Origin of the sequence: Thiohalorhabdus sp., from assembly GCF_036628635.1 — a bacterium.
Classification (GTDB): Bacteria; Pseudomonadota; Gammaproteobacteria; order Thiohalorhabdales; family Thiohalorhabdaceae; genus Thiohalorhabdus.
This window is the reverse complement of sequence record NZ_JAZKRM010000017.1, coordinates 1-57,671: the sequence shown is the minus strand read 5'-3', so window position 1 is coordinate 57,671 and position 57,671 is coordinate 1. Positions and strand designations below refer to the sequence as shown.

49 protein-coding genes are annotated in these 57,671 nt (G+C 65.9%); 29 read left to right on the top strand and 20 right to left on the bottom strand.

What is annotated here, in order from left to right; genetic code table 11:
• Positions 1–85: 85 nt before the first annotated feature.
• The 3 genes from V5A19_RS07590 to V5A19_RS07580 all read right to left on the bottom strand — a co-directional run bounded on the left by V5A19_RS07590 (position 86) and on the right by V5A19_RS07580 (position 5,442).
• Entirely contained in the window at positions 86–1,051 is a 966-nt protein-coding gene (locus tag V5A19_RS07590; RefSeq protein WP_332318502.1) for a molybdate ABC transporter substrate-binding protein, read from the bottom strand.
• Positions 1,052–2,060: 1,009 nt separating this feature from the next.
• Positions 2,061–3,485 carry a sigma-54-dependent transcriptional regulator gene (locus V5A19_RS07585; protein WP_332318503.1) on the bottom strand — a complete coding sequence of 475 codons (1,425 nt, stop codon included), beginning with the start codon at positions 3,483–3,485 and terminating at the stop codon, positions 2,061–2,063.
• Positions 3,486–3,492: 7 nt separating this feature from the next.
• On the bottom strand, positions 3,493–5,442 hold the full coding sequence (locus V5A19_RS07580; RefSeq protein WP_332318504.1) for a sensor histidine kinase: 1,950 nt from the start codon (positions 5,440–5,442) through the stop codon (positions 3,493–3,495).
• Positions 5,443–5,755: 313 nt separating this feature from the next.
• On the opposite strand from V5A19_RS07580, the gene V5A19_RS07575 reads away from it, so the two are divergent.
• From V5A19_RS07575 to V5A19_RS07565, 3 genes are all read left to right on the top strand, one after another.
• Complete coding sequence (locus tag V5A19_RS07575; protein ID WP_332318505.1) at positions 5,756–6,961, top strand: EAL and HDOD domain-containing protein; 1,206 nt, start codon at positions 5,756–5,758, stop codon at positions 6,959–6,961.
• Between the two features lie 198 nt (positions 6,962–7,159).
• Positions 7,160–8,452, top strand: coding sequence for an EAL and HDOD domain-containing protein (locus V5A19_RS07570; RefSeq protein ID WP_332318506.1), 1,293 nt, complete (start codon positions 7,160–7,162; stop codon positions 8,450–8,452).
• Positions 8,453–8,567: 115 nt separating this feature from the next.
• The gene (locus tag V5A19_RS07565) at positions 8,568–9,953 is read left to right on the top strand and encodes a TolC family outer membrane protein (RefSeq protein ID WP_332318507.1); all 1,386 of its coding nucleotides are present in this window, start codon (positions 8,568–8,570) and stop codon (positions 9,951–9,953) included.
• Positions 9,954–10,057: 104 nt separating this feature from the next.
• Here V5A19_RS07565 and mltF read toward each other — a convergent pair whose 3' ends face one another.
• Complete coding sequence (gene mltF, locus V5A19_RS07560) at positions 10,058–11,518, bottom strand: membrane-bound lytic murein transglycosylase MltF (protein ID WP_332318508.1); 1,461 nt, start codon at positions 11,516–11,518, stop codon at positions 10,058–10,060.
• A gap of 203 nt (positions 11,519–11,721) precedes the next feature.
• Here mltF and V5A19_RS07555 point away from each other — a divergent pair, with 203 nt between their 5' ends.
• The 4 genes from V5A19_RS07555 (at position 11,722) to V5A19_RS07540 (ending at position 14,724) form a co-directional block, all read left to right on the top strand.
• A complete protein-coding gene (locus tag V5A19_RS07555; RefSeq protein WP_332318509.1) occupies positions 11,722–12,168 on the top strand; it encodes an Hsp20/alpha crystallin family protein in 447 nt (148 codons plus the stop codon).
• A 97-nt stretch (positions 12,169–12,265) separates the two neighbouring features.
• Entirely contained in the window at positions 12,266–13,249 is a 984-nt protein-coding gene (locus tag V5A19_RS07550; protein ID WP_332318510.1) for a DnaJ C-terminal domain-containing protein, read from the top strand.
• 3 nt (positions 13,250–13,252) lie between these two features.
• Positions 13,253–13,573, top strand: a complete 321-nt coding sequence (locus V5A19_RS07545; protein ID WP_332318511.1) for a chaperone modulator CbpM — start codon at positions 13,253–13,255, stop codon at positions 13,571–13,573.
• 68 nt (positions 13,574–13,641) lie between these two features.
• Positions 13,642–14,724: a PA0069 family radical SAM protein gene (locus V5A19_RS07540; RefSeq protein WP_332318512.1), complete on the top strand. Its 1,083-nt coding sequence runs from the start codon at positions 13,642–13,644 to the stop codon at positions 14,722–14,724.
• 84 nt (positions 14,725–14,808) lie between these two features.
• On the opposite strand, the gene V5A19_RS07535 is transcribed toward V5A19_RS07540, so the two are convergent.
• From V5A19_RS07535 to amrS, 4 genes are all read right to left on the bottom strand, one after another.
• The gene (locus V5A19_RS07535) at positions 14,809–15,357 is read right to left on the bottom strand and encodes a C40 family peptidase (RefSeq protein WP_332318513.1); all 549 of its coding nucleotides are present in this window, start codon (positions 15,355–15,357) and stop codon (positions 14,809–14,811) included.
• A gap of 161 nt (positions 15,358–15,518) precedes the next feature.
• Positions 15,519–15,989 (bottom strand): YbhB/YbcL family Raf kinase inhibitor-like protein, encoded by a 471-nt coding sequence (locus V5A19_RS07530; protein ID WP_332318514.1) that lies wholly within the window; start codon positions 15,987–15,989, stop codon positions 15,519–15,521.
• A gap of 33 nt (positions 15,990–16,022) precedes the next feature.
• The gene (locus V5A19_RS07525) at positions 16,023–16,487 is read right to left on the bottom strand and encodes a YbhB/YbcL family Raf kinase inhibitor-like protein (RefSeq protein ID WP_332318515.1); all 465 of its coding nucleotides are present in this window, start codon (positions 16,485–16,487) and stop codon (positions 16,023–16,025) included.
• A gap of 31 nt (positions 16,488–16,518) precedes the next feature.
• Positions 16,519–17,649: an AmmeMemoRadiSam system radical SAM enzyme gene (amrS, locus tag V5A19_RS07520; RefSeq protein ID WP_332318516.1), complete on the bottom strand. Its 1,131-nt coding sequence runs from the start codon at positions 17,647–17,649 to the stop codon at positions 16,519–16,521.
• A 156-nt stretch (positions 17,650–17,805) separates the two neighbouring features.
• Between amrS and amrB the strand changes: the two genes are divergently transcribed.
• From amrB to V5A19_RS07500, 4 genes are all read left to right on the top strand, one after another.
• Positions 17,806–18,606, top strand: coding sequence for an AmmeMemoRadiSam system protein B (gene amrB / locus V5A19_RS07515; protein ID WP_332318517.1), 801 nt, complete (start codon positions 17,806–17,808; stop codon positions 18,604–18,606).
• Complete coding sequence (gene amrA, locus V5A19_RS07510; protein WP_332318518.1) at positions 18,603–19,196, top strand: AmmeMemoRadiSam system protein A; 594 nt, start codon at positions 18,603–18,605, stop codon at positions 19,194–19,196. The genes amrB and amrA overlap by 4 nt, the downstream gene beginning before the upstream one ends.
• 132 nt (positions 19,197–19,328) lie before the next feature.
• Positions 19,329–19,913 (top strand): nicotinamidase, encoded by a 585-nt coding sequence (locus tag V5A19_RS07505; RefSeq protein ID WP_332318519.1) that lies wholly within the window; start codon positions 19,329–19,331, stop codon positions 19,911–19,913.
• The gene (locus V5A19_RS07500) at positions 19,910–21,271 is read left to right on the top strand and encodes a nicotinate phosphoribosyltransferase (RefSeq protein WP_332318520.1); all 1,362 of its coding nucleotides are present in this window, start codon (positions 19,910–19,912) and stop codon (positions 21,269–21,271) included. The genes V5A19_RS07505 and V5A19_RS07500 overlap by 4 nt, the downstream gene beginning before the upstream one ends.
• Here V5A19_RS07500 and V5A19_RS07495 read toward each other — a convergent pair.
• Positions 21,261–21,731 carry a hypothetical protein gene (locus V5A19_RS07495; protein WP_332318521.1) on the bottom strand — a complete coding sequence of 157 codons (471 nt, stop codon included), beginning with the start codon at positions 21,729–21,731 and terminating at the stop codon, positions 21,261–21,263. The two genes, V5A19_RS07500 and V5A19_RS07495, sit on opposite strands and share 11 nt — an antisense overlap.
• Positions 21,732–21,890: 159 nt before the next feature.
• Here V5A19_RS07495 and V5A19_RS07490 point away from each other — a divergent pair, with 159 nt between their 5' ends.
• The 6 genes from V5A19_RS07490 (at position 21,891) to V5A19_RS07465 (ending at position 27,451) form a co-directional block, all read left to right on the top strand.
• Entirely contained in the window at positions 21,891–22,529 is a 639-nt protein-coding gene (locus V5A19_RS07490; RefSeq protein WP_332318522.1) for a 7-cyano-7-deazaguanine synthase, read from the top strand.
• A gap of 1 nt (position 22,530) precedes the next feature.
• Positions 22,531–23,193: a DUF1614 domain-containing protein gene (locus tag V5A19_RS07485; RefSeq protein WP_332318523.1), complete on the top strand. Its 663-nt coding sequence runs from the start codon at positions 22,531–22,533 to the stop codon at positions 23,191–23,193.
• Between the two features lie 108 nt (positions 23,194–23,301).
• Entirely contained in the window at positions 23,302–24,051 is a 750-nt protein-coding gene (locus V5A19_RS07480; protein ID WP_332318524.1) for a hypothetical protein, read from the top strand.
• 11 nt (positions 24,052–24,062) lie between these two features.
• Entirely contained in the window at positions 24,063–25,058 is a 996-nt protein-coding gene (locus V5A19_RS07475; RefSeq protein ID WP_332318525.1) for an NAD(P)-dependent oxidoreductase, read from the top strand.
• A gap of 175 nt (positions 25,059–25,233) precedes the next feature.
• Complete coding sequence (locus V5A19_RS07470) at positions 25,234–26,103, top strand: HDOD domain-containing protein (RefSeq protein ID WP_332318526.1); 870 nt, start codon at positions 25,234–25,236, stop codon at positions 26,101–26,103.
• 160 nt (positions 26,104–26,263) lie between these two features.
• Positions 26,264–27,451: a sensor domain-containing diguanylate cyclase gene (locus tag V5A19_RS07465; RefSeq protein WP_332318527.1), complete on the top strand. Its 1,188-nt coding sequence runs from the start codon at positions 26,264–26,266 to the stop codon at positions 27,449–27,451.
• Between the two features lie 25 nt (positions 27,452–27,476).
• On the opposite strand, the gene senA is transcribed toward V5A19_RS07465, so the two are convergent.
• Positions 27,477–28,811, bottom strand: a complete 1,335-nt coding sequence (gene senA / locus V5A19_RS07460) for a selenoneine synthase SenA (RefSeq protein ID WP_332318528.1) — start codon at positions 28,809–28,811, stop codon at positions 27,477–27,479.
• A 326-nt stretch (positions 28,812–29,137) separates the two neighbouring features.
• Between senA and senB the strand changes: the two genes are divergently transcribed.
• Positions 29,138–30,094 carry a selenoneine biosynthesis selenosugar synthase SenB gene (senB, locus tag V5A19_RS07455; RefSeq protein WP_332318529.1) on the top strand — a complete coding sequence of 319 codons (957 nt, stop codon included), beginning with the start codon at positions 29,138–29,140 and terminating at the stop codon, positions 30,092–30,094.
• Here senB and selD read toward each other — a convergent pair.
• Together selD and V5A19_RS07445 are read right to left on the bottom strand one after the other, a co-directional pair.
• On the bottom strand, positions 30,084–32,432 hold the full coding sequence (gene selD / locus V5A19_RS07450; protein WP_332318530.1) for a selenide, water dikinase SelD: 2,349 nt from the start codon (positions 32,430–32,432) through the stop codon (positions 30,084–30,086). The genes senB and selD overlap by 11 nt on opposite strands.
• Positions 32,433–32,500: 68 nt before the next feature.
• Complete coding sequence (locus V5A19_RS07445) at positions 32,501–33,616, bottom strand: cobalamin-independent methionine synthase II family protein (protein ID WP_332318531.1); 1,116 nt, start codon at positions 33,614–33,616, stop codon at positions 32,501–32,503.
• 102 nt (positions 33,617–33,718) lie between these two features.
• Between V5A19_RS07445 and V5A19_RS07440 the strand changes: the two genes are divergently transcribed.
• Complete coding sequence (locus tag V5A19_RS07440; protein ID WP_332318532.1) at positions 33,719–33,922, top strand: heavy-metal-associated domain-containing protein; 204 nt, start codon at positions 33,719–33,721, stop codon at positions 33,920–33,922.
• Here the strand turns inward: V5A19_RS07440 and V5A19_RS07435 are convergent.
• Positions 33,915–34,505, bottom strand: a complete 591-nt coding sequence (locus tag V5A19_RS07435) for a DUF502 domain-containing protein (protein WP_332318533.1) — start codon at positions 34,503–34,505, stop codon at positions 33,915–33,917. The genes V5A19_RS07440 and V5A19_RS07435 overlap by 8 nt on opposite strands.
• A gap of 9 nt (positions 34,506–34,514) precedes the next feature.
• Positions 34,515–35,774: an amylo-alpha-1,6-glucosidase gene (locus V5A19_RS07430; RefSeq protein ID WP_332318534.1), complete on the bottom strand. Its 1,260-nt coding sequence runs from the start codon at positions 35,772–35,774 to the stop codon at positions 34,515–34,517.
• A 470-nt stretch (positions 35,775–36,244) separates the two neighbouring features.
• Between V5A19_RS07430 and V5A19_RS07425 the strand changes: the two genes are divergently transcribed.
• The 5 genes from V5A19_RS07425 (at position 36,245) to V5A19_RS07405 (ending at position 41,282) form a co-directional block, all read left to right on the top strand.
• The gene (locus tag V5A19_RS07425; protein ID WP_332318535.1) at positions 36,245–38,230 is read left to right on the top strand and encodes a sensor domain-containing diguanylate cyclase; all 1,986 of its coding nucleotides are present in this window, start codon (positions 36,245–36,247) and stop codon (positions 38,228–38,230) included.
• Between the two features lie 79 nt (positions 38,231–38,309).
• Entirely contained in the window at positions 38,310–38,981 is a 672-nt protein-coding gene (locus tag V5A19_RS07420; protein WP_332318536.1) for a cytochrome b/b6 domain-containing protein, read from the top strand.
• On the top strand, positions 38,978–39,319 hold the full coding sequence (locus V5A19_RS07415; protein ID WP_332318537.1) for a PepSY domain-containing protein: 342 nt from the start codon (positions 38,978–38,980) through the stop codon (positions 39,317–39,319). The genes V5A19_RS07420 and V5A19_RS07415 overlap by 4 nt, the downstream gene beginning before the upstream one ends.
• Positions 39,319–39,978 (top strand): response regulator transcription factor, encoded by a 660-nt coding sequence (locus V5A19_RS07410; protein ID WP_332318538.1) that lies wholly within the window; start codon positions 39,319–39,321, stop codon positions 39,976–39,978. Before V5A19_RS07415 ends, V5A19_RS07410 begins: the two co-directional genes overlap by 1 nt.
• On the top strand, positions 39,975–41,282 hold the full coding sequence (locus tag V5A19_RS07405) for a sensor histidine kinase (protein WP_332318539.1): 1,308 nt from the start codon (positions 39,975–39,977) through the stop codon (positions 41,280–41,282). Before V5A19_RS07410 ends, V5A19_RS07405 begins: the two co-directional genes overlap by 4 nt.
• Before the next feature lie 365 nt (positions 41,283–41,647).
• Here the strand turns inward: V5A19_RS07405 and V5A19_RS07400 are convergent, their stop codons facing one another.
• Positions 41,648–41,896: a hypothetical protein gene (locus tag V5A19_RS07400; RefSeq protein ID WP_332318540.1), complete on the bottom strand. Its 249-nt coding sequence runs from the start codon at positions 41,894–41,896 to the stop codon at positions 41,648–41,650.
• 141 nt (positions 41,897–42,037) lie between these two features.
• The gene (locus V5A19_RS07395) at positions 42,038–43,444 is read right to left on the bottom strand and encodes a TIGR03013 family XrtA/PEP-CTERM system glycosyltransferase (RefSeq protein WP_332318541.1); all 1,407 of its coding nucleotides are present in this window, start codon (positions 43,442–43,444) and stop codon (positions 42,038–42,040) included.
• A 554-nt stretch (positions 43,445–43,998) separates the two neighbouring features.
• On the opposite strand from V5A19_RS07395, the gene V5A19_RS07390 reads away from it, so the two are divergent.
• From V5A19_RS07390 to V5A19_RS07380, 4 genes are all read left to right on the top strand, one after another.
• On the top strand, positions 43,999–45,279 hold the full coding sequence (locus V5A19_RS07390; protein ID WP_332318542.1) for a nucleotide sugar dehydrogenase: 1,281 nt from the start codon (positions 43,999–44,001) through the stop codon (positions 45,277–45,279).
• 281 nt (positions 45,280–45,560) lie between these two features.
• Positions 45,561–46,559 (top strand): UDP-glucose 4-epimerase GalE, encoded by a 999-nt coding sequence (galE, locus tag V5A19_RS07385; protein ID WP_332318543.1) that lies wholly within the window; start codon positions 45,561–45,563, stop codon positions 46,557–46,559.
• On the top strand, positions 46,552–47,001 hold the full coding sequence (locus V5A19_RS14350) for a VanZ family protein (RefSeq protein WP_443081499.1): 450 nt from the start codon (positions 46,552–46,554) through the stop codon (positions 46,999–47,001). The genes galE and V5A19_RS14350 overlap by 8 nt, the downstream gene beginning before the upstream one ends.
• A complete protein-coding gene (locus tag V5A19_RS07380; RefSeq protein WP_332318544.1) occupies positions 46,982–48,196 on the top strand; it encodes a VanZ family protein in 1,215 nt (404 codons plus the stop codon). The genes V5A19_RS14350 and V5A19_RS07380 overlap by 20 nt, the downstream gene beginning before the upstream one ends.
• Before the next feature lie 350 nt (positions 48,197–48,546).
• Here V5A19_RS07380 and V5A19_RS07375 read toward each other — a convergent pair whose 3' ends face one another.
• Positions 48,547–49,755 (bottom strand): EAL and HDOD domain-containing protein, encoded by a 1,209-nt coding sequence (locus V5A19_RS07375; protein ID WP_332318545.1) that lies wholly within the window; start codon positions 49,753–49,755, stop codon positions 48,547–48,549.
• A 503-nt stretch (positions 49,756–50,258) separates the two neighbouring features.
• Here V5A19_RS07375 and V5A19_RS07370 point away from each other — a divergent pair.
• Entirely contained in the window at positions 50,259–51,152 is an 894-nt protein-coding gene (locus tag V5A19_RS07370) for a hypothetical protein (protein WP_332318546.1), read from the top strand.
• Between the two features lie 156 nt (positions 51,153–51,308).
• Here the strand turns inward: V5A19_RS07370 and prsT are convergent, their stop codons facing one another.
• The 3 genes from prsT to prsK are packed head-to-tail and all read right to left on the bottom strand — an operon-like array spanning position 51,309 to position 57,560.
• A complete protein-coding gene (prsT, locus tag V5A19_RS07365; protein WP_332318547.1) occupies positions 51,309–54,095 on the bottom strand; it encodes an XrtA/PEP-CTERM system TPR-repeat protein PrsT in 2,787 nt (928 codons plus the stop codon).
• Positions 54,085–55,476, bottom strand: coding sequence for a PEP-CTERM-box response regulator transcription factor (gene prsR / locus V5A19_RS07360; protein ID WP_332318548.1), 1,392 nt, complete (start codon positions 55,474–55,476; stop codon positions 54,085–54,087). The genes prsT and prsR overlap by 11 nt, the downstream gene beginning before the upstream one ends.
• Positions 55,473–57,560: an XrtA/PEP-CTERM system histidine kinase PrsK gene (gene prsK / locus V5A19_RS07355; protein ID WP_332318549.1), complete on the bottom strand. Its 2,088-nt coding sequence runs from the start codon at positions 57,558–57,560 to the stop codon at positions 55,473–55,475. Before prsK ends, prsR begins: the two co-directional genes overlap by 4 nt.
• Between the last annotated feature and the right edge of the window lie 111 nt (positions 57,561–57,671).

Below are 57,671 nucleotides of genomic sequence, written 5' to 3'. Positions count from 1 at the left end.
GAGCCCCCAACCCTCAGGCCGAGCCTGCCGCCCGATAAAAAATGACCCCGCCTGCGGCGGGGCCTTGGCGCCCGGGAAATGGCGCTCAGTCTGTGGGAATGGGCTTGAGCTTGAGCTCTTCGTCGGTGGCCTTCTTGAACCCGTAGGCCTCGTAGATGCCCTGGGCCTTATCGGTACCCAGAAAGGCCATGAAGCGCATGGCGTTGTACTGGTTTCGGGCATCCTTGAGCATGCCCATGGCGTAGCCCACCCGCGGCGCCTGATTTAACGGGGAAGGGATATCGACACCGTCGATGGGCCGGCCTTGCTTCTTGGCGTAGGCCACCTCGCTGTTCCACACGATTCCCGCATCGACCTCCCCTGCCTCGATGCCGTTGGGCGTCTCGCGGTGATGGACCTTGGTGAAGTAGGTCTCACCGGGGATCGACCAGCAGCCACGGCACTCCTTGCCCACTACCTCATCGTAGATCCCGGCGTCCTTGAGCATCTGGGAGCCGTAGAAGATGAAGATGCCCTCGGTCTCGGGGTTGGGAAAGTACTTGACCAGGTCGTCGCGGGTCAGGTCCTTCACCCCTTGGATGTCCTGGGGATTGCCCTCCTTCACCATGAGGGTGAGCTTGTTGTGGATGTAGGTCTGGAAGGCGTCCATGCGGCTTTTGGACTCTAGCTTCTGGAGATGGCCCAAATTGACGCTGGCGAACAGGTCCGGGTGCTTAGAAGTCTTTTCCCCCAGGACCCTGCCCTGGCTCAGGATATGCTCCTTGAGCAGCTTTCCGGGCGGCAGAGTGGCCACGTAGACCGACTCGATATCCGGGTTTTTTTCCAGGAAGGCATTGACCAGATCTTCCATAACCATGAACTGGTTACCGGCCACATACATCACCAGATCCGCGCGGTAGCTGTCCTGAACATCGCCCTCATCCATCGTGCCGTCCGGGTGGAAGGTTCGCAGATCACCCCCGCCAACCGCCACGGCCAGCGGCGAAATGAGCAGACCCGCCACGGCTAGGAAACCGGCCGCGGGGAAGCGCCCCTTGATGTTCTTGAACATGGGAGAACTCCTATTCAAGGCAGGTTTGCAGTTTCGAGTTCGAACCGGAATCCCTCACCTACCGACCTCTACCTTACCCTTGTTATACCCAACGGAAAGCGCCGCAGATTCATGCTTGCAGTGCAAAGCCAATCCGCCAGTAGGTCGGGGGCCTGTGGGAACCGAGCCCATCGCCCGCCGGTCGGCGCAGCGCAAGCAACTGTGTCGGCACTTCATCCGGGGCACCAGCCTGCGGGCGATCGGCCGAGAGCCAAGCCGGCATGCCGGTGCCGCCCTGCCGCGAGATAGCCCCATTCATGACCGCCCCGAGGCGGCCCCCAACCGACCGGAATTCGACCCCCGTGGGCGACAGCAGGCACTTCCAAACCCAGAAGCCCCATACTGACGCTTACCAACCTAAGACCCGGCTTGCATTGGCGCCACCCAGCTTGCGGATCAGGGATCCGTGGCTCGGGGTAAAGCACCCCACTGGCGGCCTTCAGCCAACCGCTCACTGTTGCACTTGCGGGTAAAATCCCCCGTGCCGCCTCTGGAAGGGGGACAGAGCCGCGCTGAAGCCTGTGACCCTGGAAGAAGGAGAGCCAACCATTCGTTGCAAAACGCAACTGTTTGATTGAAACCTAGCGTTGCAAAATCCCTCCGGTCAGACCAGGGCTTCCCAAGCCAAGCTATCTAGAATTTGGCTAGCCGCTTCACCAAGAGGGGGGGTGGTAGGAGCTGGCATTGACCGCGACCGCGGGATGCCTCGGTGGGATAGGTCGCGGCCGGTTACCGCTGCTACAGGATCAGGGATCGCTTTGGGGGTGTTTGCCTGAATCAACCGGATAGCCAATATCTAGAAAGAAAACGGGCGTTAGAGAGCGTAACCCCGGAGGCTAAATACCCTGGCAGGGGCCAACGATTGAAGCATCACTCTCGGCAGAAATACTTCTGGGAAAGCAATCAGCGCCACTGTGGACGGCAAGAATGGCTGGATGGCCCAGGATGCCCCTATGTGATGGAAGGCCAGCTACCCCCGCGACCCGGCGCCTGCCCCCTCATTAAGGCCGTACTGTTTCAGCTTGCGCCACAGGGTAGTCTTGTTAATCCCAAGCACTCGCGCGGCACGCTCCCGATGACCGTTAACGGCCTCTAGGACCCGAAGGATGTGGTGGCGCTCCACCTCCGCCAGGGAGGCCATGACGTCAACGTCGTCCTCCGCTTGGAGCCGCCCTTCATTAGACTCCTCGGCTGGCTCCGAGGCCTCGGCTTCGGATTGATCGATGAGCTGCTCCACTAGCGTCAGCCCGATCCAGCGCTCATCCGCCAGCACCACGCAGCGCTCCACCAGATTGCGCAGCTCGCGCAGATTGCCCGGCCACCTGGCGTTCGACAAGCGGTTAATGGCGTCGGTGGTGAATCCGTCCACTTCCCGGCCATACTCATCACCGATCGCCTGGAGGAAATGGTGCACCAGGACGGGGACGTCCTCGGTACGCTGGCGCAATGGCGGCACCTCGATGCTTACCACATTAAGCCGGTGGTAGAGGTCCTGGCGGAACTCGCCAGCCGCCACCATGGCCGGCAGATCCCGGTTGGTTGCGGCCAGGAAGCGGGCGTCGACGGGCACCGTGGTGGTGCCACCGACCCGTGTAACCTCCTGCTCCTGGAGCACGCGCAGCAGCTTCATCTGCATGGCATCCGAAACGTTGCAGATTTCGTCGAGAAACACCGTGCCACCGCTTGCAGCCTCCAACAGACCCCGCTTGCGGGTGTTGGCGCCGGTAAACGCCCCTTTCTCGTGGCCGAACAGCTCCGATTCCAGGAGCGTATCGGTAAGGGCGCCGCAGTCGATCACCACGAACGGCTGCCGGGCGCGCTCGCCCGTATCGTGAATGGCCCGGGCCACCAGCTCCTTACCCGTCCCGGATTCGCCGGTAATAACCACGTTACAGGGGATATCCGCCACCTTGCGGGTACGGTCCAGAACCGGCTTCATGGCCGGGCTGGAGCCAACCATGCCGGGAATCGAGCGCTGCGCCTTGAGGTCCTGGCGAAGCAGGGCGTTTTCCCGCACCACCCGCACCTGGGACAAGGCCTGGTCCACCTGGAGGGCCAGCTCATCGAGATCGAAGGGCTTTTTGATGAAATCGGTGGCGCCGGCCTTTATGGACTCCACCGCATTTTCCACCGAGGAATAGCCGGTCACCACCAGCACCCCCACCTCGGGATCGTGATCCTTGAGGGCGCGTACGAACCCCAAACCGTCCAACCCCGGCATACGCAGGTCGGTCACCACCAAATCGAAAGACTCGTTCCGGAAGCGCTCCAGGGCCTCTTCGGGCGAATCCAAAACCGTACCCGTATAGGGACGATCCTCGCAGAAGCGCTCGAAGATGGTGCAGGTAACCGGATCGTCGTCCACAAACAGGATCTTCGCCGAATCCTCCGGCATGCGCGATCTACCCCTCGCTTGCGGCGGGCTCTAGGACCTCCGGCTCATCCGCCGGCAACTGGGCAACCGGAAGCTCGATGGCGACGGTGGTTCCCTGCCCCAGTTCGGAGTGGATCCGTATGTTCCCGCCATGGCGATGGACAATACCGTAGCTGACCGACAGCCCCAGGCCAGACCCCTGGCCCTCAGGCTTGGTGGAGAAGAAGGGATCGAAAATGCGCTTGGCGTCCTCTTCCGGAATACCGCTACCCCGGTCGATCACCGACAGCCGCATCGATTCATCCACTCGCTCCAGGGCCACCGTAACCTCTTGGCCCTCAGAGCTGGCCTGGAGGGCATTAAGAACGGTATTCACCACCACCTGCTGAAGCTGATTGGGATCGCCGAGCACTGGCGGTACCGAGGCATCCGGACCGGCCCAGCGCAGCGTCACCCCCCCGGAGTGGGCCTTGCGCTCAAGCAGCTCCAGACACTGGCCGACGAGCTCGGGCAGGGCAACCTGACGGAATTCGGGCTCCATCTGGCGACCGAAATTCAAAAGCCCCTGGATGATCCGGCTGCACTGCTCGCATTCCTGGCGAAGGGTTGCCAGATCCCGGCTCACTCGCCCGGGCACCCCATCCGGCAGGTCCCGCTCCACTAGGGTGGCAAGGGAGCGGATATTGTGGAGGGGGTTGTTGATCTCGTGGGCCAGTCCTCCGGCAAGCTCCCCCACGGAGGCCAGCTTGGCGGCCTGGCAGGCCTTGGCTTCCGCCTCGTCGCGCTCTTTCTGGGCGGTTTCCAGGCTATCCGCCAGATAATCGAAGGTGCGGGCCAGGCTTCCCACTTCGTCGGAGCGCCCGGAACGACAACGCACGCCCAGGTCGCCCTCCGCCAAGCGCTGCACCTTGGTGGCAAGGCGGTGAATGGGGGTAGTTACCCCGGCAGCGGCCCAACGGGACAGCAGGAGAATGACAAGCAGGGCCAATGCCCCGACCCCGGCGATTGATGCCTGCATTTTGTTGGTGGTAGCCAAAAGGGCGTCGGTATGGGCCCGCACCCCCAGGATCCACTCCTGGGTGGGCTCGTCGTACGGGCTGAACCGGGTGAAATAGAACGGGTCCCGGCTACTCGGGACCTGGACAACCCCGGATTTCTGGGCCTGAACGGCCTGGTACACGGTCTTGCCCAGGTTGGTGGCCAGGTAGGCGGAATTGCCCCGCTGGTTGGCGAAGCGCTTTTCGTCGCTGGGATGATAGAGATAGATGCCATCCCGCCTGGGATCCACCGGGTTGGATTCCACCAAAAAGACATCACCCTTACGCTCGGCCACCAGACCGGACAGGATCTGGTCGAACCGCTTGCCCCAGCCATTCACGACCAAATAACCGACTTTGTCCCCATTGTAGGCCAGCGGCACCATGTACCGGATCATGGCGGGACAAAATTCCGCCTGGGGATCCACCCGGCCCAGCTCGAAGCTGGACATGCCCACCTCGCCCACGTCGAGGCGCTTTGCCCTCTGGAAGAAGTCCTTGTGGGACTGATTGGCCACGATGGGCAACCCCGTGCCCCCCTTCGCCTCGGGGGTAATCACCTTGCCTTCCTTGGCCTTGGCCAGGGTATTGCCCTGATTATCGAGAAGCCGAATCGCCTGGACCGAGGGCTTAGCCGTTTGATAGGCCAGGAAATACTGCTCCAGCTGTTCATGCACAGTCCGGTGGCCCTCGCCCCGGACCAGGGCCTCCAGGTAGCGCTCCAGGATAGGGGTTTCCGCGAGAGCCCGGGCTGCCGCCTTCTCGCCCTCCACCAAGGTCTGGACCTCGGCCACCCCCCGCTCCAGGATAAGCTGCATATCCTTGTCAACCTGCTCGGAGAGGGTTCGACTGCCGAGGTAGCCGGTATAGAACAAGATGGCCAAAAGCGGTGGCATGGTAGCCACCGTCAGAAGCAGCAGTAGCTTGGTACGAAGGCGCATAGCCTCTCCTCCACGGAGCCGCCGGAGCAAACCCGGAATTGGGTAGCGCATTCGTTAGCTCCACGGTGCAAATGGCAGGCCAAATCGCTTACCCTAGACCCCTTTCTCAACCATTGCACGCCGAGCCCCGATCCAAGCAGTCTATGCCTTTCCGTTTCTTACGGGCGGGCCCTCCTTACCGGGACCTCCATTACCCAAGGCAGGAGGCTCCGGGTCCCCTTGCAAGTCATCGGCAACCAATGCATTTTGAGGCGCTTATTTTCGCTGGGCACAGCGAAAACATTCGCCCCGAGGAAACACCCGTGAGGGTTTCATGGCATCGATCGGAGTTACCCGCCAGCCCATTCTGGACCGCTACCGCCGGTTGTTCGCATACGACCTACGCTTCCGGGGGCCGGATAGCGACCAGCTCAAGCAGTACGGGCTCGGCAAAAACCAGCTGCACCAGCTCCGGGGCGACCGGCCTGTATTCATCCGGATTCCGCAAGATCTGCTGGATCAGAACTACGCCGACCTCTTCCCCCAGGACCAGGTAATCCTCGATTTCCGCGCGGAAGGCGAGATAACCAGGGCTATCCAGGCCCGGTTGCAAGCGGCCAAACAGCAGCGGTTCCAGATAGCCCTAACGCTAACCGGTGACCCTGGCTTGGATGGGCCCATCCTGCCCCGGCCGGATTTCCTCCGTTTCGAGCCCGACGGCTTTGCCGAAGACGCCCTGGATAGGCTGGTGACCGCGGCACGCAAAACTTCCACTCGCCTTATCGCCGACCATGTCGGCACCCAGGAAGCCTTCCAGCAGCTAATGCGCAAAGGCTTTTCCTACTTCCACGGCCAGTTCTTCACCCGGCCGGCCAAGCTCACCCGCGAGCGCCTTCCGGTGAACAAGGCCATCCTCCTTAACCTCTACCGCCTCGTTCAGGACGACGCCGAAACCGAAAAGATCGAGGCCCAGTTCAAGCAAGCCCCGGAGCTCAGCTTCCGCTTGCTCAAGCTAATCAACTCCGCCGCCTTGGCCACCCGCAAGCGCGTTGAATCCATTCGGCAGGCCCTAGTACTCCTCGGCCGGCGAAACATCCGCAAATGGGTCGCCATGCTGCTGTACGCCGGCGATGCGAGCGAGTTTCGCAACCCGCTTCTGGCGGAAGCCGTCATCCGCGGCCGGATCATGGAGCTGATCGGCAAACGTCTCTCCGAGGAGCGGGGGTTCAGCGATCAGGCGCATATCACCGGGACCCTGTCCGTGGTTGATGCCCTGTTCAATCGGCCCATGGACCAGATCATCGAGGATCTTCAGCTGGAGGACGAGGTGGCGTCGGCCCTGGTTAACCGGGAAGGCGAGCTAGGCGCCCTCCTAACGATTGTGGAGAACATGCGGCAATGGGGTACCCCCCCGGGTCCGGCGGAACTTGATTCGCCTCTAGCTCTGGCTCTGGACCCTGACGACCTTTTATTCTACGAGCAGCAGGCCACCCTGGAGCAGGCCACCCTGGAGCTTGAAGGCCTAGAATCCGACGAGTAAGCACCGTTGGTGCCTATCGAGTCACAGTGCTAGATGCTGGCACCTTATTCAGGAAATCCTGGAAGCGTCCTCCTCCTACCAGGACTTCACATTCATGTGGGCCTGCCGCCACGGTTCCGGCGTCGCGAGACTGCATCCGGCCCCGCGGGAGGAAATGACAAGTCGAAACCGCTAACCCAGGAAGAGAAAGGCGGCTCCATGGAACAGATCAATATCGCGCGCCACCCCGTTCTGGATAGCGAGCAACAGCTTTTGGGCTACGAGCTGCACTTCCGGGATCCGCACAACCCCAGCACCGACCCCACAACGCTGGCCCGGGAATACCCCACGACACTGGTGGACACCGTAGACAGCCCGGAATTTTCCAAGCTGCTCGGCAATCGGGCCGCCTTCCTCCACGTTACCCCGGATTTCGTAGCCAAGGGCTTCGTCGAACTCCTGCCCCGTGAACGGATTATCCTGGAAATCATTCAGACCATGGAGGCGGATCAGCAGCTCCTGCAGTTGCTGCAGAAAGCCTCGGAATCCGGTTTCCGGGTGGCGCTCTCCCTTTTATTGGCCGACTCCGATTATTTGTCCGTCTTCGAGGCGGTGGATTACATCAAAATCGACCTCAACCTGTTCGAGGGCACGGAGCTGGACAGATTGCTCCAGATGCTTCAAGGCCTCCAAGCCCAGTTGATCGCGGAGAACGTCAACAGCCAGGAGACCTTTACCATGGCGGTGGAGAAGGGCTTCGCCCTGTTCCAGGGCCAGTTCTTCGCCAAGCCCGCCCCGATCACCACTGAGACCCTGCCACCCCAAAAAGCCGCTCTGCTAACCCTATATCGACAGATCAGCGGCAATGCCGAATTCGGGGATATCGAAACCACATTCAAGGAAAATCCCGATCTCAGCTATAAGCTCCTACGTCTAATCAACTCGGCGGCCTTCCACCGCCCCAAGGAGATCCACTCCATCCGCCACGCCCTGGCCATGCTCGGCAAGCGCAACCTGAGCAAATGGGTGGCCCTGCTCCTTTATTCCGGCGCCGGCCGCGGGGGGAGCCGCAACCCCTTACTGGAGGTGGCGGTCGTGCGGGGCCGCATGATGGAGCTAGCTGCCGGCCAATTGGATGACGACCCCAACTTCATGGAAAGCGCCTGCATCACCGGGACGTTTTCGGTAATCGAGGCCCTGCTTAACCGGCCCCTTGCCCAGGTGGTGGAAGAGGTCAATCTGGACGAGACCATCAGGCAAGCCCTGCCAGGCAAGCCCCGCTCGAGCAAGGGATCCTGGGAGAGCTATTGGCCACCATCTTGGGCTTTCGGGAAAACCGGACCCTCCCGCAGGAGCGGCCGGAAAATCTCGTCGACCTTTCGGACGCCGACCTTTACGCCTACGAGGAGCAGACGACCCGGGAATTCGAGGATCTCGACGCCGAGTAAGCCGCGCCCCTGCCACTCCCTCAGCGAGTCATGCAAACCCGGACCAGGGCGCTTGACGGGCTGACCGGCCGGTCAGCAAACTGCCCGCTTGCGAGCGAGGCCACTGCCCTAGGTCTACCGATCGGACTCGCCTCGCGCCGGTTAGTATGGCCTCCGGCCCTCACCTTGAAGGAACCGAAATGCGCCTAGCGGCAACCTTCTCCTGCCCTTCCGACGGCAGTCGTCCACGTCTCTGCCTGCGTCAGCGGCCGGGTCGGCTGCCCGCGGTAGCCCTGGTCGCCATCCTTGTCTTAGGCGCGCTGCCGTCCGGGGCACTGGCCTCCGGGCTGCTGGAGCTCTATAAGCGCGCCGAGGAGGTCGATCCCAACCTGAAGCGCTCCGAGAAAGAGCGCGTCATCGCCGATCTCCAGGAGGATCAGGCGAAAGCTGGCTGGTTCCCGCGCCTTACCGGCCAAGCTAGCCGCTCACGGACAACACAAACTCAGATCATTAGCGGCCGACCTGAAACGACCGAGAAGTACACCCAAGATCAATACAACGTCACCCTCACCCAGCCCATCTACTCGGGCGGCCGCAATTGGCTTGCCCTGGACATCGCCGAGATCACCCAGGAGCAGGCCGATGCCACCGTCTCCGGTTCCCGCCAGGAGCTCATGATCCAGGTGGCCCAGGCTTATTTCGACATCCTCAACGCGCGGGAGGAGGTGGATCTCGCTGAACGCGAGGTGAACCGCGTCGACGAGCACCTCGACCGGGCCCAGGCCCAATTCGAGGTGGGTACGGGCGACATCGTTGGCGTTCGCGAGGCCGAGGCGAGGCGGGACCAGGCCAATACCCGCCTGATCCGGGCCCGCAATGCCCTCAACACCGCCAAGCAGCGCCTGCGCCAGCTCATCCGGCGGCCGGTCCCGGAGCTGGACGGCGTCGAGGAGGTCAATCTGTTGGCCCCGGACCCGGGCACCCCGGAGAAGTGGGTGGAGCGCGCGCTTGACGCCAACCCCCAGCTGGCCCAGACCCGGACGGAGCTAAGCATCGCCCGCAAGAACGCCGAACTTGCCCGCCGCGAGCGTTGGCCCCAGCTTTCCGCTCAGGCCCAATACAGCAAGGTAGAAGGCGGGAGTTTCATTACCCAAGACGAGCAGACGAGCGCCAGCCTGCAGCTGGAGTGGCCCATCTACCAGGGCGGGGAGGTTTCGGCCCGGGCCGACATCGAAGACACCCGCGCCGCCCAGACCCGCCTGCAGCTTGACGACCAGCAGGAGACGGTGCGGGTGGAGACGGTGCAGGCCTTCTACGACTGGGAGTCGGCCATGGAGGAGGTGCGCAGCCTGCGCGCCCAGGTCCGTTCGGCGGAGACCCAACTGGAAGCGATCCAGACCGGCTTCGAGGTGGGGCGCCGGACGAGCGTGGACGTCCTCGACGCCCAGCAGGAGTACTTCGCCGCCCTGCAGAGCCTGGCCGAAGCCCGTCACCGCTATCTGGTTTCCCGCCTCCAGCTCAAGGCCGCCTCCGGGGTGCTCAGCCTCGCCGATTTGCGAAGCGCCAATCGCCAGCTCGCCAACTAGGACTGTTCTGCCTGGAACCCTCGTGAAGCACAAGGCACCACCCCTACCCGGACCCCTCCCGCCTGCCAGGGCTTGACGCCGCTGCCGCAAGCTCCCCGGACAACCTATTCCGGGGCGGCGGAGGCGCCCTGATCAGCCTGCAAATCCAGACCTTGCTGGCCGAAGTGGCGCTTCAGGATCTGATAGTACTGGCGGATCCGCATGACGTATTTGACCGGCTCCCGTCCGCGCGCATAGCCGTGGGGAAGCGTTTTGTAATATTGGGGCTGGGAAAGCCGGGGCAGCATGCGCTTGAGTACGTTCCAGCTATCCGGGTCGAGGCCCTCCCGCTCGGCCAGCCGCCGGGCGTCCCGGATATGTCCCCTGCCCACATTGTAGGCGGCCAGGGCAGCCCAGGTCCGGTCCGGTTCCTCGATGGATTGGGGCAGGCGCTCCCACATGCGGGCCAGGTATTCCGCCCCGCCACGGATGCTGTTTTGGACGTTGAGGCGATTGTCGATGCCCAGGGAGCTGGCGGTATTGCGAGTCAGCATCATCATGCCGCGCACCCCGGTGGGGCTGCGGGCCAACGGCTGCCAATGGGATTCCTGATAGGCCTGAGCGGCGAGGAGCTCCCAGGAGAAGGCGGGATAATCGCCGGCAACCTCCTGGAACAAGGCTTTGTAGCCCGGCAGCCGGTTCTTCATGCGGCGCTGGAAAACAGCAATTTCGACGTAGTCGAAGACCTGGAAGTGGCCGAAATACCGCTCCCGGATGGCGGCCAGATCCCCGGCCTCCTTCAGTCCGGCGAACCAATCCTCGAGCCTGGCCTGCAGGGCACCCGAGCCCTCCGGCAAGGCCCAGGCAAGCTCCTGCTCCTGGGTAATGGGGAAAGCCACCTTCAGCTCGGGGTAGTAGCGCTGATTGAGGGCCAGGATGTGGGAATCGGCGACGGTGCAGTCGACCTTCCCTCGCCACACCCGCTCCAGGATCTCCTCGGCGGACGAGGAGCCCGACTCCTCCCATTCGAGGTCATGCACCACCTGCTTGATCTCGCGTAGGCGCTCGGTATAGCTGGTTTCCTCCAGAACCAGCAGGCCCACTTCGGGAAGGTCATCCCAATCATCCGGCACCGCGCCACCCCGCCGGCAGACCACCTCCTGCCGAACCTTCTGGTAAGCGGGGCCGAAGTCGAAACGGCGGCGCCGCTCCGGGGTCACGGTCAGGCCAGCCGCCGCGATGTGGCCCTTCCCCGCAGCCAGGGCATCCAGAATGTCGCCGATATCATTGATGACAACCAAGCGCAGCTCGACGCCCAGCTCGTCGGCGAACCGCCGGGCCAGGTCGTATTCCAGCCCTTTTTCCCGATCCCGGCCGTAATAATAGGTGGTGGGGGAGTTGCGGGTGATCACCCGCAGCTCCCCGGCTTCGCGAATGGCATCCAAAGTGGCGCCGGCTCCGTCGCCGCCGTCTCCCTCGTCCCAGCCGCATCCGGAAAGGACCGCCAGGAGCATAACGCCGATGAGGTGACGCCCAGGCCAGAAGGCTAAAGAAGGGCCGTTCGCCCGGACGGACTTGCGGGTCATGCACAAGGCTCCGGTGGGTGCCGCGGGAGTGGACACCCCAGTCCGAGGTGACCTCCAGGCTACCTGATTGACAGGGCTGGTTCGAATACCGGCCACTGCGCCTTGAAAAATCCGAATTCACCCCCATTTCCATCGTAAGCTCGTTTAACCCCGGACCCGGGTCCAGGGGAACCCAATCCACCCAATGGAGCAAGGAGATCCTCATGGCGATCGTACGCTACGACCCCTGGCGCACCCTCAGCCAGCTTCAGAACGAAATGAACCGGCTTTTCGAGGATCAGCTCGGCAGCGATGAAGCCCCCGAAAGCGGCATGGTGGCCGCCGACTGGCGCCCGGCCGTGGACGTCCAGGAGGATGCCAACCGGTACCTGATCACGGCGGATCTACCGGGGGTGGACCCCAAGGACATCGACGTTTCCCTCGACAACGGCGTGCTCACCATCCGTGGCGAGCGCCGGGACGAGCATGAGCAGGATCAGGGCAGCTACAAGCGCGTGGAACGGGTCCGCGGCACCTTCTTCCGCCGCTTCACCCTGCCCGATACCGCCGATGCGGAGAACGTGAAGGCCAAAAGCGACAACGGCATCCTGCGGATCACCATCCCCAAGCAGGCCGGGGTGCAGCCGCGCAAGATCGAGGTGGAATCGTAACCGCAGCCGCCAAACCGCCCCGCCGGAATTCGGATCGGCGTAATCGGGCCGGGGCCTGGTAGCCCCGGCCTTTTTGACCGGAAGCTAGGGGCCGCATATGGAGTACAAGGACTACTACAAGATTCTGGGGGTCTCACGCGACACCGATACGGACGAAATCAAGCGCGCCTATCGCAAGCTGGCCCACAAGTATCATCCCGATGTCAGCAAGGAACCGGATGCTGAGGAGCGATTCAAGGAGGTCAAGGAGGCCTACGAGGTCCTGTCCGATCCGGAAAAGCGCGCCGCTTACGACCAGCTCGGCTCCGGCTGGCAGCAGGGTCAGAGCTTCGAGCCACCGCCGGGCTGGGAAGGCGGCTTCGATTTCGGCGGCGGCGCCGGTCCCGGCGGCCTCGGCGGCATGGGTGCCGAGGAGTTCAGCGAATTCTTCGAGAACCTGTTCGGCGGCGGCTTCGGCCGCAGCCCCTTCGGTAGCGGGTCCCGCGGCCGGGCCTGGGGCGGCGGCGGCTTTTCCGCCCAGGGCGAGGATCAGCACGCCCGCCTCGAGATTGCCCTGGAGGAGGCCTATCACGGCGGTCAGCGCCGCATTCAGCTGAGCGTCCCCGAGCAGGATCCCCAGGGCCGGGTCACCTACCGGACCCGCGACCTGGACGTCACCATCCCGCCCGGGATCCGGGACGGCCAGCAGATTCGGCTAAGCGGTCAGGGCAGTCCCGGTCCGGGCGGGGGCGCCCCAGGCGACCTCTATCTGGAGCTCCACCTGAAGCCGCATCGCCACTTTCAGGTGGACGGCAAGGACATCTACGTCAATCTCCCCCTGACTCCGTGGGAGGCCGCCCTGGGGGCCAAGGTGCCTGTGCCGACACTGGGTGGTACAGTGAACCTTACCGTCCCGGCGGGCGCCCAATCGGGTCAGAAGCTACGTCTAAAGGGCCGCGGCCTGCCCGGCAGCCACAAAGGCGATCAGTACGCGGTCCTGCAGATCCAGGCGCCCCAGCCGGCAACCGAGGAGCAAACCGAGCTTTACCGGGCGATGGCCCGCAAGATGGCCTTCAACCCGCGTTCACATCTGGGGGTCTAATCCATGGCCGAGCCGCCCCAACCCGTAACCGGCGTGATCCTGGACGAGGAAACCATCTATACCCTGAGCGAGCTAAGGCAGGCCAGCGGCCTCGGCGGCGACCAGCTGGTGACAATGGTGGAGGTAGGCATCCTGGAGCCGCTCCCCGAGCGGCGGCGCTGGTGCTTTACCGGCGAGTCGGTCAGCCGGTTGCAGGCAGCGCTGCGACTGCAGCGGGATCTCGGCGTCAATTTGGAGGGAGCGGCCCTGGCCCTGGACCTTCTGGACGAGCTCCACCACCTGCGCCGACGGAGCGCTCTGCTCGAGCGCCAGCTTGCGGATTGAAAGGGCGGACCCATTGCCGGGTCGGCCGTGCCAGGGCCCGACCAACCGGGGTAAGGAAGGGGCAGGCCATGCCAAGCGCCGACGGCGGCGAACCCCATAAAGGCCGCGGGGCCGTCAGCAACCCCGAGGGACGCTTCGAGCCCGTCTCCCGCGAGCCGGTGGACGACGGCTGGGGGGACAAGGACCTGCCGCCCCCGACCCTGCGCACCGAGGTGGCGGCCGACGCCGCCCGAACCGCCATTACCTGGAACGATTCCCCCGACCTGCCCTTCGACCGCTCGGTCAATCCCTATCGGGGCTGCGAGCACGGCTGCGTCTACTGCTACGCCCGTCCCAGCCATGCCTACTGGGATCTTTCCCCGGGCCTGGATTTCGAGAGCCGCATCCTGGCCAAGCCGCAAGCCCCCCGATTGCTGGAGCAGGAGCTGGCGCACCCCGATTACGCCTGTGCCCCCATGGCCTTGGGGACCAACACCGATCCCTACCAGCCGATCGAGAAGCAATACGGCATTACTCGGGGCGTTTTGGAGGTCCTGAGCCGAAGCCGCCATCCGGTCTCCATTGTCACCAAATCGACTCTGGTGGAGCGCGACCTGGATCTGCTCGGACCCATGGCGACCGCGGGCCTGGCCACGGTCACGATCTCGGTGACCACCTTCGACCGTGATCTCTCCCGGCGGCTGGAGCCCCGGGCTGCCGCCCCCAACCGGCGGCTGCGGACCATCCGGAACCTGCGGGAGGCGGGTATCCCGGTGGGCATTCTGGTGGCGCCCGTGGTGCCGGTGCTAACCGACAGCGAGATCGAGATGATCCTGGAGGCAGTGGCCGAGGCCGGGGCGGGCAGCGCCGGTTACGTTCTGCTGCGCCTTCCCCACGAGGTGGAAGGCCTGTTCCGGGAGTGGCTGACGACCCACTATCCCATGAAAGCGGACCACGTCATGAGCCGGCTCGTCGACGCCCGCGACGGGCGCGCCAACGATCCGGAATTCGGCAGCCGCATGACCGGTACCGGGGCCTACGCCGAGATGATCGGCCGGCGCTTCAATTTGGCCTGCAAGCGCCTGGGCCTGACCGGCCACGATTTCGACCTGGATACCAGCCTCTTTACCCCCCCGCCCCCGCCCTCGGGGACGCAGCTGAACCTGCTGTGAGTGAGAAGTGAGCCACATCAAGGGCCCGGACACCGACGTCAACCGCCTTCGCCGGCGCTTTGACACCTCACACCCCACCCCCCCTCACTGTTTCTGCCGGGAGATGCGACCGACCTCCACCAGATGGCGATCCCAGAACGGGTTGTCGAGGCTGGCGTAGGAAACCCAGTCGCCGGATTGGGGGGCATGGACGAAGCGGTCATTGCCCAGGTAAATGGCCACGTGGCGAACCTTGCCGGACAGGCGGAAGAACAGCAGATCGCCCTCCTGAAGCCGGGAGAGCCGCACGGGCCGGCTCTCGCGCCGTAGCTGGGCGACGGTCCGGGGCACCTCGACCCCCGCATTGCGGTAAGCGAACTGGACCAAGCCGCTGCAGTCAAAGGCCCTCGGACCGGCCTCCCCGTAGCGATAGGGAGCCCCCACACGCGACTTGGCGACACGGGCTGCCTTGGCCAAGCGAAGGGCATGGTCCCCGCCCTCGCCCGCTGAGGGGGAACCCGCCGGGTCAGGCCTCATGCCCTGCTCCGGGTGCCGGACGGGCGCCGGGGCACACCCCGCCACCGTCACCAGCAGGGCCACCGCCCCGGCCACGAGGCCCGTTTCCCACAACTGCCCGCGCCCATCAGCCGCCATGGCCCTCTCCGCGCCGGGATTTTGCCGCCCTCATACCACAGAGTCGGGGCCTATGGCGATCCCGGCAAGGGGCTAACGGGGGACCGCGGATCTTCCCTTACGCCACCGGCAACCAAGGCGCCTAAGGGTTTAGGACGAAACCAACCCAACTGCGACGCCCGTTAGCCTTCCCGCTCGTAATGCCCGACGAGCTGAGCTTCGCCCAGCAGATGCTGACGCGCAGCGTCCTCCACGTCGGCGACGGAAACCCCCTGCGACAGGTTCAAACCCTCGGCAGCCAGGGCCAGCACCCGGAAACGGTAGTGATGAACCCCGTGGCCAGCCGGGGGACAGGGGCCTCCATAGGCTTGGCGGCCAAAATCGTTGGCCCCCTCCGGATAGGGGCTGGGGTTATGACGACTGGAATGGCCCCCTGCCAGGAAAGTCACGTCGGGCGGGATGTTATAGATGGCCCAGTGGGCGAACGTTCCCCCCGGGGCGTCGGGGTCGTCGCAGACCAGGGTGAAGCTGCGGGTGCCATTAGGAGCGCCCGCCCATTCCAAGGGCGGTGAACGGTCCTGGCCATCGCAGGTGAACTCCGTCGGGATCGGCTCGTTATTGGCAAAGACTTCGCTATACAGATGCAAGCTCATGACCCATCCCTTCTGGGGCCCGCAATCGGGCCCTTAGCGTTCGTAAATGCCAACCAGCCGGGCCTCGTCCAGGACGTGCTCGCGGCCGGCGCTTTCCACGTCAGGCACCTTGGCGCCCTCGGGAACCTTAAGGCCGACGGTGCCCAGCGCCAGGATGCGGAACTGGTAATGATGGGTGCCGTGGCCCTCGGGGGGACAGGGCCCGCCCCAACAAGCCCGGCCCATGTCATTGGTGCCCTCCTTGTAGCGGCCGGACCGCTCGGGACTGGAATGGCCGCTCTCCAGATAATCGACCTCGAGGGGAATATCGTAGACCGCCCAATGGGCAAAGGTGCCCCCGGGGGCATCCGGGTCGTCGCAGATCAGGGCGAAGCTCTGGGTGCCCTCGGGGGCCCCCGACCAGCTCAACGGCGGCGATTGATCCTCCCCGTCACAGGTGTGGACAGTGGGAATGGGCTCGGCCTCGCCGAAGGCCTCGCTGCTCAGGGTCATGGCCATGGATTCGCTCCTCGGGCTGTGGCTGGATGAATTAGGGTCGCCAGCCGCCCCCGGCCGACTCCAGCTCGGCCCGTAGGGCAGCGGGCTGAACCGGCACCCGGCGCGGTCCCCACTGACCGGGGCCGCCTTCGAACACGCCGAAACAAGCCGTCCCGCAGGCGGTGCAGCGGCCGTCGGCGTCCAGGTTCCAGTCGGAGAGCTGATACCAATCCCGGCCAATCAGCAATTGACCGCAATGGTGACAGTAGGTGCTCTGACCGGCCTTGTCCTGGACATTACCGGTATAGGCGTAGCGGATGCCGGCGTCCAGGGCGATGGCCCGGGCACGGGCCAGGGTGGATGGTGGCGTGGGGGCATGGTCAAGCATCTTGAAGTCAGGGTGGAACGCCGTGAAGTGCATGGGCACCTCCGGCCCCAGCTCGTCCCGCACCCATGTGACCATGTTCTCTATCTCCTCGGTGCTGTCGTTCTCCCCGGGAATCAGCAGCGTGGTCAGCTCCATCCACACATCGGTGTCGTGGTGGATATAGCGGATGGTATCCAGGACCGGACCCAGCTCGGAGCCGGTCAGCCGCTTGTAGAACAGCTCGGTGAACGCCTTGAGGTCGATATTGACCGCATCCATGTGGGCGTAGAATTCCTCCCGGGGACCCGGGCTGACATAGCCGCTAGACACACCCACGGTACGGATGCCTCGCTGCCGGCAGGCCTTGGCGATGTCGATGGCGTACTCGTGGAAGATGATGGGGTCGTTGTAGGTGAAGGCGATGCTGTGCGCCCCCAGCCGCTCCGCCATGTAGGCCACCAGCTCCGGCTCGGCCTGGTCCGCCAGGGTGTCCATCTGGCGCGACTTGCTCATGTCCCAGTTCTGGCAGAACTTGCATGCCAGGTTGCACCCGGCGGTGCCGAAGGACAGCACCGAAGTCCCGGGGAGGAAATGGTTGAGGGGCTTCTTCTCGATGGGATCGATGCAAAAGCCTGACGACCGACCGTAGGTGGTCAAAACGACCTGATCATCCTGGCGGCCGCGCACGAAGCACAGGCCGCGCTGGCCCTCCTGGAGCTTGCAGAAGCGGGGACACAGATCGCACTGGATGCGGCCATCGGCCAGCCGGTGCCAATAATCGGTGGGAACGCCTTCGAGATGCTCACGCTCGGTCACTTGCCAAGAACCTCTTCGTCCGTAATCCCCTAGTCTAGGGCTTTCTCCTTATTTAGGTTGGCGCGGTCCGAACGAATTTCAACCCGGTTGAAAAACCCCATAGCGGTCCCGATGTCTATGGGGAATAATTAGACGGAGCGAAAGGCAAGGGAAGCCATGGCAGACAACGAACGCAGACCGGCGGTTGCCGGCGCCTTTTACGCCGGTGACGCGCAGGGCCTGGCCCGCGAGGTCGGCGACCTTCTGGCACAGGCGCCGGAGCCCGCCGCCGGTTTCCCCAAGGCACTGATCACCCCGCACGCCGGCTTTATGTTCTCCGGACCGACGGCAGCCCGGGCCTATGCCCGCCTGGCCGGGGCAGCGGACACCATCGAGCGGGTGGTGCTGCTGGGGCCCTCCCACCATGTCCCCTTCCGGGGCCTGGCGGCTAGCAGCGCCGAGGGTTTCGTGACCCCGCTGGGGACTGTTCCGGTGGACACGCAGGGCATGGCCGAAGCCCTGGCCCTTCCAGGGGTGGAAGTGCTGGACAGCGCCCACGCCCGGGAGCACAGCCTGGAGACCCAGCTTCCTTTCCTGCAGCGGCTGCTGGGCGACTTCCAGCTGGTCCCCCTGGCGGTGGGCGATTCCACCCCGGAAGAGGTGGGCCGGGTCCTGGAGGCCCTTTGGGGCGGATCGGAGACCCTCATCGTGATCAGCTCCGACCTCTCCCACTTCCACGACGACGCCACCGCCCGGCGCCTCGACCGGGCCACTGCCGAGGCCATCGAGGGCCTGCGGGTGGAAGAGCTGGGCCACGACAACGCCTGCGGCTTCCATCCCGTGCGCGGCCTGCTGTGGGCGGCCCGGCAACGTGGTGGCAGGGTCACCACCCTCGATCTTCGCAATTCGAGCGACGCCGGTGCCCCCAGGGACCGCGTGGTAGGCTACGGCGCCTTCGCCCTGGAGGAAAGCGCATGAGCCGAAATACGCCCGTGGCCGAGAAGAGCCATTCGGATTCGCTCCGGGCCCATGCCGACGAGCTTCTGGAGCTGGCCGAAACTGGCATCGACCACGGTCTGGCCCGAGGCCAGCCCATGGAGCCCGATCTGGATGCGGTTTCCCCCCGCCTGCGCGAGCAGCGGGCCGCCTTCGTTACCCTGCGCCGGGACGGCGACCTGCGGGGCTGCATCGGCAGCCTCGAGGCCCGGCGGCCCCTAGCCCTGGATGTGGCCATCAACGCCTTCGGCGCCGCCTTCCGCGACCCCCGCTTCCCGCCGCTGGAGGCCGCCGAGCGCGACGCCGTCGCATGCAAGATCGAGGTCCTGAGCGTGCCCGAGCCGCTGAGCTTCACCACCGAAGCCGGGCTTCTGGACCAGCTCGTGCCCGGCCGCGATGGCCTGCTTCTGGAGGCGGGCTCCCGCAAGGGGACCTTCCTACCCACGGTCTGGGACCAGCTCCCGGAGCCGGAAGCCTTCTGGCGCCATCTCAAGCGCAAGGCAAACCTGCCTGCCGACTATTTCGACCCCGCCATGCGGGTCCATCGCTACACCACGGAGATCCTGCCCTGAGCGCAACAAGCTGACCGACTGGCGGGGAGTCCGAGCCGGGGTGCCGAAGTCCAAGGAATACACTACCTGTTAAACCCTTTAGGCTGCCCATAGCGCCGGTTTCCTGCCGGCTCCATGGGAAGGGAGTGAGCCATGACGGAACGACTGGCCCGGGGCGACGCGCTGCTCATCGTCGACGTCCAGAACGATTTCTGCCCCGGCGGTGCGCTGGAGGTGCCCGGCGGTGATGCTGTAGTGCCGGTACTCAACCGCTGGATCGAGGCCGCCCGCGAGGCAAGGATACCCATCTACGCCTCCCGCGACTGGCACCCGGAGAACCACATCAGCTTCGTCGACCGGGGGGGGCCGTGGCCGCCCCACTGCATCCAGAACACCCAGGGTGCGGCCTTCCATCCCGACCTCCAGCTCCCCGAGGAGGCCGTCATCATCAGCAAGGGCACCGATCCGGGCAGGGACCAGTATTCGGCTTTCGACGACACCGGGCTGGCCAAGCGGATGCGCGAGCAGGGAGTACAGCGGGTCTGGACAGGCGGATTGGCCCAGGATGTCTGCGTCCGCGCCAGCGTCCTCGATGGCCTAGGTGAGGGCTTCGCCGTGCATCTCGTGCAACCGGCCACCCGCCCGGTGGACGTTAATCCGGGCGACGGCGAGCGCGCCCTGGCGGACATGCGCGAGGCCGGTGCCATCATCGAGGAAGAACCGGAGCCCGCGCCATGAGCCAGCCGGATATCTGGGCGAGCGATCGCAATGGGGCCCTGCTGACCGACCTCTACGAGCTGACCATGATGGAGGCCTACCACCGGGAAGACCTGCATGACACGGCCGTATTCGATCTCTTCATCCGGAAGCTACCTGACAACCGCAACTATCTGCTGGCAGCTGGGCTGGAGTCGGCCCTGACCTACCTGGAGAACCTGCGCTTCACCGAGGAAGCCCTAACCTACCTCGACTCGCTGGGCCATTTCTCCGCCGACTTCCTCGACTATCTGGCCGATTTCCGGTTCACCGGGGACGTCTTCGCCATCCCGGAAGGAACCCCCGTGTTCCCCAACGAGCCGATCCTGGAGATAGTGGCGCCATTGCCCCAGGCCCAGCTGGCGGAAACCATGCTGCTCAACCAGGTCCACCACCAGACCCTCATGGCGTCCAAGGCCAGCCGGGTGGTCGACGCCGCCGGCGAGGGGGCCGTGGTGGATTTCGGGGCCCGGCGCATGCACGGCATCGACGCCAGCCTCAAGGCTGCCCGCGCGTTCCATATCGCCGGAGCGGACGCCACCTCCAACGTCCTCGCCGGCCAGGTCTACGGCATCCCCGTCTCGGGGACCATGGCCCACAGCTACATCGAGGCCCATGCGGACGAGCAGGCGGCCTTCGAGGCCTTCGCGACCGCCTACCCGGAAACGGTGCTGCTGGTGGACACCTACGACACCCTGGAGGGGGTGCGCAAGGTGGCGGATATGGCCCGGCATTGGGGCGAGGCCTTCCGCGTTCGGGCCATCCGGCTGGACTCCGGCGACCTGGCCCGGCTCGCGCGGGAGAGCCGGGCCATCCTGGACGACGCCGGGTTGCAGGAGGTGGGCATCCTGGCCAGCGGCAGCCTCGACGAATACGCCATCGCGGAGCTACGCGCCCAGGACGCCCCCATTGACGGGTACGGGGTGGGAACCCACATGGGGGTTTCGGAGGACGCACCCTATCTGGACAGCGCCTACAAGCTGGTGGAATATGCGGGTGAGCCGCGCATGAAGCTGGCCACCCATAAGGTGACACTGCCCGGGCGCAAGCAAGTATTTCGACAACTGGATGACCGGGGTACCTACCAACGGGATCTGGTGACCCGGGGGTATGAACAAGCACCCGGGACCCCGCTGCTCCGGTCCGTCATGGCGGAGGGTCAGCGGCTGCCGGACAGGGCACCGGATCTAGCGACCATCCGGAGCCACGCCCGCCGTGAGCGGGAGGCCCTACCGTCGCAGCAGCGGGCCCTGGAGGCCGCTCCCGCGCCCTATCCCGTGGCGGTAAGCGAGGATCTAAAGAAGACGGCGGAAACGCTTCGGCAGCGCCTCAGCTCTTAATCTGGGCATTCTCGCGGCGGACCCAGCGCGTGAAGCTATCTTCCTTGATACGGTTCTCCTTGCCGCCATCCGGGGATTGCCAGAGCAGATAGTACTCGCCGTTCTCCACTTTGACATCCACCACTTTGCGGGGCTTTTTGGAGGTATCCTGGGGTGTCCAGACCTGACCCACGGCGTAGCCCTCGGGGCTACTAGGAGCGCCCGCCTTGCCGGCTTCGGGGCTGACTTCGCCAGCTGGTTCTCCGGTCTCGGCAGACGGCTCGGCCCCCTTTGGGGAGGATGGCGGCCCCTCCTCTAGGGCTTCGCCGGTATCCAGGTCCCAGCCCAGACGCCGCCTGACATCCCGGTAGGCCCAGCGGGTAAGCGAAGCCAACCGTTTTCCGGCGTCCTGGGCAAGAAGTCGGCCTTCACGCAGAATGGTTTCCAGTCGTTCCTGCATTGTCCTTCCGTCCTCGCTCATTGGGATCTCCAACTAGGGGTGCGGCCTTCCTTTTCATGCATAAGACAAACATAAACCGCAAACACTCCTTGATCTATCCATCCTCGACCATTTTTGTCCCCGTTGTCACCCGTCTCACCCGGCCGGAAAACCGCCGCGGACGGGGCCCGCTTTTCGGCCATGACGGCGGATAATTCCCGTCTGACCCTGGTGCTCGCCAGCGGCGGCGTGGAAACCGCCACCCTCCTCCATCAGGCCGCTGCGGCAGGCGACAGGGTCCGGGCCGCCTTTGTGGATTACGGCCAGCGCCCTGCGGGAATGGAGCGCCGGGGCGCGGTCGCCCAGTCCCTGGCCGCGGGCGCAACCTTGGAAACCCTGGACATGGCCGCCATTGGCCGCGCCTTTCAGGGCGACAGCGAGCGCCAGTACCATGTCCCTCTGCCTCATCGGAATCTGGTGGTCTTGTCGCTCGGGCTAAGCCTGGCCGACAAGCGCGCCGTCGACCGCCTGTGGGTGGGGTCGACAGCCGACGACGGCAGCGCCTCGCGGAGCGCGTCGGCCTCTTTTTTCCAGCAATTCCGCGACCTGGCAGCAAATCTCGGTACCGTAACCGTGGAAGCCCCCCTGCTGGAGCAAACCAAATCGCAGGTCATCCGCCACGGCTGGGAGCTAGGGGTGGCTTTCGCCAACACCTACAGCTGTCTGCTGGGCTATGCCCGGCCCTGCGGGCAATGTCCCCAGTGCCGCAAGCGGGCCGCAGCCTTTGCCGCGGCGGGCCTGGCGGATCACCCATGCCGACTGGCCAAGGGAGATCCCTGACGTGCGCCTATCCCCCCTTTTTCTGGTTGCCTTCCTGTTCCTGGCCATATTCCTGCTGGCTTTCATCCAGGTGGGGGTGCTCACCATTGCCGTGGACAAGCTGGGCCTGCCACCGATCGCCCTGATCGTGCTTTTGTTCGGATCCCTGCTGGGCAGCGGCGTCAACATCCCCCTATTCAGCATGCGGACAGAGCCGCCGCCCGCCATGCGGGCCCACCCCCTTTACCGTCTCGGGCTGCTCCGGCCCCGGCAGCCCTTTACCGGGCGAACTCGGGTCGCCATCAACCTGGGCGGCGGCGTTATCCCCATCGGCTTCGCCATCTATCTTTGGCTTCATCATCCCCTATCGCTGCTCCCGGTTTTCGGCGCCATCGCAGTGGTGGCCGCCATCAGCTACGTCGCTAGCCGGCCCGTGCCCGGCATGGGCGTGGCCATGCCGCTGTTCGTCGGCCCCATTGCCGCCGCCGTGACCGCCCTTATTCTCGGGGGCGAGCTGAGCGCGCCGCTGGCCTATATATGCGGCACCCTGGGGGTGCTGGTAGGGGCGGACCTTCTGCGCATCGGCGACATCAGCCAGATGGGCACACCGCTGGCGTCAATCGGGGGCGCCGGGACCTTCGACGGCATCTACATCACCGGCATCGTGGCGGTACTGCTGGCCTAACCAGCAGCCAATGGCGCACCGACGGTGTGGCAGGCATAATCGGCTGACCGGAAGGCCGTTTCCGAAACCAGGATCCCAGGTGGTTGGGAGCACGGAGGAAGGGCACCGATGAGCCAGAAGGGGCAGATTACCGACACCGAGCTCCTCGATGTCTTCGAGGCCCAGGGCCAGGGCCTGGAGGGCCTCTCGCCGGAGAAGGTGGCCCCCATCATGCGCGAGCTCGTCGAGATCCTGTGGGCCGAACCGGACGCCGATACCGAGCCGGGGAAACAGCTCCACGGCGAGCTCACCGAGCTTACCGAATTCCTGGAAAGCGATGAGGCCATCCACTTGGTTGCGGCCATGCAGGAAGTCCTGGGGGCCTACACCGCCGGAACCCTGCCCTGGACCGAAGGGGTTTCCACCCATATGCGGGAGGGGGCCGAGGCCATCGCCGAGGAGCTCAATCCGGATCCACCCCGCCAGAAGCTCGAAGAGGCCGTCACCAGCGGCGCCGAACCCCCCCTGGTTCTCGCGGTGGGCCTGGACGAGGATTCCCGGGCCGCCCTGGCCCGGGCCCTGGAGGCGCTGAGTGGGGGCGCTTCGGTAGTCACCGCCGCCACTGCCGAAACGGCGGATACCGTTTGGCAGCAGCAGGCTCCGGCGCTGGCTGTGGTGGATGAAGCCATCGCCGGTGACGACCACGCCCTATTGAGCCGACTCCGCCACCACGACCACTGGACCCCCCTGGTCCTGACTGCCGAATCGGCCACCGACGATGAACGGCGGCAGGCGGTCGCAGCCGGGGCCAACCGGATCTTCACCGGCCCACCCACCGCCCACCGCCTGACCCGGGCCCTCGAGCACCTCTGGTCCTGAAGGAGGCGACCGTGGAAGGCGTATTCCTGGATAGCGGCTCGCTCGATCCCGGCCTGGTTGCCGCCGGCGACGAGGGCGAAGGTGCCGAAACCTCCGGCGATCTCGACCTAACCCGGCTCGAGGCAGCCGCTAACTGGACCTTTTACCCCCACACCGATGCCTCCACGGTTCCCGATCGCATCGCTGGCGCCGACGTGGTCATCACCAACAAGGTGCCCCTGGACGCCCGTGCCATCGCAGCGGCCGACCGTCTCAAGCTGATCGCCATCGCGGCCACCGGCACCGATCATGTAGAACTGGAGGCGGCACACGCCCAGGGCGTGGCGGTGGCCAATGTGGTCGGCTACGCCACCCCCTCGGTCACCCAGCACGTCTTCGCCCTGCTTTTGGCCCTGGCGACCCGGTTACCCCGGTACCAGGCCGCCGTTCGGGCTGGCCGATGGACCGAGAGCCGCCACTTCTGCCTGTTGGACTTCCCCGTGGAAGAGCTGGCCGGGCGGACCCTGGGCATCGCCGGTTACGGCGAGCTGGGCAAAAAGGTTGCCGGAATCGCCGAGGCTTTCGGCATGACCGTACGCATCGCCCAGCTGCCGGGGCGGCCGAACCGCCCGGGCCGGACCCCGCTGGAGGAGCTTCTCCCGGAGCTGGACACCCTGAGCCTGCATTGCCCCCTGACCGACGCCACGCGTGGCCTGATCGGCGCCGAGGAGCTGGCCCGGTTGCCGCAGCACGCCCTGCTGATCAACACCGCCCGCGGCGGCATCGTGGACGAGCCAGCCCTCGCCGAAGCCCTGCGAGCGGGCACCATCGGCGGCGCCGGCGTGGATGTCCTCGGCCAGGAGCCACCGCCTCCGGACCACCCCCTGCTTGCGGGGAACCTACCCAACCTGATCGTCACCCCCCACACCGCCTGGGCCAGTCGGCAGGCTCGTCAGCGTCTGACCGACGAGCTCGCCGCCAATGTTGGGGCTTTCGCGGCCGGCGAGCGTCGCAACCGGGTGGTCTGATGGGCCTCCAGGCTGTCCGGCTCGGGCTGCGACCGCCTCCGTCATCCCCCATGGTCGCCGGCCCGCCTTTGATGTAGGCTGCAATCAATTCCTACCGGAAGCAGGCGAAACGCTTGGACCCGGCCTCTCTACCGATGGTAAAAGGAACCATTAGCCCAACACTGCGGGTAAGGGGATGACCACCCCCACAAACCGAGCACGCCGGCGGGTCCTGGAGACCCAGGAATTGCCTCCCCTCCCCATGGTCGCCGGGGAGCTCTTAGGACTGCTCCAGAGCGATAGCGACGACCAGTTTGAACAGCTTCGGGTCATACTGGAGCGCGATCCGGGCCTGTCGGCGCGGGTAATGGGCTGGGCCAACTCCGCCTACTTCGGCACCCGGGGCAATGTCCGCCACCTTGACCGGGCCATCTTCGGCATCCTGGGTCTGCGCACGGTCAAGAGCCTGCTGCTATCCATCCTCCTCAGCCGGGCCTTCGACACCCGTTCCTGCCCCCACTTCGACCTGACGAATTACTGGTATTGCGCCCTGCTCACCGGCCACTGCGCCAAGGCAATGACCCCTCGACGCCAGGCAGGCCCGCCACTGGATTCGGAAAACGCCTTTCTGGGCGGTCTGTTGCACAATCTTGGCACCTTGCTGCTGGTCCATCTCTACCCCGAGGCCATGGACGGTGTCCTGAAGGGCCTGGATGATCCGGATGATGGCCATCTGCGTGACGCCGAGATGGCCGCCATCGGGGTCGATCATTGCGCTGCCGGGGCCGGGCTGGGGCGCCGCTGGCACCTTCCCGACGATGTCATCGGGGTGATAGCCAACTACAGCACACAGCGGCCGGAGGAAACCGGAGCCCTGCCGGTGCAGGTGGGCTTGTGCCGGCAGCAGGTGGATGCCCTGCTGGCCACGGACAAGGAGGATCCGGCGACCTCGGCCCTGCAGGTGCCCCAATGGCTCCCCATCGCGCAGGAGCACTGGAACGAGGGAGTGGGGCAAATGATCCGGGAGCGTGGCCGCCTGCGCAACCTGGCCAGGGATATGGCCTAGCATTGCGCCCAACCGCCGATCCCGTTGGGATCTTGGCTTATCCTCAGGGGTTGCAATGCGCTTCAAGCATTTTAGAACGTCCCAAGAATCCCCTACCCTCTCGGGCTCTGACTTGCTAGCGCCGGACCGGGTAGGGGAGCAACTTCCGGGCTAGAGCGCTATGGATTCCCGTCCCTTCGCCTATGCCACCAACGAGCTGCGGCACCAGTTCACCAACCTGCTGGATTCGCTGTCGGCCCTGCGGTCGTTGATCGAAACCGACACCCGGCAGATGGATGAAGCCACCATGCTTGATCAGGCGTTGCAGACACTGGCCGAGCACCAGGATCTGGAGCGGTCATCGGTCTTCCTTCTGCGCGATGGTCGCCTGGAGAACAGCACCGGCCTTGACCAACGGGAGTTCGCCCCCGGCTCCCGGCAGCGGACTTCGACCGCAACCGGTCCGCCCACCAACTTCACCGCCAACGCGGGCGTCATGGGGGCGGCGGCGACCACCGGCGAAGCCCAGCATGTGGGCGACTGCCGCCAGGACCCCCGCTACCGACCCTGGGGAGACGAGCGTGACCGGGGGGCCGGTGCCCTGATCGCCATTCCCATGATGGAGGGGAGCCAGGTAATCGGGGTGCTCAATGTCGCCCATCCCGAACCCCATGCCTTCAGTGCCTGGCACGAGCACATGCTCCAGGTCTTCGCCACCATGCTCAGCCACATGCTGCTCAATCACCGCCTGGTGAATTCCCTCGAGGAGCACGTCCGCCAGCGTACCGCCCAGCTGGAGGAGGCCCTGGTCGAGGCGGAGCAGCTCAAGACCCAGTTCGAGCAGCTCGCCGGCATCGACGAGCTAACCACCCTGTACAATCGCCGCTTCTTCTTCCCCGAGGCCTCCGCCGAGCTAGCCCGCAGCCTACGCCATGAGCGCCCCTTGACCCTTTTAATGATCGACCTGGACCACTTCAAAACCATCAACGACGTTCACGGCCACTCCGCCGGCGACCAGGTTCTGGGCGACGTGGCCGCCCTTTTCCGGGACCAGCTGCGGGAGGGCGATATCCTGGCCCGTGTGGGGGGCGAGGAGTTCGTCATGATGCTGACCGACACCGACTCGGAGGGCGCGAACCGGCTAGCCGAGCGCCTCCAGCAGGACCTCAGGAACCGCACCTGGAGCGACGCCGACGGCTATCAATTCGGCCTGACCGCCAGTATCGGCATTGCCGAGCTGCACCACGCGGAGGAGTCGGCTGCCGTCGATTCTCAGCGCCTCCTGGACCGCCTCATGACGGAGGCGGACCGTGCGGTCTACACCTCCAAAGCCGCGGGCCGCGACCGCATCACGGTGTATACCGAGTAACCAGGCAGCCAACCCTGGCCCGGCCTCACGCCTCCCGGGGACAGGTCCGGAATCCGGCGAGGACATCACACCGCCCCGGGGTGAAGAAGTTGCGCCAGGTGTTACGCAGCATGCGGCCGCGTGTAGCCCATGCCCCACCCCGGATAACCCGGTTGTCGCCGAACCAAGGCTGGGAATAGTCCTTGTAGGGGTCGGGAACGAAGCCCGGATAGGGCTCGAAGGGCGATGCCGTCCACTCCCACAGGTTGCCGATCATCTGCCGGCAGCCGAAAGCGCTGTCGCCGCCCGGGCAGTCGGCCACGTCCAGCGGCCCCAGGTAGCGGCCGTCAACATTGGCCCGATCCATGGTGGGCCGGCCCTCGCCCCACGGGAAACGGCGCTTGCGCTCGGCGAGGGCGGAACCGGCGCCGTCCGGCTCGCCGGCAGCCGCCGCCTCCCACTCCGCCTCGGTGGGCAGGCGCCGCCCGGCCCAGCTGCAGTAGGCCTCGGCCTCGTGCGCGCTGACGTGGCTCACCGGGGCATTCGGTGGCAGGGGCCGCCAACCGTCGAAGTCCTTGATGAGCCAGTCGCCGCCGCCGTCATCGGCCCAGTACACGGGGCGTTCGCGGCCCTGGGTCTGCAGCCACTGCCAGCCGGCCTCGGACCACCAGCGCGGCTCGCGATAGCCGCCGTCGGCAACGAACTCGGCGAACTCGGCATTGGTCACCGGCGCCCGGGCGATCCGGAACGGGCGCAGTTCCACCCGGTGGGCCCACTTCTCGTTGTCGAACACGAAGGGCTCGCCCTCGAAGGCGCCCAGCCAGAACACCCCGCCAGGGACCGCCACGTCCCCGGGCAGGTCCCCGACCCGAGGCTCGTCGTCGGGATCCAGGCCGCCGCCGGTGTCGGCGAAGTCCGGGCGAGGCTGGCCCAGGGTCTGGCGGGTGTAGGTGAAGGCCTCGTCGTGCATGTCCTCGTGGTAGGTGGTCAGCTGATAGAAGTAGCTGTCCGCCACGGGCGCCGCGTCGCTGCCGAGCGACTCCAGTCGGGCCCCAAGGGCGTTGTGCACCTGGGTCATGTAGGCGATGGTATCCTCCAGCGCCGGCAGCGACAGCTGCCACCGGTCGTCGTGGGGGATGGCCGAGGAATCGTAGAGGGCGTCGGCGTTGGGGATCATGGGCTCGCGCCCGTCCAGATGACGCAGGATCCAGTACTCGTGAAACCACGCCACGTGGCCGATCTCCCACAGCAACGGATTGATCGTGGCCAGCATGGGCTCGGTGAGCTGAGGCCCTTCCAGGCCTTCCACCAGCTCAAAGGTGCGCGCCCGTGCATCCGCCATCATGTCCAGCAGGATGTCTGCCTGAACCGGTTTCGTCATGATCGCCTACCTTGTTGCTTGACCGGAAGAAATCACCTAGAAATTCATCCGCAGATGACGCCGATGAACCCAGATGGAAACGAAAATGGTCTGGGCTTCTCTGCCCGCCCCTATTCTTCAGTCATCATCCACAAACAATAGGTGAAGGAGCCTGGGTTCCGCGATTGGATGGCGATTTAGGTGGGCCGATCGCTGGCCCGGGCCTTGCACCCGCAAGCCGGTCAAAATCCATGGTGCCTTTAAGAACGCTTGTCTAGGATAAACAAGATGGATTCTTATCTGCGTTCATCGGCGTCATCTACGGATAAGCCGTTCCCGGAGGGCCCTTGCGCATCCGAATAGTCACGCCCGCCGCCCGCGGCTCCCGCTCCGGCAATCGCGCCACCGCCGAGCGGTGGGCGCGCTTCCTGCGCGCAGGGGGGCATCGGGTGACGGTGGCCACGGACTACGCCGGCGAGCCCGCCGACGCCCTGATCGCCCTCCATGCCTGGCGCACCGCTGGGGCGGTGGACCGCTTCCGCCAGCGCCATCCGGAGCGGCCGCTGGTCGTAGCGCTCACCGGAACCGATCTCTACCGCTTCCAGTACACCGACCCGGAAACCACTCACCGGACTATGTCGGCCGCCGATTGCCTGGTGGGTATCCACGAAGCCGTGGCCGAAGACATACCCTCGGCCTATTGGGACAAGCTGAGAGTGATCATCCAGTCGGCTCGACCTCCCACCGATCCCCGCCGCCCCGTCAAGCGCGAATTCCGGGCCCTGGTCATCGGGCACCTGCGCGACGTCAAGGACCCCTTCCGTGCCGCCCGGGCGGCACGGCTGCTGCCGGGGGACTCGCGGCTAATGATCCACCATCTGGGCCTAGCCCCCGACGAAGATTGGGCGGCGGCCGCCCGCAGTGAGATGGCGGCCAATCCGCGCTACCGCTGGCACGGCGAACTGCCTCATTGGCGGGTTCGGCGGGCCCTTTCCCGCTCCCATGCTTTGATCCATCCCTCACTCATGGAGGGCGGCGCCAACGCCGTGGGCGAGGCCATCATCGCCGGGGTACCGGTGCTCGCCTCGGCCATTCCCGGCAACACCGGACTGCTCGGTGCGGACTACCCGGCCACCTTCCCGGCCGAGGCTACTCAGACCCTGGCCGATCTGCTGCAGCGCACCGAGGCCGATGCCGGGTTCTACAACCGGTTAACGGAGCGCTGCCGGCAGCGCGCCCCCCTCTTCGAGCCCGAGCGCGAAGGCGCCGACTGGCGTACCCTGATGGATACTCTCAGGGGGTGACCCCCGAATCCTGGGCGGCGACAGTGCTACCCGGCTCGTCGGCTGTCCGGGCCGCCTGGCCGCCTTCGGGGACCACATCGATGGGCGCCTGGGCACCGCTGTCGGGACGTACCCGGCCGATGAGGGCGGCATCGGGATAGCCGGCGGCCTGCATGGCGGCAAGGCAATCCTCAACCTGATCGGCGGGCACACTTGCCAGCAGGCCTCCCGCGGTCTGAGGATCGAACAGCAACGGATAGCGTTCGTCCGCGCCGGCCCCTTCGGGATCGCGTACCGCCCGGCGCAGGCGGACATTCTCCGGCTGCAAGGAGCTGAACACCCCAGCGCGGATCGTCTCCAGCGCCCCGTCAAGGACGGGCAGATCGGCGAGCCGGATCTCGGCGTCCACTTCAGAGGGCTTGGTCATCTCCACCAGATGGCCGAGCAGACCGAAGCCGGTGACATCGGTACAGGCGGTGGCCCCGTGCTCGAACAGGATCTCGGCCCCGCGGCGGTTGGAGGTGGCCATGACGTCCAGGGCTCCGGCGACCCAGGCTCCCCGGGCCAAGTGGCGCATATCCGCGGCGAACAGGGTGCCGGTACCCACGGGCTTGGTCAGGATCAGGCTATCGCCGGGCTGCATGCCGCCCTTGCGCAGGATGCGGTCGCGCTCCACCAGGCCGTTGACGGCGAAACCGAAGGCCAGCTCCGCCCCCTCACCGGTGTGGCCGCCCACCAGGGCGGTGTTGCTGTCCTCGAACACGGACAGGGCCCCCGCCATCATCTGGTAGATCTGCTCCTCAACCTTGTCGTCGCGGCCGTAGGGCACGGTGGCCAGAGCCATGGCCGACTGCGGATCGGCGTTCATGGCAAAGATGTCGCCCAGGCTGTGGTTGGCCGCGATCTGGCCGAAGACGTAGGGGTCGTCGATCATGGCCCGGAAGAAGTCCACGGTCTCCACCATGACCTTGCCCTCGGGTACCTCCACCACCGCGGCGTCATCGGGGTCATCGAGGCCAACCAGGATGTCGTCCCGCACCACCGGGGCCAGCCGGGCCAGGGCCCGGGAGAGCACCGAGGCCCCCACCTTGGCGCCGCAGCCGCCGCAGCGCATGGCAACGGTGGATATCTCCTTGAGCGCCTCCGGACCGCCGGCAACGGCCTCGCTCACATCGGTTTCCTGCTCCTCCGCCATACGGGGCAGATCGTGGTATTTGGCCATGAAGCGCTCGTCGATGCGACGCTTGACCCGCCACAGCCAGTCACCCTCCACCGCCCAGGTACCGCGGGCCGCAACGGCATGCTCATTGCCAGTACCGACGATTGCCAGCGCCCGCTTCTGGGGGACGTAGCGCTTCAGCCGACGCCGGAGCAGGGCCCGGCGCAGGTTTTCCGCCAGGGGCGGGCCCTGCCGCACGGCGTAGACCCCGGACTTGGGCCGAGGCCGGGCGCTAATGGTGGCGATATCGCCGCTGGCGAAGACCTCCGGGTGGGAGGTAGATTGGAGATAATCGTTGATGGCCGCGAAGCCATTGTCGTCCGTGGCCAGACCGGAGTCGGCGATCCATTCCGGAGCCGCTGCCTGGGTAACCCAAAGCGGCGCGTCGGTGTCCAGGGCGCGGCCGTCGGCCAGAAGTAGCCGGCCTGGGGTAACCTCCGCCACGGGCGCGGCGGTGTGCACCCGGATGCCCCGCTCGTCGAGAATGCGGGCGAACTTGCGCTGGGCCCGGCGATTGAAGGCGGGAAGGACGGTCTCCTCGGCCGAAACCAGATCGAACCGCAGGCGTTGGGGGTCGCCGCCAACAGCGGCGACCTCCCGCCGCAGGGCGTGGCGCACGGCCAGGACCAGCTCGACACCGCCGGCCCCGGCCCCGACCACAGCGACCCGGTAGGGGCCACCGCTGGCCACCGCTGCCGCCTTGACGGCTTCCCAATGGGCAAGCCACCGGTCAATGGGCTTGACCGGGAGGGCATGCTCGCGGGCGCCGGGGACCATGCCGGTGTCGGGCTTGGACCCGATATCCAGGGAGAGCAGGTCGTAGGCCATGGGGGGCCGGTCGGCGCAAAGCACCCGGCCGTTTTCCAGGTCGAGCCCGGTGGCCTCGGCGTGGATCAGGCGGGCCCCGGCGAACCGGCTCAGTGGCCCCAGGTCAATGTGGCAGTCCTCGAAGCCGTAATGGCCGGCGACGTAGCCGGGCAGCATGCCCGAATAGGGCGTCTGAAGGTCGCGGGCCACCAGGGTCAACCGGACCCCGGGCTCCGGCTTCATGCCGAACCGGCGCATCACGGCGATGTGGCTGTGGCCACCGCCTACCAGAACCAAATCCTTCAGAACCGGCGTATTGCTGGATCCCTGCATAGGCCTTTCTTTCAAATGGATAATCATGCTCCCCCGGGCGACCCCTGGGGGCCGGTCCGGCGGGCTCTTCACCCCCAGACACGCTCGGCGGTCTCGCGGAGCACTGCCAGCTTACGGCGCTCGACGGCTTCCGTCACCCGGTTGCCCTCCACCGAGGTGGCAAAACCGCACTGGGGTGACAGCGCCAGGCGCTCCAGATCGACGTAGCGGGCCGCCTCCCGCACCTGCGTCTCCAACCATTCGGGCGTCTCGGCCCGGGATGACTTGGTGGTGACCAGGCCCAGAACCACCATCTTGTCCGCCGGCACGCGGGCCAGGGGCGCAAAGGAGCCGGAGCGCTCGTCGTCGTATTCCAGCAGCAGGCGGTGGGCCTTCGTGCCCTGGAAGATGGGCTCGGCGATGGGATCGTAACCGCCTTCCACCAGCCAACGGCTGGCTTGGTTGCCTCGGCACAGGTGGAAGCCAAAGGTCACCCCGGGGGCGGCGTCCATCACCGCGTTGTCCAGCTCGATGCCCCGGGCCAGCCAGTCCTGCCAGCCCCCGCCCCGGGCCTCGTAGAAGGCGCGGGTGGCCGGGTCCAGCAGCAGCGGGTAATGGGGCGCGTCCAGCTGCAGGTAGTCGGCGCCCAGCCGCGCCAGCTCGGCCACCTCCGCGCGCAGGAGGTCGGCGACATCCCCCAGGAAGGCGTCCAGGGTGGCATAGGCCCCGGCCGAGCGCTCCGGGTCCCAGAAGCTGGCGAACAAGCTCGGGCTGGGTAGAGTCACCTTGGCGGTGGTGCCCCCTGCCACCCGGGCGCGCAGGTAGACGAACTCCTCCACGGACAGGAACCGGCGCTGGCGCAACGTCGATTCCACCGCCAGGTCCTCGGGGCGTTGCCGCGACCGGTCGCCGACCCGCTCGTCGCCGCGCCAGTCGCCCCACAGGAAGGCATCCAGGTCCCACTCGCCGAAGCCCGCCACCGCCTCGGTCATCTGGCTCTGGAAGGACAGCCGCCGCATCTCGCCATCGGTGGCCACCGTCATCCCCGCTTCCTCCTGGAGGCGGACGGCGGCATCCACGGCGTCGTCCTCGATCCGCTTGAAGGCGGCGGCGTCTAGGCGGCCCGTGGCCCGGTCCTCGCGGGCCCGGAGCAGGCCCGTCGGCCGCAACAGGCTGCCGACCACGTCGGTGTGGGTGGTGATCACGGCCGGCTCCGGTGGTTGCCGATCCAAGCGCCATTGTTGAAGATGGCCGGACCGATGAAAACCATGCCGGTGACCACGGACCGGTACAACAAGGAAGCCATCATGGAAACCACATTCAAGGTGTCAGTTATGCACTGCGGCAACTGCGCCGACCGGGTGACCAAGGCGCTAGAGGCCCTGGACGGGGTCAGCGCCGAGGTGTCCCACGAGGACGGAATGGCCCATATCCAGCACCCCGAGCAGGTATCGGTGGCCGACCTGGAAGCGGCGGTGCGCACGGCCGGCTACACCGCAGAGCCTACCTAGGGGCCTCGGTCTCGCCGATCCCGGCGGTGAGGATGAAGCGCATGGCCTCCTCGAAGGACATGTCCACCGGCCGCACCCGTTCCCGCGGCACCACCATGCTGTAACCGCCGATCTGGTAGCTCATGGGCAAATAGATCACCACCGATTCCTCCCCGGGCCGCTCCAGGGCCGGCGGCACCCCTTCCCGGGTCAGCAGCCCCACCAGCCGCGCCCCGCCCTTAAGGGTTACCTCCACCACCTGACGCTGCTCGGTGTCACCCGTGCTATCGAAGTAGCGGGTGAGGTCGTAAAAGGCGGCGTAGACGGAACGAACCAGCGGCACGCGTCGGATGGCGCCGTCCAGCCAGCCCCAAAGCCGCCGGACCAGCAGGTTGCTCATTAGCACGCCCACCACCAGGACGATCGCGATCCCCGCCGCCAGGCCGATGCCAGGGGCGTAATAGGTGGCCAGGGGGCTCATCTGCACCACCTCCGCCAAGGCCGACTCCAGCGACACCAGCACCCAGTAAACCAGATACACGGTGGCCAGAACGGGAATCAGGGTTAGCAGCCCGGTCAGGAAGGTCTTGGCGAGACGGCTCATGGTGGCTCCTCAGCGCAGTAACCGCACGCCCCCGAGGGCATGGTGGGCGATCACCGCCCCCGCCGCGCTCCAGCCCAGGCGGCGCTGACCGCCGGGGGTATGGTGGCGGCCGTGGACGTACTCGGGGAAGGCCCACTCGCCGTCCCCATCGGGCAGGGCGTTGGCGGCATGAATGCCGTCCAGGCACTGCCCGGCGGAACCGGTGAGGCCCCGGCGGGCCAGATGGGCGGCGTAGAAGCCGTTAACCATGGGCCACAGGCCACCGTTGTGGTACTCGTTCGGGGCGTTTTTGAACGTGAACGAGAAGGTCATCTGCAGCTCCTGCCATTCCCGATCCTCCGGGGTGATGACCGGGTAGAAGGCGGGCACCAGGTTCATGCGGTCATCACGGACCGCCTCGGCGATGTAGGTATCCACTTGGTCCTGCTGCCAGTCGTCGGCGATGTCCAGCAAGGAGGCCAGGACATTGGCGAAGCTGTCGAAGCGATACCCGTAGCCCGCCGGGGTGAAGAACGGCAGCCAGTAACGGCCGCCGCAACGGTCCGCCGCCTGCATCGCCTTGCGATAGATGACCTCGTGGTAGACGTCCTCGGGTACCTCCCCACCGTCCTCCGCGGGCAGCCAGTAGTTGGCCCGGATCAGGTGCTTCAAGCGCGCCAAGCCTTCTTCCAGACCGTGATCGGCGCCTCCGTGCACCGCCCGATGAACGGCGGCCAGTTCCCGCTGGACCTGCAGATAGAGCAGCTGATCGTAGAAAACGTAGCCATTGTGAAGGTACTCGTCCGCCCAGTCGCCGGTCATGGGCACATAGATCAGGCCCCGGTTGTTGAGCTCCCAGGCCCCCAGCAGGAACCGGGTCCGCTCCATGGCCGGTAGCATGCGGGCCAGAAAGGCCTCGTCGCCGGTGGCCTTCCAGTACTGGCCGCAGGCGATAAGGAACCAGAGGTTGGCGTCCACCCGGCCAGCCGTACCGCCGTAGCTGATCCGGCCGGTACGGGGCTCGACGTTGCTCGGGGTCTCGCCGTGAGGCCCCTGATTGTCGGCCAGGGTGCCCAAGGTCCGGCGCAGGGTCCGGATGAGCTCCTCATCGCCGCTCATTAGGGAAGCCAGGCCCATAATGCCGCCGTCCCGGGCCCAGATACGCTGATAGTTGCCCCCGCCCTGAGCGCTGGCCACGAACCCGTGAGGCGTGGCGCACGCGTGCAGGAGGCTCAAGGCCTGCTCGTACGCCTCGCTGCGGTTTGGGGGCACCAGGGTCGACTCAGGCATGGCCGGTGGACTCCCCTGCTTGAGGCTGGTCCCGGGATCATGGACCAAGACGGCTCCCCGTGGAAAGGCCGTCCAAGGGGCCATCTTTGGAGAGCTCGCCGGCGGCTGTGGGGCAGGAACGCGACCCCAACGCGGCCCATTGGGCTGCGATGATCACCCTTTGCCAAATCTGGGCAGGGCAAAGCTCAATCTGGACCGCCGCCCTCCCCTGGACCGGCAGGTCCGTAGGAGCCCGGCCTCGCCGGGCCAGACATTGCCGGATCGAGGCGCCCGAGCCGACGGCTCGCCCACTGAATGGGGCTCCTACAGGGGATTGGTGCCATTTGCCCAAGCTCTCCCAAGGTCCCAATCCGTGAGAACAAATTTGTCCTGCGGATTTTGGGCCCTATCTCGCCATAGGCGACCATTCGCGATACGGTTGCCTAGGCGCCAAGTCCGAATACGGGCCTCTCTTAAGGATTGAAAACCGCATGAAATCCCCAACCGAGGAATTCGCGGCCCCCTTTCCCACGGAGCTGCTGCGAACCTATCCCGGTCTCACGCTGCTCCTGGACCCCGAGGGTCGCGTCCACACCTGGAACCATGCCGGCGCCGCGGCCTGCGGCCGGGAACCGGACGCGCTCGCCGGCCTCGATGCCACGGAGCTGTTCAAAGGCCCCAAGAAACGGGCCTTCCGAAATCGCCTGGACCAAGCCCGCGACCGCGGCGAAGCGGAGGTAACCGCCTCCCTCCAGACGGCGGAGGGGACGGGCCCGGAAACTAACCTGCGCCTAATCCGGGTGGGCCCAACCGATTCCGGGTGGGTGTTGATGATGGCCGCGGGCGATCCCAATACCCAGGAACCGCAGGGGTCCGACGCCCCAGGCTTGTGCCCCGACCTGATGGATGCCCTGCCCTACGGGGTCCTGGTCTTGGAGGGACAGCGCCTGGACTACGCCAACCCCGCAGCCACCTCCCTGCTCGGCCTTGACGGCGCCGAAGAGCTCCGGGGCCTCATGATGGACTCGCTGATCTACGAGCCCGATCACGAGCCCATGGGCGAGCTTCTGAGCCAGGCGGCCGAGACCGGGCGCGCCGATGGCCGTTTGCGGCTTTTGGGCCGGTCCGATCGTCCGGCGGAGATGGAGGTCTCCCTGGCCCTGGTGGGAGCGGACCCCCAACCCACCCTGCAGCTGGTATTCCGTCCCACCACCCGCCAGCGCGGTTTGGAGCGGGCCTTGCAGGACAGCGAGGAGCGCTACCGGGGCCTGATCGGCAGTCTGGGCGAGGGCTTCTGGATGGGCGATAGCCGCGGCGGCACCGTCGACGTCAACCAGGCCCTGCTGGACATGCTGGGGTATAGCCAGGACGACCTACGGGACCGCCCCTTGCCCGAGCTCACCGACGGCGAAGACGCCGACGACCTTCGCCAGCACCTCAACCGGCTCGAGGAGGGTGAGCCGCGCTCATTCCAGATCCGGCTTCGCCACGGGGACGGGCGCTCCATCCCGGTGGGCGTGCGCATGGTGACCATGCCCGACCCCAGCACCGGCATCTCCGCCTTGTTCGCTTTCGTCAACGACCTCTCCGACCACTACTCCCTGCGCGAGCACCTGCGCCGGGAGACGGGAATCAACGAGGCCATCCTGGGCAGCCTGCCCGGGATCTTCTTCCTGGCCGGCCCCGACCTGGGGCTGACCCGGTGGAACACCAATCTGAGCCGGCAAACCGGTCATGCCGCGCTGGATCTAGCCGGCTTGCCGGCCCCGGAGCTGTTTGCCCCCGCCAACCGCCAACCGGTTCGGGACCTGCTGAAAGGGGCCACCGCAGACGACGACCATGAGATCGAGGCCCACCTCAGGGGCGCTAGCGGCGACGAGGTACCCTACAGGCTCTCGGTAGCCCCTGTGACCGTCGGCGAACGCCGGTTCCTGGCCGCACTCGGGGTGGACATCAGCGATCGCAAGGCCCTGGAGGCGGACCTGGAGCGCATGGCCACGGTGGATGGGCTCACCGGGGCCTGGACCCCTGCGGCCCTGGAGGATCGCTTCACGCAGGAGCTCGAGCGCACCCGACGCTACGGAAACCCCCTTTCGGCGGTCCTGCTCGACCTGGACCGGTTCCAGCAGGTCAACGACCATTACGGCCGGGAGACGGGCGATCAGGTCCTACAGGGGCTCGGTAGCCTGCTCGCGGCCAACAAGCGCGCCCCCGATTTCCTGGGCCGCTGGGGCGCGGACCGTTTCCTGGTGCTCGCCCCGGACACCGCTCTGGCGGGTGCCCGCACCATGGCAGGCAACCTCCACGATCGCATCGCCCGCCACGATTTCGCCCCGGTGGTCATGGTCCAGACCAGTATGGGCGTTACTGCCTACCACCACGGCGACACCGCCAACACCCTGCTGGAGCGCCTGGACCAGGCCCTGCACGAGGCCAAGGACCGCGGCGGTAACCAGGTGAGGGTGGCCGAGGGCTAAAAACCGCCGGCCCGTTCAGCCCCGTTTAAGCGCCATGCCCCATCCTCTCCCGGGCATTCAGCTAAAACGGGAGACGCCCATGGCCGCATCGACCACCCCACACCCCGGCAAGGTTCGGGTCTGGGACCCCTGGATCCGCATCTCCCACTGGCTGCTCGCCGGTGCCTTCTTCGTCGCCTATTTCGTGGTCGAGGAGCCCATGGCCGTCCACGTCTGGGCCGGTTATCTGATCGGGGCCCTGATCGCCATAAGGATCGTATGGGGCGTCATCGGTCCCCGCCATGCCCGGTTCGCGGACTTCGTGCCCTCCCCAGGCCGCCTGCGGCGTTATGTCGCCGACCTGTTCCGCAGCCGGGAGCCCCGCCACCTCGGCCACAACCCGGCCGGTGGGGTCATGGTCGTGGCCCTGCTGCTGTCGTTGGCGGCCACGGTGGGTACCGGCCTAATGGTCTACGGTGCGGAGGAAAAGGCCGGTCCCCTGGGCGACTGGTATGCTGTTGGCGGCACCGCCCTGCACGTGGTCGCCACTGCCCGCGCCGACGAGGCCGGCGGCCACGAGGAATCCGGGGAGGACCACGAAGAGGCCGAAACGCTGGAGGAGCTACACGAATTCTTCGCCAACGTCACCCTTTTCCTGGTGGGGCTGCACATCGCCGGGGTAGTGCTGACCAGCCTGCGCGAGGGCCAGAACCTGCCCCGGGCCATGATCACCGGCCGCAAGCACGCCCTGGACCCCGGGAAGTGGCCATGAACCGGGGGTTGGTAGGGGTGCTCATCTATACGGTAGGGATCGGGGCACCCACGGGTATCACCGTCGCCCCCGAACCGGCGCAGGCGGATGAGGACCTACCCCCGATCCGCCAGCTCCACCGGCAGGGCGAGATCCGGTCCCTGGCGGCGTTCGTGGAGCGGGCGCGCCAGCGCTACCCCGAGGCCCGCCTGATCGAGGCCGAGCTCCTGCGCGACGGCGGGCGCCTGATCTACGAGGTGGAACTGGTGGACAGCGACGGCGTGGTGCGCGAGCTGTTCTTCGACGCCCGCACGGGCGAGCGGGTCACGGGCTACGACGAGGAATCGCAAGACCACTGATGCGGGTGCTGGTGGTGGAGGACGATGCCGAGCTCGCGCAGCGCCTGCAGCAGGCGCTGCGCGAGGCGGGCTACGCCGCCGACAGCACCGCCGACGGCGCCGAGGCCGCCTACCTGGGGCGGGAGGAGCCCTTCGACGCCGTGATCCTGGATCTGGGACTCCCCGAGCGCTCCGGCCTGCAGGTTTTAACCGATTGGCGGGATGGTGGTGTCGACCTGCCGGTGCTCATCCTGACCGCCCGCGATGCCTGGTACGAGCGGGTCGAGGGCTTCGAGGCCGGAGCCGACGATTACCTGGGCAAGCCCTTCCACATGGCCGAGCTCCTGGCGCGCCTGGGGGCCCTGCTCCGGCGCCACTACGGCCGGAGCGCGGGCCCCCTGCGGACGGCCGGTCTGCAGCTGGACGAGGCGCGCCAGATGGTCACCACCCCGGACGACACCGAGCACGAGCTCACCGCCACCGAGTTCAGCCTGCTGCGCTACCTCATGCACAACCCCGGCCGGGTTCTGTCCAAGACGGCGCTTACCGATCACCTCTACGAGTACGACGCCGACCGCGACAGCAACGTCCTGGAGGTCTACATCCGGCGCCTGCGGCAAAAGATCGGGGCCGAGCGCATCCGTACCCGGCGGGGCCAGGGCTACGAGCTAGTGCCGTGAGCTCGCTCAAGCTCCGCCTGGCCGTGGGATTGTCGCTCAGTCTGTTGCTGCTCCTGGGCCTGCAGTACTGGCTGGTCAGCGGCGCCATCCGCGATACGGCCGAGGGCTACGTGGCCGAGCGGCTGCGCCACGACACCGAAGGGCTGCTGGCCGGCCTGACCTTTGGTCCGGACGGCCCGCGCATGACGGCCAGCGACGCCATCTACCGGCGTCCGTACTCGGGCCACTACTACCGGGTCCAGGTAGGCGACCGCATAATCCGCTCGCGCTCCCTGTGGGACGCCGACCTGCCCCGACCGGAGGTCGCCGTGGGCGAGGTCCGCCGCCGCCACGCCGACGGCCCCCGGGACCAGCCCCTCCTGGTCCGATCCGCGGCCTTCCGGAAGAGCGGCGAAACCGTCCGGGTGGTAGCAGCGGAGGACCTGTCCTCCCTGAAGGACGAGCTGACCGCCTTCCAATGGCGCTACGCCCTGGTCTCGCTGGCGGTGGCGGCCGCCCTGCTGGCGATCCAATGGGCTCTGATAGCCCTGGGCCTGCGCCCCCTGAGCGACCTCCGGGACGAGATCGGCGCCCTGGAGCGCGGCGACCGACAGGGCCTGTCCGAGGACGTTCCGGCCGAGATCCGCCCCCTGGTCCGGGAGCTCAACCGCCTTCTCGGGGTCCTGGGCGAGCGCCTGGAGCGCTCCCGCAACGCCCTGGGCAACCTCGCCCACGGCCTCAAGTCCCCGCTGACGCGCCTGTTCCAGTCGGCAGAGGACCCCGCCATCGCCACCGATGGAGAGCCTCGCCAGGAAATCCTCGAGCCCGCCCGGGCGATCCAGGATCGCATTGACCGGGAGCTGGGCCGGGCCCGGCTGGCCGCGGGCGCCCCCGGCCAGCGCTTCGACCCCGGCCGCGAGATCCCCGCGCTAATCCGGACCATGGAGCGCATCCACGCCGACCGGAACCTGACCATCCGCTACCACGGCCCGGATCCGGGCACCCCCTTCGGCGACCGCGAGGACCTGCTGGAGCTAGCCGGGAACCTCCTGGACAACGCCTGCAAATGGGCCACCTCGGAGGTCCGGGTGACCCTGGCGCTGGACAGGGGTATGGACCTGACTGTCGCCGACGATGGGCCCGGGGTGCCGGTGGCCCACCGGGACGGCCTCCTCGGCCGGGAAAGCCGGCTCGACGAGACCGCCGAAGGCCAGGGCCTGGGTCTGGCCATTGTCGGCGACATTGTTGAGGCTTACGGGGGGCGGCTGGAGCTCGGTGAATCCCCTACCCTCCATGGGCTGGCGGTCCATGTGGTGCTCCCCTAACCTTCTCGTTCGGCGAACCTTCATCCTGCCGGGGGGTTAAAAGACCCCTCCCCTTCTTGGTCCCCCCTCTGCCCCTAGGGGAGTCTAAGGGGACCTAATTAAGGCCACAGCCTGGGCAAATTTAAAGGCACGTTAACGGAATCCCCCTTGCGGAACCCCACTTGATCAGCCCCTGGAGCGGGCCCGGATCCGGTCCGATAAGGCCAACACCAGCAGGAGCAACAAGGCGCCCACCAGAAAGACCAGCTGCACCGGTCCGTCCCAGGCCCCGCCACAGATCCGGATGGATAGGCCGCCAGGTCCATAACCAGCAGGTAGATGCCGGCGCCTTGAGCGATGCGGTATGCAGCCCGATCCGCCTGGAGTTAGACGTCCCGGGACCATTCGGGATTGCGCGAGTCGTTGGCGGGGAACAGGTGGGCCGCGAGGGCATTGACGTAGCCCCGGGCCGCCCGAACATCGGGATCGGGCTCCTGCGTCAGCAAGCCATCGGCGTAAAGGAAGAGTTCAAAGACAAACAGGATACCCAGCCCGAGGCACAGGTACTTGAGGGCCCAGCGGCTGTTCGGACGGCCATTGCGATAGACCTGTTCCAGCAGCACCAGTCCAAGCACGGATCCGGTTGCTCGGCCCCGCCCGGCGATACAAGCACCCTGGCGACCTCCAAAAAGGCCGAAGGGGCGGCCAGGAATCCGACGGCCGAGGGATTGACCACGGCCACCCATCAGTCCCTGCTAGTGGATCGGAGGCTGGGCTTAGCGAGACCCCTTGCCCCAGATCACCACCTCCGTGGTCACCATGAGGATCAGCAGATCCAGGAACAGGCTGTAGTTCTTTACATAGTAGAGGTCGTACTGAAGCTTTTCGAAGGAATCCTGCCGTGAGGCCCCGTACGGGTAGCTGATCTGGGCCCACCCCGTAAGGCCGGGCTTCACCCGGTAGCGTTCGGTGTAATACGGCAGATCCTTGAGCAGATCCTCCTCGATCTCCGGCCGTTCGGGACGCGGGCCCACGAAGCTCATTTCCCCGCTCAGGATGTTGAGGATCTGAGGCAGCTCATCCAACCGATACTTACGCAGAACGCGGCCCGACCGGGTGATGCGCGGATCTTCCTCCTCGGCCCACTGGATCGCCCCGAACTGCTCGGCATCCACACGCATACTGCGGAATTTAAGGATCTGGAACGGCCGGTCGTCCTCACCTACCCGGGTCTGGCGATACAGGATGGGTCCCCGGAAACCGCTTTCGATCCCGATCGCCAGAGAGGCGGCAAGCATCAGCGGGCTAGTCACGACCAGGAGCAAACCCCCCACTGCCAGATCCACAACGCGCTTGACCGCCCGACGCGCCATTCCCCTATAGAGAAACCCCGGGTTGTAGGTGAACCAGCTCGGCGGCACCAGATCGAGCTTGACCTTGCCGGTCTCCCGCTCCAGGAAGGTCAGTAAGTCGGTCACCTCCAGCCCCTGGATGCGGCACTCCAGCAAATCCTGCACAGGCAGGATATTGCGGCGCTCATCCACCGCCACCACCAGCTCGTCGGCGTCGAAGCGTTCGGCCAAGGCCGGCAGCGGCCGGTCCTTTTCCACTACTTGAGAGGTGCATACCATCGGCGTATCCGGCTCGATGTGGACGTACCCGACCAGATCCTTGTCGTACCACTCGCCATCGCGCCGATACTGCTCCAGGGCCCGGGCCCCCTTGCCCGTGCCCAGCACGAGCACCCGGTCCCGAAACCCGGCATGGCCGAGCAAGGTAACGAACAGCCAGCGCAGGGCGAGGATGCCGATCAGGGCAAAGCCCAACCCGAGGGCGATAATACCCCGACCCAGGTAAAGGGTGGGAAACAGGTAGAAGACGGCGCCCAGGACGATCAAGCTCAGCCCGAAGGCGATGACCAGCCGGGGAAGGAGCCAGCTCAGCCCGTAACGGGAGCGCCGCTGGTACAAGCCCGTTGCCAGCATGGTGGCGAGCACCACGGCGGCCACTGCCAGTGCCCCGGGCGCAAAGATAGGCAAACGTTCGAGGAATGTCCGCTCCTGACCGAAAAAGCGGAAATGCGCCCCCACCAGGATGGAACCGAAGACTACGAGGAAATCGAGCAGGCCCACCACCAGGTTGGCGGCTTTGAGATGGTGCTTGAAGAGGGTAATGGTACCCATTGGTGAGTCTCCCAGGGGCGCACGGCCCCTTGCCCCATTCCCCCCAATCTTTAATGTGAAGCGATCTATTATCGTAAAGATCCATGGCCCTTGTAAAATGAATTTTTCTCTGTCAAATTTTTTTTACAACTTGTTTTTCCGTTTCTTTCAAACGATTATGAAGATGTACCGTTACGGTCGGGGATTGATTTTTCCATCCGGGAAAACCCGTAGCGACCGTTTTTGAAAAAATGATTTGGCAAATTTAGAACTTAGTAACATATTTGACGCCAACCGGTGGGGATGCGCTCTGGCCGCTACCAAGCTAGTATCGCCCCCCTGGGGCTTCCCTAATCCTGATTACCCAAAAGGCTCAGCCGTATCTAGCCGCACCCGATTTTTATGTAGGAGCCCAATTCATTGGGCGAGCCGTTCGCCTCCGGCTCGGCCCATCCAAAACCTCGCCCGGCGAAGCCGGGCTCCTACAACAGGCACCGGCTAGCCTGGCTGACCCTTTGGGGTAATCAGGTTCCTAATTGGGCAAGGCACACCACCTTTTGGAATAGGAGACCTTCGTGCAGGAACGCATTGCCGTCGTCGGGCTCGGGTACGTGGGCCTGCCCGTCGCCCTGGCTCTTTCCCGCCAATACCCCGACACCGTGGGCTTCGATATCAGTCGTAGCCGGGTCGCGGCCCTGCAGGAAGGTCGGGATGCCACCGGGGAGGTCAACGAGGGCGACCTCCAGCAAGCCCCCCTGACATTTACCAGCCACAGCCCGGATCTGGCCGGCTGCACCGTGTTCGTGGTGACTGTTCCGACGCCCCTGGACGGCAACCGCCAGCCGGATCTGGAGCCCCTGCGCCGGGCCTGCCAAACCATTGGTCCCGTCCTGAGCCGGGGCGCATTGGTGGTTTTCGAATCCACGGTCTACCCCGGCGCCACGGAGGAGTTCTGCGGCCCCATCCTGGCCGAGTATTCGGGCCTGAGAGCGGGAACGGATTTCAAGCTGGGGTATTCCCCAGAGCGCATCAATCCAGGGGACCGGGAGCACACCCTGAGCCGGATCGTGAAAGTGGTTTCGGGGCAGGATGAGGACGCGTTGGAACGCACCGCCGGGATCTACGGCGGCATCATCGAGGCCGGCATCCATCGCGCCCCCGACATCAAGACCGCGGAGGCGGCCAAGGTCATCGAAAACACCCAGCGTGACCTCAACATCGCCCTGATGAACGAGCTGGCCCTGATCTTTGACCGTATCGGCGTGCGCACCAAAGACGTCCTCGCGGCGGCCGGGACCAAATGGAATTTTCTGCCGTTCTCGCCCGGTCTGGTGGGGGGGCACTGCATCGGCGTGGATCCCTATTATCTCACCGCCAAGGCCGAATCCCTGGGTTATCACCCCCAGGTCATCCTGGCCGGGCGCCACATCAATGACGGTATGGGCACCTATGTCGCCCAGCGCACGGTCAAGCTGCTGATCGAGGCGGACCGCCGAGTTAGGCAATCGCGGGTGGGGGTGCTGGGTATCACCTTCAAGGAGGATGTCCCGGACATCCGCAACAGCCGGGTACCCGACATCATCCGCGAGCTCCGCGATTTCGGAATCGAGCCGATAATCCACGACCCCTGGGCCGATCCCGGCGAGGTAGCCGACGAATACGACTTCGAGCTCGCCGGCATCGAGAAAATGCGGGAGCTGGACGCCCTGATCCTGGCTGTCCCCCATCGCGCCTACAACGAACGGGGGGCCGACGCGCTCTCGGACCGGATTTCGGAAGGCGGGGCTCTGGTGGACCTCAAGGCCAGTCTGGACCCTGGTGAGGTGCGCTCCGACCTGCGCTACTGGAGCCTATAAGGAGGGGGACTCGACCCTGTCGGGAAAACCCACGGCTCGCCCGATAAATCGGGCTCCTACGCCTACCATGGCCCCCGTAGGAGCCCTGCTTCGCCGGGCGAGCCGTTGCCTGGGCCGGGGAGCCGAACCAAAGATTGGCCCAAGGATCCGGACCCCTATGCCAACATAGCCCCCCGTAGGAGCGCGGCTCTGCCGCGCGAGGTGTCGATGGCTCAACCCGAGTGCCAAACGGGCTGCCCGATCAATCGGGCTCCTACAAAAAAACCAATGGAGGACCCCCCTTGCCCGGAACCATCCTAGTGACCGGCGGTGCCGGCTACATTGGAAGCCACGTCGTCCGACGGCTGGGCGAGCGCGGCGAACGGCTGGTGATCCTGGACGACCTGTCCACCGGCAACCGGGATGCGGTCCTGCACGGCGACCTCGTGGTGGGCTCGGCGGGTGATTTCCATCTGGTTCAGTCCCTGATCCGTGACTACGCGGTAGAAGCGGTCCTCCATTTCGCCGCCAGCACGGTTGTCCCCGAATCGGTGGAGCAGCCGCTGGCCTACTACCGCAACAACACACTGGCCACCCACGCCCTGCTCGAAGCATGCGCCGATTCCGGCATCAATATTTTCATTTTTTCCTCCACCGCAGCGGTCTACGGGCTCCCCGAAGAGGTACCCGTCGCAGAAGACGCCCCTACCCGGCCGATCAACCCCTACGGCAGCTCCAAGCTCGCCAGCGAATGGATGATTCAGGACTTGGCCGAGGCCTCCGACCTACGCCACATCACCCTGCGCTACTTCAATGTCGCCGGGTGCGAGCCGGAAGGGCGCATCGGCCAATCCACCCCGGATGCCCACCTCCTGATCAAGGTAGCCAGTGAGGTCGCCCTGGGGAAGCGGGACCATCTGGCCATATACGGTACCGACTACCCCACCCGGGACGGCACCGGGGTCCGGGATTACATCCACGTGGAGGATCTGGCCGACGCCCACTTGCGCGCTCTGGACCATCTTCGGGTAGGCGGCGCATCCGCTGTTCTGAACGTGGGCTATGGCCACGGCGCCACCGTCCGCGAGGTGCTGGATACGGTCCAACGGGTCCACGGACGAACCCTACCCATCCAGGAGGCCGGGCGACGGGCCGGGGATCCGGCGACTCTGATCGCCCAGGCCGACAAGATCCAGCGAGTCCTGGGCTGGCAGCCCCATTACGACGACCTCGAGCTCATCGTGCGCACGGCCCTGGACTGGGAGAGCCGGATGAGCGGCAAGGGCGGAGGCAATGATTAAGGCGGCCAAAACGGGATCCCCTCGGCTCAATCCCGCGGATCCCGGGCAGGTTAAGGCCTTCGCTTGGCCAGTCTGGCCCGTCCTCTATATGGCGGTTCTATTTGGGCTTTCCTCCATCCCCGGCCAGGTACCCGACCAGGATCCGGAAGGCCTGGCCGCGTCCTTCGCCTGGGTGCCGCCTACCGTCCAGAATGGCTTGCATCTGCCGGCCTACGGGCTTTTGGGCTGGCTTTGGTTCCGGGGACTGCTTCGCCATCTCCCCCTAGGGGCCGCGCTGGCTGCCGGGATTTCGCTAACCGTTGGCTACGGGATTCTGGACGAATGGCATCAAGCCTTTGTACCGGGACGCTTCCCATCGGCAACCGATGGGCTCGCGAACGCCCTGGGCGCAGGTATGGCGGCCGGTCTTTTCGGTTGGCGACATGGCCGCCCCAATCCCTAGCGCTCGCCGCCCGGCCCCATTATGGCCCATCTTCCTGGTTGGCGGCCTGCTGTGGTACGCCTCGGCCTACCCCTTCCATTTCGTCGGCTCGCCCCCGGAAGGGGCGTGGCGTCATCTGCTTTCCCTGCAGGCTCATAACCTGTACTTCGGAAACAGCTTGGCCAATATCCTGCTTTTCGTGCCGCTGGGCTTCCTCATCGCCCGGCGCACGGATTCCTGGCTCACCGGGCCGACCTGGGCCCTGATAGGCGGTGTGGTCTTCGGGTTCGGCCTTCAGGTCATGCAGGTTTACATTCCGGAACGGGTGCCAAGCCTGTGGGATGCCGTCTGGAACACCACCGGCGCCCTTGGCGGCGCCTTGATCCCCGCCCTGCCAAGGCCCCGGCAGGGGCTCCCGGACGGGCCCCCTTCCCGCTTTGCCATAGCCCTTCTGGGCCTTTGGCTAGCCGCTGCAACCTTTCCTTTCGTGCCCAGCCTGGATTGGGCCGCTATCAAGGACGGCCTTAAACCCCTGCTGCTGCGGCCCCGCCTCGAATCCCTTGCCTTTCTGGAGGCCATGGCCGGCTGGGCGGCCTTCGCTTTTCTCTGGCGCCATTGCGTTCGCTTGCCGTGGGACCGGGCAGGTCCCATCACGGCCCTGATGGCGGTAGTTGCTGCCCAGGTTCTGGTGCTCTACCGGGCTCCGGATCTCTCGTTTTGCCTGGGCGGTGCTCTGGGTTTGCTCCTGGGGCTGATGCCGGTGGCCCAAAGACGCCAGGTTTGGGGGCTGTTGGCCCTAGTGGTGGTCTTTCTGATCTGGTCGGGCCTGGCGGCCCCGGCCACCCTGAGGGCCAGCCCAGCCACCTTCCATTGGCTCCCCCTGGCCGGATTTATGCAAAGTGGCTCTCTGGTAGGGCCCTGGGTAGCTCTGGAAAAGCTGTTCTGGTACGGGCTTCTCCTGGAGTTATTGCTGACCGCCGGCTTCCGATGGGCCACCGCTACCCTTTTCGGGGTGGCTTTGCTCGGGACAATTGAATGGACCCAGCGCTGGGTAGCCGGGGGCCATGTGCCGGAGATCACCGACCCGCTGCTGTTCGCATGTCTTGCTATGGGGCGCAGGCAATGGCCAGCTCCTTGGCCTAACCCAAGGCGTTTGGCCCCTGCTCAGGGCAGCTCAGTAGCCAGACCGCCTCCCATCCAATTTAACAGGGATTGATCACCCCGCCAGAAACAGGCCCACGAAGCAGCCCGCCCGGTTACCACTGGGCTTTTTGGGGTTTGTGATCGCACCCTCTCGGTGTCGTGGCGTACTGAGGAGACGGAAACCATCAAGGTTGCCGGGACCTGACAAAGAAAATCCTCGGGGGATCGGGTTTCAGCCCTGTCCTTAATGGGTTGCCCCTTTCCTTCAGTCCAAGCCCAAGTTCGCAGTTCAATGCCCTTTTTCACGGCCCCAAGCCGACATGGGGACAAGGTGAGCCCCGCTGAGGTATGGGCAGCCCCAGAACGGCCAGCCCGATAAATCGCGCTCCTCCAATTCTTTTCCGGGATAACCAGGAGCACCCCTCAAATCAACTGGGCGTCCTCAAAAGCGGCCTGCTCTTCGTACCCGAACCAGTCCCCAGACCGGAAGCGCGTCTCGCCGATGACCACCTCGTCAGGCAGCCGCCGCCGATCTCGCAGTTGCTCGACGGTCGCCAGAAGCTCGCCCAGCTCCCCCTTGCGCTCCAGCAGAGCATCCGCGATGGGCTGCTCCAGATTCAAATCCGCCACCAGCTGCTCCACGGGGCGCTTCAGAACCGGTTCCAGCACCGAAAGGATGGCGGTAAGGAAGGCGCTGCCGGCAAAACGGTCGCCGGGCTGGATCCGCTGAGACCCGAGCTCCATAGTGCGGGCACGGATCAAGGCCTCGTCCAGAAGGGCGGCCTGGGCCTCGCTACCGTCCTCGTCCGTCAACAGCAGCAAAGCGACCCATTTCCGCAGGTTACGCATGCCCAGTCCAACCAGCGCCTGCCTGAGGGAATGGATGGGCTTTTGCCGCCGGAAGGCAGCGGAATTCAGCAGCTCGAGGAGCTGGGCAGCCAGGTCGGGATGCTTCTTGAAGCTGAACTCGATCTTGGCGAACTCGGCGTCCCCGCTGAGCTCGCGGAACAGCTCGATCAGCGCCGTCTGGCGAGGGCTCAGGACATCGCTGGTGAAGGTGGTGGGCTTGGTGAAGAACGAGCCCTGGAACATGGAAAAGCCCAGAACCCGGCAGCGCTGGAAGGTCTGCTGGGTATGAACCCCGGCGGCGAGCCACCCGGCACCGCCGCTGCGAAAAGGCGCCACCGTCGCGCTCAGGTCGGGGGGGTCCGGGAAACAATCCAGGTCGAAGCGCAGAACATCCGCCGTGCGGCCCAGAAGCTCACCGTCCGCCACGGGGCCAGTCACCTCAAACCCCACCTGGAAGAATTCGGCGCGCCTTGCTCGCACGGCCTCCTCGAGGCCGGGCTCGGCATCGGACTGGGGCAGCATGAGGGCCGAGCCGGCGCCGTTAAGGAAGCTGCCCAGCTCGTGGTAAAGGAACTCCCCGGGCAGGTCGGCGAAGATCCGGCGTCGGCCTACCATTCGGGCGAAGCCGGGGGAATTGATCACGGTTAGCAGCGTGCGGGCCCCGGCGGATCTTGGATCCGGCTCGTCCACCCCACCGCCGCCCTGAACCCGGATGCTGTACCCCACCAAGTGCCAGGCCACGTCCAGAACCGGCTGGCGGGTCAGATAGTAATTTTCGGCCATATTCCCTTCCTTGACGAGGCCGCTAGCCACAGAGCCACCCGGGGCCTTATTAGGCTTTTCCGGCCATCCCTGCCAGGGCGGTCTGTCCGCTCCGGACGTCCCCACGCTCCCACCGACCCCTTTCTTGTGTCACTTCATTTTACAGGGTGGGCCTGCTAGCAAACATGGTATATGGCTTTTCGAAAAAAACCCTGGCGGATAGGGGCAGCATCTTCCCAAAACCAGGACATCGTAGTCCCCGGTTGCCTATAGCCCCAACACGTTGGCAACAACGGGGCAAGGGAAGAGGCCCAGGAAAAGGCTGCTGAAGCCTGCCAACCGCCCTCCCAAGTGTCGGATTCCTTAACACGACCTGAAAGCTGCACAGGACTAATCGCCTATCCCTTTGTTTTTATTTTATTTTTTTATGGCACAGGGATTGCATTAAGCTCGAAAAGGGGAGGGGCGGTAACCCCGTCCACCCCTTGTCCCCCCTAAGGCCCGTAACTCAGCAGGAGGCCCAAATGGCCAAACCGCTTTTTACCCCCCTCGCAACAGCCCTTGCCCTAATTGTGGGCACAGGCTACGCCCACGCCGTCCCCACTGAGGCGGACGTAGCCACCATTGTGGACGAGTCCGGTTCCATGGATACCGAGCAGGGGTGGCTGCCCGGCATGATCAGCGACCTGGAGGCCGGGCTCACCGGGGCTGGGGTGGGCACCGCCCCGGACAGCAACCGCTACGCCAAGGTCGGGTTCGGTGGCCATGATGACTCGTCCAGGCCTGACGATGCCCCACACAAGCACCAGGAAGGGGACTCGGATTGGTTCGGGTCGGGTTCGTACGACAACGACTTCTTCACTTCCGGTAGCGACGAAGACGGCTATGACGGCATCGACTTCTTCTTCGACAACTACAGCCTGCGCCCCGGAGCGGCGACCAACCTGATCCTGGCCACCGACGAGGACCGGGATGTGGAAGATGCATCGTTGACCAAGTCCGGGATCAAGAGCCAGTTGAACGGTAACAATGCCCTCCTGAACGCCGTAGTCGATGCGAGCTTCGAATGCGACGACGGCTCGGCGGCTCTTGGCAAGGACGCCTCCGGTACAGGGTATGTCGCCGACGGCTCAGGCGGGTTCACCACCTGCTCCGGAGCAACCAATACCGGCGGCGATGGATCCACCGAGAGCGACTATGTGGATCTAGCCCTAAGCATCGGTGGGGCCGCCTGGGACCTCAACCAGCTCCGCGCTGGCGGCGATACGGCAACCTCCTTCACCAATGCCTTTGTGGATATCAAGGTGCAGGAGATCCAGCAACAAGAGCCCACCCCGGCCCCTGCACCGGCTCCCCTGGCCCTCGCGGGGATCGGACTGGCGGCCATGGGGGCGGCCCGCTGGCGCAAGGCCGGCTAAACCCTCAGCCTGCTACTAAGCATGAAGAGCATCGGGGCAGCCTGACGCCCCGATGCTTTTTGGTATACACCCTTGCCCTTCCGAGGGCGGGGGTGATTTAGCTTGCCTTGCCACCTTGTGGCAAGTGGCCGGAGCCACCCGAACCCAAAGACCGGCTTACCGGCCGGATTCCTCCTTCAAAGAGCGCAGCAGGCTGCGGGCCTCCTCGGCATCATTAAACGCCTTGTCAGAATCCAGCAACTGCACCAGTTCCTCGCGGGCCTCCCCTTCCCGCCCCGTTTTCGCCAGAGCGGCCGCCCGGTGGTAACGGATGGAGGGGATGTGGGGAGCGTGGATGGCAGCGTCCTCCAGCAGCCGCAGGCCTTTTTGGACCTGGCCCAGCCGCACATGGGCCCAGCCCAGGGTGTCGGTGATCTCGGGACGGTCGGGGGCCAGCTCGTGGGCCTTGCGGGCGTACGCCAGGGCCTGCGGATCGTCCTGTTTAAGGTACAGCCAGGCAAGGTTGTTGAGCAGACTGGGCCGCTCCGGGGCGGATTCGAGGGCCTTTTCGTAGGCCTGGATGGCCCCGCCGGTGTCGTCCTGGGACTGGCGGTACTGGGCCAGGAGGACGCGCACGTCGGCGTCCCCCGGGCGGGCCTCCAGCCAGCGCTGCAAGGCGGCCTCGGCCTCCGCCACCCGGCCCTGACCTTGCCGGATGCGGAAAAGGGCCAGAGCGGCCGGGCGGTTGGGTCCCCGCTCCAGGGCGGCCTGGAAGGCTTTCTCGGCGGCCTCCTTCTCCCCCGCCTTCACATGGGCCTGCCCCATCACCAGCTGCCCCATTGGGGATTCCGGAGTGGCCCGGCTGAGCCGCTCGCCCAGCTCCAGGGCACGGCCGTCTTCCCCGTCCGCCAGGGCCATCCTTGCCCGGAGTAGCAAGGCCCCCGCGTGCTCGGGATCCAGCTCGAGGGCCTTGTCGATCTGTTTGCCCGCTGCATCCCGTTTATCCCGTGAGCGGTGGACCTTGGCCAGGGAAACCCGCGCCCCCGGTGACTGGGGCCGGAGCTCCACCAGCCGCTCCAGGGCGGTGGCGGCACTGGCCAGGTTGCCGTTGGCCTGCTGCACTCGACCCAGGAGGGCCAGGACGCGCGGATCATCGGGGTGGGCCCCCTCCAGGTCCCGGGCGATCTCCAGAGCGGGCAGGAGGTTGCCCTTTTCCACCCGTAAGCGCGCAAGCTTCAGGCCGATAGCCGGATCGGGGGCGTGCGCCGACCAGGCCCGCTCCAGCCATCGGCCATAGGCTTTCTTGTCCTCCGCCCGCTTGGCCAGCTCGACCATGCCCAGAAGGGCGCCGCGGTTGTCCGGCTCTTTGTCAAGGACTCTCTTGAACCGGTTCCGGGCTTCCTCGGGCATCCCCGCCTGCAGATCCATCCGGGCCAGGTTGAGGCGAGCGCCCTGGAAATCGGGAGCGGCGTCCAAAGCGGAGCGGAACTGCTTGCGGGCCCGTTCGGTTTTGCCCTCTCCCCAGACGGCCAGTCCCACCAGGTTCTGACCCACCGGGTTATCGGGGTCTCGCTTAACCAGCTCCTCGGCGGCCGCGGCGGCCTTTGCGAAGTTCTTGGCCTGCACGTGGTTGAGAACCAGGAGGTAACGCGCCCCCACCTGGTCCGGGTTTAGCTCGATGACCTTCTGCAGGGCAGGCACCGCTTTTTGGGTCCGCCCCCCGGCCAGATAGCCCAGGGCCACCTGGGCCCGGATGCCTTTGTCCTTGGGCGCGATCCGGGCCGCCTCTTGCAGGTCTCGGAAGCCGGCATCGGCCGCCCCCGCCCCGATCCGGGACCGACCCAGAAGGGCCAGGAAACCGGGATCCTGCCGGCCGGCCTGCCGCAGGGGCGCCAGCACCTGAACCGCCCGCTCCGGGGCGCCCTTGCGCAGCCAGGTCACCGCCAGCAGCTTGGCCGGGGGGACCTTGTCGGGATGGTGCTCCCGGTAGCGGCGCAGGTGGTGGACCGCGGTCTCGTACCGCTCCTCCTGGAAGGCCAAACGCCCCAGATGGAGGTGCGCGGGAGGCAGCTCGTGGCGAGCCACCAGGGATTCCAGGATCGAGCGGGCCTCGTCGGCCCGGTCCTGCCGAAGGGCGATCAGGGCCTTGAGGAAGCGAAAACGGGGGCTCGTGATCCCCTTGTCCAGCCACTTCTGGACGACCTCCCGGGAAGCGGCGGTCTCCCCGATGGCGAGCCGGACTGCGGCCAGACCGAGGGCGGGGCGGGGGTTTTCCGGGTCCAGCTCAACAGCGCGCTCGTAGGCGGTGGCGGCTCCCTGCGCCTTTCCTTGGCCAAAGCGCAGCTTTCCGGTCAGGAGCCACGCCTTGGCCCTCTCCGGGTCCCGCTTCCGGATTCGCTGCAGGAGCTTCTCCGCCCGTTCTTGCTCACCGGCCTTCAGAGCCAGACGGGCGTGACCCAATTGGGCGGGAAGGAAGCCTTCCTTATGGTGGGTAGCACGGTCGTAGGCCTCGCCGGCTTCCTCGGCCCGTCCCTGAGACCCCAGGATGCGCCCGCGCAGGACGGCAATGCGCGCCTTCAGCGCCGCCGTATCAGCCTCCGCGGGATCCAGCAGGCCCAGGGCCTCTTCGAGACGCCCCTGGCGCAGCCGGGCCTCGGCGAGTGCGGGGAGCCATTTTTCTCGCTGGGCCCCGAGGTCACGAGCCCGTTCCAGTTCTTTCTCCGCCGACGGGAAATCCCGCATGCCCAGGTAGATCCGCCCCAGCAGCAGCCGGGCCGCGGCGTCCTCGGGCTCCTCCTGCAGACGGTTCTTCAGGGTGATGACCGCTGTCCGGGCCTTGCCGGCATCCAGGTATGCCCGGGCCTTTGCCACATCCGGGGTCTCGGCGAGGGCCCACGGGGCAAGGAGCAGGGAGATAAGAAGCCAGATCCAGGGCACTGCCCCAAACGGTTTGCTATTGCTCATGTTGAATTCCTGCCTTGGCGTTCCGCTCGGGACGCATCTCGTGCTTATCCAGCAGGGAATAAAGGGTCGGGCGGGTAATCCCGAGCAAACTGGCCACGTGGGAGAGGTTGTTACCGGCATGGTGCATGGCCCGGGTAAGGGCTTGGCGCTCCGCCTGGTCCCTGACCATACGGAGGTTCAGGGGCAGCGGCTCCTTGCCGGAAACCTCCAGCTCCAGGTCCGCCGGCGTAATGTGGGCGCCCTCCGCCATGATCACCGCCCGCTTGACCCGGTTTTCCAGCTCCCGGACATTGCCCGGCCAGTCGTAGGCCTCGATGGCGTTGAGGGCCTCGGCGTTCAGGGCCGGCACCTTGCGTCCCTGCTCGGCCGCGTAGCGCTCGATCAGGGAGCGCGCGATCAGGGCGGCATCGCCCTCGCGCTCGCGTAGCGGCGGAATGCGTATGGTGATCTCGCAAAGGCGGTAATACAGGTCCTCCCGGAATTCGCCGCGCCCGATGAGCTCGCTCAGGTCATGGTTGGTCGCGGAGACGATCCGGACGTCCACCGGGATCTCCTCGCGCCCACCGATCCGCTCAACCATTCGCTCCTGCAAAAACCGCAGCAGCTTGCCCTGGAGCTGCAGGGGCATGTCCCCGATCTCGTCGAGGAACAGGGTGCCGCCGTGGGCATGCTCGATCTTGCCGAGGCGGCGGCTGGTGGCCCCGGTGAAGGCGCCCTTCTCGTAGCCGAACAGCTCGCTTTCCAAAAGGCTTTCCGGAATGGCGGCGCAATTGATGGCCACGAACGGCTTTTCAGCACGGGGGCTGAGGTGATGCAGGGCCTGGGCCACCAGCTCCTTGCCGGTACCGCTCTCCCCCAGCAGACAGGTGGTCGCCTCCGCCCCGGCCACCTTCTCCACGGTGCGGCATACCTCGTCCATCTCGGGACTCGCAGCGACGATGCTGCCGATGGGAGAGGGGCCTTGCTGCTGCGACAGACGCAGATTTTCCATCTCCAGATCGTAAAGCCGGAAGGCCCGCTCCAGGATGGTGGCGAAAAGCTCCGGCTCGATGGGCTTCTGGTAGAAATCGTAGGCCCCCAGGCCGACCGCCTTCACCGCGTTCTCGTGCTCTTCGTTACCGGTTATAACCACGATCTTGCAGCGCGGTGCCAGGCTCAGAATCTCCTGGAGGGCGGCAAGCCCCTCCGAGGCTCCGCCCGGATCCGGAGGCAGGCCCAGATCGAGAGTCACCACCTGGGGCTCGTGGCGCCGCAGCTGAGCCAGCGCCTCCTCCCGATCCCCGGCGGCCACCACCTGGAAATTATCCAGCGACCAGCGAACCTGGGTCTGGACCCCGGGATCGTCTTCCACCACCAGGACTGTGCGCTCCGCCGAGCTCAATTGGAAACCTCGCCGACCGGAGGCTGCGCGCTCGCTGCCCCCACCGAGGCCGGAAGCCGGAACCGAAACCGGGTTCCCTTACCGGAGGCGCTGTAGACCTCCACATCGCCGCCGAGCTCCCGGGCGTACTCGCGGGCTTCATAGGCCCCGATCCCCATACCGGTATCCCCTTTGCTGGTATCGAACGGGCGGAACAGGCGCTCGCGGACAAACTCGGAATCCATGCCGGTACCGCTGTCCACTACGTCCACCTGGGCCCATTCCCCCTCGCGAGTCAAGGCCACGCGGACCGAGCCTTCCTCGGGGGTTGCGTCCCGGGCATTCTGGATCACATGCCCGAGGACCGCTATCAACCGCCCTCGATCGGCCTCGACCCGAACGCCTTCCTCCGGCAGATCCAGCTTCGGTTCGGGACTTCCGGTTCCGTGCGGGCCCGCCGCCTCCTGGACGGCGGCAGCCAGGTCCACCTGGGCCACCCGGTCAGATTGGACGCCCCCGCGCAACTGGGCCATCAGCTGGTTCATGCGCCCCACCGAATGCTCGATGGTGGTGACGGCATCGGCCATGAACTCGGGGTTGTCGGCATGCCGACGGGCATTGCGGGCGAGCATGGACAGCTGACCGATGATGTTCTTGAGATCGTGCAGGACGAAGGCCGACAGCCGATTGAAGGTCTCAAACTGCTGAGCGCGGCCCAAGGCCTCTGCGGCTTCCTCCTGGGCCAGGTAGCTAGCCGCCTGACGGCCCAGGGTCCTGAGCAGGTCGAAATCCTCCCAATTCAACTCCAGGTTACCCGCCCGGGAGCGCGCCAGGACCAAAAAGCCCTGAAGCCGGTCCCGGTGAAGGAGCGGGACTAACAGCCAGGCACGGGCCAGGCCGGCCAGCCAGGGGGGCATATCGAGCCCGCCGTACCATTCAGGATTCTGCCGCCACTCATCGACCGTGAGGATCCATTCCTGGCCTTCCAGAAAGGAAACCAGGTCTCCAAACGCGGGCTCCTGCGCCTCCTCCGGCTCGGACATGTTCCAGAGTGCAGTCGGGACCAGGAAGCCATCGCGCTCCTGCCAGAGCATGCCGCCGGGACTCTCGACCACCTGGGCCACGGCCTGGATCACCCGCTGCTTCAGGGGAATGTTGCCTTCCTCGGCGGTCAGGGTGCGGGTAAACCGCAGCCATTCCTCCCGGTAATCATAGCGGTAGTTGAAGAAATGCTTGCTGAAGAAAACCCGCATGCGGGCCTGGATTTGACCGGAGAAGGCCACCACAAGAAGCAGCACCAGGGACCCGACCAGGAACACGAACTGCACCGGCCCACCCCAGGCACCCCCATAGATGCGGATGGAGTAGGCGGCTAGGGCCATGACCAGGAGATACACCCCGGCGCCCATGAGCGAGGCGGTGTGCAGCACGAATCGCCGCGAGACATAGACGTCCAGATTCCACTCGGGGTTGCGCGCGGCAGCCACCGCGATCAAAGGCGCCAGCAGGGCGTTCACGTAGCCCCGGGCCGCCCACAGGTCAAAATCGGGGACCCGCATGAGGAGGGCATCGGCGAAAAGGAAGAGGTCGAAGACGAGCAGGGTGCCAACGGCCAGGAAGAGGTGCTTCAGGGCCCAACGACCCTCTTCGCGGGTATTGCGATAGACCTGCTCCAGCAGCACGAGCCCAAGCACCGCACCGGCAATGCCCGCCATGCTAGGCAAGGACGAGCCCCAGGCGGGGACTCCCCCGGGTAGGGCGATCCCACTTAGTGCGGCGAGGCTCGCTCCGGCCACTACCACCCCGCAGATGCCGGCGAGGGCGCGGAAGGCCAAGGGGGGAGCGGACAGCCGGACCAGGCTCAGGAGGAAGGCCAGCCACCCGCCAAGGCGCAGGGCATCCAACAAGGCCACCCAATGGGCATTAAGCGCATCGGCCCAGTGCAGGCCGGCCAGTCCCGCCCCCCATAGCGCCGACACCAGGACGGCGACCAGCAGGAGGCCGCCGGTTGCCCTGCCTCGCCGCCAACCGATGGCCAGTACCGTCGCAACCGCCAGGAAGGCCAGAGCCGCCGCCAGGAATCCGGCTGCCGAAATATGGACCATGATATCCCTTAGTCCTTTTCGGACAGTGTTGGGCTCGGTTGGTTGGAAGGCGTTGCAGGAGCGCGGCTACGCCGCGCGAGCCGTCGCCTCGACGAACCCGGCACCCAACCC

Bases quoted from the DNA above. Each gene is read 5' to 3' on its own strand.
- V5A19_RS07590 (WP_332318502.1), bottom strand. From the start codon at position 1,051: ATGTTCAAGAACATCAAGGGGCGCTTCCCCGCGGCCGGTTTCCTAGCC.
- V5A19_RS07585 (WP_332318503.1), bottom strand. From the start codon at position 3,485: ATGCCGGAGGATTCGGCGAAGATCCTGTTTGTGGACGACGATCCGGTT.
- V5A19_RS07580 (WP_332318504.1), bottom strand. From the start codon at position 5,442: ATGCGCCTTCGTACCAAGCTACTGCTGCTTCTGACGGTGGCTACCATG.
- V5A19_RS07575 (WP_332318505.1), top strand. From the start codon at position 5,756: ATGGCATCGATCGGAGTTACCCGCCAGCCCATTCTGGACCGCTACCGC.
- V5A19_RS07570 (WP_332318506.1), top strand. From the start codon at position 7,160: ATGGAACAGATCAATATCGCGCGCCACCCCGTTCTGGATAGCGAGCAA.
- V5A19_RS07565 (WP_332318507.1), top strand. From the start codon at position 8,568: ATGCGCCTAGCGGCAACCTTCTCCTGCCCTTCCGACGGCAGTCGTCCA.
- mltF (WP_332318508.1), bottom strand. From the start codon at position 11,518: ATGACCCGCAAGTCCGTCCGGGCGAACGGCCCTTCTTTAGCCTTCTGG.
- V5A19_RS07555 (WP_332318509.1), top strand. From the start codon at position 11,722: ATGGCGATCGTACGCTACGACCCCTGGCGCACCCTCAGCCAGCTTCAG.
- V5A19_RS07550 (WP_332318510.1), top strand. From the start codon at position 12,266: ATGGAGTACAAGGACTACTACAAGATTCTGGGGGTCTCACGCGACACC.
- V5A19_RS07545 (WP_332318511.1), top strand. From the start codon at position 13,253: ATGGCCGAGCCGCCCCAACCCGTAACCGGCGTGATCCTGGACGAGGAA.
- V5A19_RS07540 (WP_332318512.1), top strand. From the start codon at position 13,642: ATGCCAAGCGCCGACGGCGGCGAACCCCATAAAGGCCGCGGGGCCGTC.
- V5A19_RS07535 (WP_332318513.1), bottom strand. From the start codon at position 15,357: ATGGCGGCTGATGGGCGCGGGCAGTTGTGGGAAACGGGCCTCGTGGCC.
- V5A19_RS07530 (WP_332318514.1), bottom strand. From the start codon at position 15,989: ATGAGCTTGCATCTGTATAGCGAAGTCTTTGCCAATAACGAGCCGATC.
- V5A19_RS07525 (WP_332318515.1), bottom strand. From the start codon at position 16,487: ATGGCCATGACCCTGAGCAGCGAGGCCTTCGGCGAGGCCGAGCCCATT.
- amrB (WP_332318517.1), top strand. From the start codon at position 17,806: ATGGCAGACAACGAACGCAGACCGGCGGTTGCCGGCGCCTTTTACGCC.
- amrA (WP_332318518.1), top strand. From the start codon at position 18,603: ATGAGCCGAAATACGCCCGTGGCCGAGAAGAGCCATTCGGATTCGCTC.
- V5A19_RS07505 (WP_332318519.1), top strand. From the start codon at position 19,329: ATGACGGAACGACTGGCCCGGGGCGACGCGCTGCTCATCGTCGACGTC.
- V5A19_RS07500 (WP_332318520.1), top strand. From the start codon at position 19,910: ATGAGCCAGCCGGATATCTGGGCGAGCGATCGCAATGGGGCCCTGCTG.
- V5A19_RS07495 (WP_332318521.1), bottom strand. From the start codon at position 21,731: ATGAGCGAGGACGGAAGGACAATGCAGGAACGACTGGAAACCATTCTG.
- V5A19_RS07490 (WP_332318522.1), top strand. From the start codon at position 21,891: ATGACGGCGGATAATTCCCGTCTGACCCTGGTGCTCGCCAGCGGCGGC.
- V5A19_RS07480 (WP_332318524.1), top strand. From the start codon at position 23,302: ATGAGCCAGAAGGGGCAGATTACCGACACCGAGCTCCTCGATGTCTTC.
- V5A19_RS07470 (WP_332318526.1), top strand. From the start codon at position 25,234: ATGACCACCCCCACAAACCGAGCACGCCGGCGGGTCCTGGAGACCCAG.
- V5A19_RS07465 (WP_332318527.1), top strand. From the start codon at position 26,264: ATGGATTCCCGTCCCTTCGCCTATGCCACCAACGAGCTGCGGCACCAG.
- senA (WP_332318528.1), bottom strand. From the start codon at position 28,811: ATGACGAAACCGGTTCAGGCAGACATCCTGCTGGACATGATGGCGGAT.
- selD (WP_332318530.1), bottom strand. From the start codon at position 32,432: ATGCAGGGATCCAGCAATACGCCGGTTCTGAAGGATTTGGTTCTGGTA.
- V5A19_RS07440 (WP_332318532.1), top strand. From the start codon at position 33,719: ATGGAAACCACATTCAAGGTGTCAGTTATGCACTGCGGCAACTGCGCC.
- V5A19_RS07435 (WP_332318533.1), bottom strand. From the start codon at position 34,505: ATGAGCCGTCTCGCCAAGACCTTCCTGACCGGGCTGCTAACCCTGATT.
- V5A19_RS07430 (WP_332318534.1), bottom strand. From the start codon at position 35,774: ATGCCTGAGTCGACCCTGGTGCCCCCAAACCGCAGCGAGGCGTACGAG.
- V5A19_RS07425 (WP_332318535.1), top strand. From the start codon at position 36,245: ATGAAATCCCCAACCGAGGAATTCGCGGCCCCCTTTCCCACGGAGCTG.
- V5A19_RS07420 (WP_332318536.1), top strand. From the start codon at position 38,310: ATGGCCGCATCGACCACCCCACACCCCGGCAAGGTTCGGGTCTGGGAC.
- V5A19_RS07415 (WP_332318537.1), top strand. From the start codon at position 38,978: ATGAACCGGGGGTTGGTAGGGGTGCTCATCTATACGGTAGGGATCGGG.
- V5A19_RS07410 (WP_332318538.1), top strand. From the start codon at position 39,319: ATGCGGGTGCTGGTGGTGGAGGACGATGCCGAGCTCGCGCAGCGCCTG.
- V5A19_RS07395 (WP_332318541.1), bottom strand. From the start codon at position 43,444: ATGGGTACCATTACCCTCTTCAAGCACCATCTCAAAGCCGCCAACCTG.
- V5A19_RS14350 (WP_443081499.1), top strand. From the start codon at position 46,552: ATGATTAAGGCGGCCAAAACGGGATCCCCTCGGCTCAATCCCGCGGAT.
- V5A19_RS07380 (WP_332318544.1), top strand. From the start codon at position 46,982: ATGGCCGCCCCAATCCCTAGCGCTCGCCGCCCGGCCCCATTATGGCCC.
- V5A19_RS07375 (WP_332318545.1), bottom strand. From the start codon at position 49,755: ATGGCCGAAAATTACTATCTGACCCGCCAGCCGGTTCTGGACGTGGCC.
- V5A19_RS07370 (WP_332318546.1), top strand. From the start codon at position 50,259: ATGGCCAAACCGCTTTTTACCCCCCTCGCAACAGCCCTTGCCCTAATT.
- prsT (WP_332318547.1), bottom strand. From the start codon at position 54,095: ATGAGCAATAGCAAACCGTTTGGGGCAGTGCCCTGGATCTGGCTTCTT.
- prsK (WP_332318549.1), bottom strand. From the start codon at position 57,560: ATGGTCCATATTTCGGCAGCCGGATTCCTGGCGGCGGCTCTGGCCTTC.